The 55345-nt window shown below is 41.6% G+C and carries 58 protein-coding genes, 2 tRNA genes and 1 pseudogene; 1 reads left to right on the top strand and 60 read right to left on the bottom strand.

What is annotated here, in order from left to right; genetic code table 11:
- Positions 1 to 390 precede the first annotated feature (390 nt).
- The 47 genes and pseudogenes from lysS to metG all read right to left on the bottom strand — a co-directional run bounded on the left by lysS (position 391) and on the right by metG (position 45125).
- On the bottom strand, positions 391 to 1890 hold the full coding sequence (lysS, locus tag SB660_RS17945; protein WP_012008682.1) for a lysine--tRNA ligase: 1500 nt from the start codon (positions 1888 to 1890) through the stop codon (positions 391 to 393).
- Between the two features lie 90 nt (positions 1891 to 1980).
- Positions 1981 to 2982, bottom strand: coding sequence for a tRNA dihydrouridine synthase DusB (gene dusB / locus SB660_RS17950; protein ID WP_061406505.1), 1002 nt, complete (start codon positions 2980 to 2982; stop codon positions 1981 to 1983).
- Positions 2975 to 3208: a helix-turn-helix domain-containing protein gene (locus SB660_RS17955; protein ID WP_410583614.1), complete on the bottom strand. Its 234-nt coding sequence runs from the start codon at positions 3206 to 3208 to the stop codon at positions 2975 to 2977. The genes dusB and SB660_RS17955 overlap by 8 nt, the downstream gene beginning before the upstream one ends.
- Positions 3160 to 3663 (bottom strand): 2-amino-4-hydroxy-6-hydroxymethyldihydropteridine diphosphokinase, encoded by a 504-nt coding sequence (gene folK / locus SB660_RS17960; protein ID WP_410583616.1) that lies wholly within the window; start codon positions 3661 to 3663, stop codon positions 3160 to 3162. Before folK ends, SB660_RS17955 begins: the two co-directional genes overlap by 49 nt.
- Positions 3660 to 4022, bottom strand: a complete 363-nt coding sequence (gene folB / locus SB660_RS17965; protein ID WP_081042369.1) for a dihydroneopterin aldolase — start codon at positions 4020 to 4022, stop codon at positions 3660 to 3662. The genes folK and folB overlap by 4 nt, the downstream gene beginning before the upstream one ends.
- Positions 4015 to 4872 carry a dihydropteroate synthase gene (folP, locus tag SB660_RS17970; protein WP_058015852.1) on the bottom strand — a complete coding sequence of 286 codons (858 nt, stop codon included), beginning with the start codon at positions 4870 to 4872 and terminating at the stop codon, positions 4015 to 4017. Before folP ends, folB begins: the two co-directional genes overlap by 8 nt.
- 9 nt (positions 4873 to 4881) lie before the next feature.
- Positions 4882 to 5730: an aminodeoxychorismate lyase gene (gene pabC / locus SB660_RS17975; RefSeq protein ID WP_410583618.1), complete on the bottom strand. Its 849-nt coding sequence runs from the start codon at positions 5728 to 5730 to the stop codon at positions 4882 to 4884.
- Positions 5727 to 6320: an aminodeoxychorismate/anthranilate synthase component II gene (pabA, locus tag SB660_RS17980; protein WP_058015850.1), complete on the bottom strand. Its 594-nt coding sequence runs from the start codon at positions 6318 to 6320 to the stop codon at positions 5727 to 5729. Before pabA ends, pabC begins: the two co-directional genes overlap by 4 nt.
- Positions 6321 to 6333: 13 nt before the next feature.
- Positions 6334 to 7752, bottom strand: a complete 1419-nt coding sequence (locus SB660_RS17985; protein WP_410583620.1) for an anthranilate synthase component I family protein — start codon at positions 7750 to 7752, stop codon at positions 6334 to 6336.
- Positions 7753 to 7876: 124 nt separating this feature from the next.
- A complete protein-coding gene (gene cysK / locus SB660_RS17990) occupies positions 7877 to 8800 on the bottom strand; it encodes a cysteine synthase A (protein ID WP_012008673.1) in 924 nt (307 codons plus the stop codon).
- Positions 8801 to 8877: 77 nt separating this feature from the next.
- Positions 8878 to 9780, bottom strand: coding sequence for a peptidyl-prolyl cis-trans isomerase (locus SB660_RS17995; RefSeq protein WP_224925996.1), 903 nt, complete (start codon positions 9778 to 9780; stop codon positions 8878 to 8880).
- Positions 9781 to 9832: 52 nt separating this feature from the next.
- Positions 9833 to 10708 carry an Hsp33 family molecular chaperone HslO gene (gene hslO / locus SB660_RS18000; RefSeq protein ID WP_410583623.1) on the bottom strand — a complete coding sequence of 292 codons (876 nt, stop codon included), beginning with the start codon at positions 10706 to 10708 and terminating at the stop codon, positions 9833 to 9835.
- Between the two features lie 15 nt (positions 10709 to 10723).
- Positions 10724 to 11500, bottom strand: coding sequence for a type III pantothenate kinase (locus SB660_RS18005; protein ID WP_180309719.1), 777 nt, complete (start codon positions 11498 to 11500; stop codon positions 10724 to 10726).
- A gap of 162 nt (positions 11501 to 11662) precedes the next feature.
- On the bottom strand, positions 11663 to 13564 hold the full coding sequence (gene ftsH / locus SB660_RS18010) for an ATP-dependent zinc metalloprotease FtsH (protein ID WP_410583625.1): 1902 nt from the start codon (positions 13562 to 13564) through the stop codon (positions 11663 to 11665).
- Positions 13565 to 13659: 95 nt separating this feature from the next.
- On the bottom strand, positions 13660 to 14199 hold the full coding sequence (gene hpt / locus SB660_RS18015) for a hypoxanthine phosphoribosyltransferase (protein WP_003217950.1): 540 nt from the start codon (positions 14197 to 14199) through the stop codon (positions 13660 to 13662).
- Positions 14196 to 15618, bottom strand: a pseudogene (tilS, locus tag SB660_RS18020) (tRNA lysidine(34) synthetase TilS). The gene hpt and the pseudogene tilS overlap by 4 nt, the downstream one beginning before the upstream one ends.
- 96 nt (positions 15619 to 15714) lie before the next feature.
- The gene (locus SB660_RS18025) at positions 15715 to 16722 is read right to left on the bottom strand and encodes a protein kinase domain-containing protein (RefSeq protein ID WP_410583627.1); all 1008 of its coding nucleotides are present in this window, start codon (positions 16720 to 16722) and stop codon (positions 15715 to 15717) included.
- Entirely contained in the window at positions 16706 to 17440 is a 735-nt protein-coding gene (locus tag SB660_RS18030) for a vWA domain-containing protein (RefSeq protein WP_410583629.1), read from the bottom strand. The genes SB660_RS18025 and SB660_RS18030 overlap by 17 nt, the downstream gene beginning before the upstream one ends.
- A gap of 77 nt (positions 17441 to 17517) precedes the next feature.
- Positions 17518 to 20001 carry a stage II sporulation protein E gene (gene spoIIE, locus SB660_RS18035; protein ID WP_144463329.1) on the bottom strand — a complete coding sequence of 828 codons (2484 nt, stop codon included), beginning with the start codon at positions 19999 to 20001 and terminating at the stop codon, positions 17518 to 17520.
- A 204-nt stretch (positions 20002 to 20205) separates the two neighbouring features.
- Positions 20206 to 20277, bottom strand: a tRNA-Glu gene (locus tag SB660_RS18040).
- A gap of 26 nt (positions 20278 to 20303) precedes the next feature.
- Positions 20304 to 20377: transfer RNA gene (locus SB660_RS18045), tRNA-Met, on the bottom strand.
- A gap of 177 nt (positions 20378 to 20554) precedes the next feature.
- Positions 20555 to 20953, bottom strand: coding sequence for a S1 domain-containing RNA-binding protein (locus SB660_RS18050; RefSeq protein WP_003217901.1), 399 nt, complete (start codon positions 20951 to 20953; stop codon positions 20555 to 20557).
- Positions 20954 to 21035: 82 nt separating this feature from the next.
- Complete coding sequence (locus SB660_RS18055) at positions 21036 to 21410, bottom strand: FtsB family cell division protein (RefSeq protein ID WP_003217952.1); 375 nt, start codon at positions 21408 to 21410, stop codon at positions 21036 to 21038.
- A gap of 18 nt (positions 21411 to 21428) precedes the next feature.
- The gene (gene yabQ, locus SB660_RS18060; RefSeq protein ID WP_061406497.1) at positions 21429 to 22067 is read right to left on the bottom strand and encodes a spore cortex biosynthesis protein YabQ; all 639 of its coding nucleotides are present in this window, start codon (positions 22065 to 22067) and stop codon (positions 21429 to 21431) included.
- Positions 22064 to 22372, bottom strand: coding sequence for a sporulation protein YabP (gene yabP, locus SB660_RS18065; protein ID WP_003217974.1), 309 nt, complete (start codon positions 22370 to 22372; stop codon positions 22064 to 22066). The genes yabQ and yabP overlap by 4 nt, the downstream gene beginning before the upstream one ends.
- 74 nt (positions 22373 to 22446) lie before the next feature.
- A complete protein-coding gene (locus SB660_RS18070) occupies positions 22447 to 22707 on the bottom strand; it encodes an RNA-binding S4 domain-containing protein (protein WP_003217975.1) in 261 nt (86 codons plus the stop codon).
- A gap of 2 nt (positions 22708 to 22709) precedes the next feature.
- A complete protein-coding gene (gene yabN, locus SB660_RS18075) occupies positions 22710 to 24188 on the bottom strand; it encodes a bifunctional methyltransferase/pyrophosphohydrolase YabN (protein WP_180309721.1) in 1479 nt (492 codons plus the stop codon).
- Complete coding sequence (locus SB660_RS18080) at positions 24178 to 25782, bottom strand: putative polysaccharide biosynthesis protein (RefSeq protein ID WP_410583633.1); 1605 nt, start codon at positions 25780 to 25782, stop codon at positions 24178 to 24180. The genes yabN and SB660_RS18080 overlap by 11 nt, the downstream gene beginning before the upstream one ends.
- Positions 25783 to 25976: 194 nt before the next feature.
- The gene (spoVT, locus tag SB660_RS18085) at positions 25977 to 26513 is read right to left on the bottom strand and encodes a stage V sporulation protein T (RefSeq protein WP_003217990.1); all 537 of its coding nucleotides are present in this window, start codon (positions 26511 to 26513) and stop codon (positions 25977 to 25979) included.
- A 139-nt stretch (positions 26514 to 26652) separates the two neighbouring features.
- A complete protein-coding gene (mfd, locus tag SB660_RS18090; protein ID WP_410583635.1) occupies positions 26653 to 30186 on the bottom strand; it encodes a transcription-repair coupling factor in 3534 nt (1177 codons plus the stop codon).
- A 67-nt stretch (positions 30187 to 30253) separates the two neighbouring features.
- The gene (gene fin / locus SB660_RS18095; RefSeq protein ID WP_003217967.1) at positions 30254 to 30484 is read right to left on the bottom strand and encodes an anti-sigma-F factor Fin; all 231 of its coding nucleotides are present in this window, start codon (positions 30482 to 30484) and stop codon (positions 30254 to 30256) included.
- A gap of 55 nt (positions 30485 to 30539) precedes the next feature.
- Positions 30540 to 31106, bottom strand: coding sequence for an aminoacyl-tRNA hydrolase (pth, locus tag SB660_RS18100; protein WP_410583638.1), 567 nt, complete (start codon positions 31104 to 31106; stop codon positions 30540 to 30542).
- 139 nt (positions 31107 to 31245) lie between these two features.
- Positions 31246 to 31872 (bottom strand): 50S ribosomal protein L25/general stress protein Ctc, encoded by a 627-nt coding sequence (locus SB660_RS18105; RefSeq protein WP_012008657.1) that lies wholly within the window; start codon positions 31870 to 31872, stop codon positions 31246 to 31248.
- Positions 31873 to 32010: 138 nt separating this feature from the next.
- Positions 32011 to 32964, bottom strand: a complete 954-nt coding sequence (locus tag SB660_RS18110; RefSeq protein WP_003217907.1) for a ribose-phosphate diphosphokinase — start codon at positions 32962 to 32964, stop codon at positions 32011 to 32013.
- Between the two features lie 22 nt (positions 32965 to 32986).
- A complete protein-coding gene (gene glmU / locus SB660_RS18115) occupies positions 32987 to 34357 on the bottom strand; it encodes a bifunctional UDP-N-acetylglucosamine diphosphorylase/glucosamine-1-phosphate N-acetyltransferase GlmU (protein ID WP_058015839.1) in 1371 nt (456 codons plus the stop codon).
- A gap of 198 nt (positions 34358 to 34555) precedes the next feature.
- Positions 34556 to 34852, bottom strand: coding sequence for a septation regulator SpoVG (spoVG, locus tag SB660_RS18120; RefSeq protein ID WP_008357439.1), 297 nt, complete (start codon positions 34850 to 34852; stop codon positions 34556 to 34558).
- A gap of 224 nt (positions 34853 to 35076) precedes the next feature.
- Positions 35077 to 35454, bottom strand: a complete 378-nt coding sequence (gene ridA / locus SB660_RS18125) for a 2-iminobutanoate/2-iminopropanoate deaminase (protein WP_058015838.1) — start codon at positions 35452 to 35454, stop codon at positions 35077 to 35079.
- Between the two features lie 36 nt (positions 35455 to 35490).
- The gene (purR, locus tag SB660_RS18130) at positions 35491 to 36324 is read right to left on the bottom strand and encodes a pur operon repressor (protein ID WP_003217919.1); all 834 of its coding nucleotides are present in this window, start codon (positions 36322 to 36324) and stop codon (positions 35491 to 35493) included.
- Positions 36325 to 36379: 55 nt separating this feature from the next.
- Entirely contained in the window at positions 36380 to 37249 is an 870-nt protein-coding gene (ispE, locus tag SB660_RS18135; RefSeq protein WP_180310832.1) for a 4-(cytidine 5'-diphospho)-2-C-methyl-D-erythritol kinase, read from the bottom strand.
- A 146-nt stretch (positions 37250 to 37395) separates the two neighbouring features.
- The gene (locus tag SB660_RS18140) at positions 37396 to 37581 is read right to left on the bottom strand and encodes a small, acid-soluble spore protein, alpha/beta type (RefSeq protein ID WP_012008653.1); all 186 of its coding nucleotides are present in this window, start codon (positions 37579 to 37581) and stop codon (positions 37396 to 37398) included.
- A gap of 169 nt (positions 37582 to 37750) precedes the next feature.
- Entirely contained in the window at positions 37751 to 38008 is a 258-nt protein-coding gene (veg, locus tag SB660_RS18145; protein ID WP_003217979.1) for a biofilm formation stimulator Veg, read from the bottom strand.
- A gap of 213 nt (positions 38009 to 38221) precedes the next feature.
- A complete protein-coding gene (yabG, locus tag SB660_RS18150; RefSeq protein WP_012008652.1) occupies positions 38222 to 39106 on the bottom strand; it encodes a sporulation peptidase YabG in 885 nt (294 codons plus the stop codon).
- A 130-nt stretch (positions 39107 to 39236) separates the two neighbouring features.
- Entirely contained in the window at positions 39237 to 40115 is an 879-nt protein-coding gene (gene rsmA / locus SB660_RS18155) for a 16S rRNA (adenine(1518)-N(6)/adenine(1519)-N(6))-dimethyltransferase RsmA (protein WP_058015835.1), read from the bottom strand.
- The gene (gene rnmV, locus SB660_RS18160; protein WP_012008650.1) at positions 40108 to 40668 is read right to left on the bottom strand and encodes a ribonuclease M5; all 561 of its coding nucleotides are present in this window, start codon (positions 40666 to 40668) and stop codon (positions 40108 to 40110) included. Before rnmV ends, rsmA begins: the two co-directional genes overlap by 8 nt.
- A 160-nt stretch (positions 40669 to 40828) precedes the next feature.
- Entirely contained in the window at positions 40829 to 42031 is a 1203-nt protein-coding gene (locus tag SB660_RS18165) for a G5 and 3D domain-containing protein (protein ID WP_180309726.1), read from the bottom strand.
- Between the two features lie 244 nt (positions 42032 to 42275).
- Positions 42276 to 43043 (bottom strand): TatD family hydrolase, encoded by a 768-nt coding sequence (locus SB660_RS18170; RefSeq protein WP_050945797.1) that lies wholly within the window; start codon positions 43041 to 43043, stop codon positions 42276 to 42278.
- Between the two features lie 81 nt (positions 43044 to 43124).
- On the bottom strand, positions 43125 to 45125 hold the full coding sequence (metG, locus tag SB660_RS18175) for a methionine--tRNA ligase (RefSeq protein WP_339164679.1): 2001 nt from the start codon (positions 45123 to 45125) through the stop codon (positions 43125 to 43127).
- 520 nt (positions 45126 to 45645) lie between these two features.
- Between metG and abrB the strand changes: the two genes are divergently transcribed.
- On the top strand, positions 45646 to 45936 hold the full coding sequence (gene abrB, locus SB660_RS18180) for a transition state genes transcriptional regulator AbrB (RefSeq protein ID WP_087975202.1): 291 nt from the start codon (positions 45646 to 45648) through the stop codon (positions 45934 to 45936).
- Positions 45937 to 45981: 45 nt separating this feature from the next.
- Here the strand turns inward: abrB and rsmI are convergent, their stop codons facing one another.
- The 13 genes from rsmI to SB660_RS18245 all read right to left on the bottom strand — a co-directional run bounded on the left by rsmI (position 45982) and on the right by SB660_RS18245 (position 55116).
- Complete coding sequence (gene rsmI / locus SB660_RS18185) at positions 45982 to 46860, bottom strand: 16S rRNA (cytidine(1402)-2'-O)-methyltransferase (protein ID WP_180309728.1); 879 nt, start codon at positions 46858 to 46860, stop codon at positions 45982 to 45984.
- Positions 46838 to 47134, bottom strand: coding sequence for a GIY-YIG nuclease family protein (locus tag SB660_RS18190; RefSeq protein ID WP_003217970.1), 297 nt, complete (start codon positions 47132 to 47134; stop codon positions 46838 to 46840). Before SB660_RS18190 ends, rsmI begins: the two co-directional genes overlap by 23 nt.
- Positions 47121 to 47864: a tRNA1(Val) (adenine(37)-N6)-methyltransferase gene (locus SB660_RS18195; protein WP_410583645.1), complete on the bottom strand. Its 744-nt coding sequence runs from the start codon at positions 47862 to 47864 to the stop codon at positions 47121 to 47123. Before SB660_RS18195 ends, SB660_RS18190 begins: the two co-directional genes overlap by 14 nt.
- Before the next feature lie 55 nt (positions 47865 to 47919).
- Positions 47920 to 48273: a DNA replication initiation control protein YabA gene (gene yabA / locus SB660_RS18200; protein ID WP_003217957.1), complete on the bottom strand. Its 354-nt coding sequence runs from the start codon at positions 48271 to 48273 to the stop codon at positions 47920 to 47922.
- A gap of 14 nt (positions 48274 to 48287) precedes the next feature.
- Positions 48288 to 49115 carry a competence/sporulation regulator complex protein RicT gene (ricT, locus tag SB660_RS18205; RefSeq protein WP_003217932.1) on the bottom strand — a complete coding sequence of 276 codons (828 nt, stop codon included), beginning with the start codon at positions 49113 to 49115 and terminating at the stop codon, positions 48288 to 48290.
- A gap of 2 nt (positions 49116 to 49117) precedes the next feature.
- Entirely contained in the window at positions 49118 to 50107 is a 990-nt protein-coding gene (gene holB, locus SB660_RS18210; protein WP_058015828.1) for a DNA polymerase III subunit delta', read from the bottom strand.
- 11 nt (positions 50108 to 50118) lie between these two features.
- Entirely contained in the window at positions 50119 to 50559 is a 441-nt protein-coding gene (locus SB660_RS18215) for a YaaR family protein (protein WP_058015827.1), read from the bottom strand.
- A gap of 12 nt (positions 50560 to 50571) precedes the next feature.
- Positions 50572 to 50901: a cyclic-di-AMP receptor gene (locus tag SB660_RS18220; protein ID WP_012008640.1), complete on the bottom strand. Its 330-nt coding sequence runs from the start codon at positions 50899 to 50901 to the stop codon at positions 50572 to 50574.
- 79 nt (positions 50902 to 50980) lie between these two features.
- Entirely contained in the window at positions 50981 to 51619 is a 639-nt protein-coding gene (tmk, locus tag SB660_RS18225) for a dTMP kinase (protein ID WP_058015826.1), read from the bottom strand.
- Positions 51616 to 53025, bottom strand: a complete 1410-nt coding sequence (locus SB660_RS18230) for an aminotransferase class I/II-fold pyridoxal phosphate-dependent enzyme (RefSeq protein WP_410583649.1) — start codon at positions 53023 to 53025, stop codon at positions 51616 to 51618. Before SB660_RS18230 ends, tmk begins: the two co-directional genes overlap by 4 nt.
- 77 nt (positions 53026 to 53102) lie before the next feature.
- A complete protein-coding gene (locus tag SB660_RS18235) occupies positions 53103 to 54161 on the bottom strand; it encodes a toxic anion resistance protein (protein ID WP_410583651.1) in 1059 nt (352 codons plus the stop codon).
- Positions 54162 to 54181: 20 nt separating this feature from the next.
- On the bottom strand, positions 54182 to 54796 hold the full coding sequence (locus tag SB660_RS18240) for a 5-bromo-4-chloroindolyl phosphate hydrolysis family protein (protein ID WP_180309732.1): 615 nt from the start codon (positions 54794 to 54796) through the stop codon (positions 54182 to 54184).
- 128 nt (positions 54797 to 54924) lie between these two features.
- Positions 54925 to 55116, bottom strand: coding sequence for a sigma factor G inhibitor Gin (locus SB660_RS18245; RefSeq protein ID WP_058015823.1), 192 nt, complete (start codon positions 55114 to 55116; stop codon positions 54925 to 54927).
- Positions 55117 to 55345: the final 229 nt, after the last annotated feature.

Raw genomic sequence — 55345 nt, forward strand, 5'->3', positions numbered from 1 at the left:
CACGCCGCCAGCGTTCGTCCTGAGCCAGGATCAAACTCTCCGAAAAAGTACAAAACCGAAGTTTTGTTTTTCGTCAGTGTTTGACTGACTACCTATGATATATCATAGGATTTTTTTATAAAAACTCGAATTAACAGGTACGTTTTGTCTTGTTTAGTTTTCAAAGATCATATTCGTTATCGCTCGTAAGCGACTTTAACATCTTAACATTTCGTATCGGTTAAAGTCAAGAAGTTTTTTCAATTTCTTTTTTTAACCTCGCTGCTGTTTTGCGGCAACGAATAATAATATACCACCTTGATTCTTTCCTTGCAATAGTTTTTTTAAAAAAAGTTTCATTTTATGAAAAATAAAAAGCGCCATAGTTATAATGGCGCTTTAATTGATGTATTAGCGGTTTCTCATTTGTGGGAAAAGCAGTACATCTCTGATTGATGGAGAATTTGTTAATAGCATGATTAACCGGTCGATACCGATTCCTAGTCCGCCTGTTGGAGGCATACCATATTCTAATGCTTCAACAAAATCGTCATCCATTAGATGCGCTTCGTCATTTCCTTCTTCACGTTCTTTTAATTGAGCTTCGAAACGTTCTCTTTGATCGATTGGATCATTTAGCTCTGTGAATGCATTAGCATGTTCACGGCGTACGATAAATAGCTCAAAGCGATCTGTGAAGCGAGGGTCTTCAGGATTTTTCTTAGCTAATGGAGAAATCTCCACTGGGTGTCCGTAAATAAATGTAGGCTGTACCAAAGTTTCCTCAACTTTTTGCTCGAAGAACTCATTGATGATATGACCTACTGTCATGTTTTTCGTAATTTCAATTCCGTGATCAGCTGCATGCTGTTGCGCTTCTTCTACGGACATCTCCTGCCAGAAGTCTACACCAGTTGCTTCTTTGACCGCTTCAACCATATGGAGTCTCTTCCATTCAGGCTTGAGGTCAATTTCATCTTCTCCATATTGAATCGTGGTTGTTCCTAGTACCTCTTCGGCAATATGAGCAATCAGGTTTTCGGTTAGGTTCATGATGTCTTTATAATCTGCGTAAGCTTCGTAAAGCTCGATCATAGTGAATTCTGGGTTATGGCGAGTTGATACACCTTCGTTACGGAATACACGGCCAATCTCGTATACTTTCTCTAGGCCACCGACAATGAGGCGTTTTAAGTGCAGTTCAATCGCAATACGCATATAAAGCGGCATATCCAGTGCATTATGATGAGTAATGAAAGGACGTGCTGATGCACCACCAGGGATGCTGTGCATTGTTGGTGTTTCAACTTCTAGGTATCCTTTAGAATCTAAGTATCTTCTCATAGATTGGATGATCTTGCTTCGCATGATGAACGTCTGCTTACTTTCTGGATTTACAATCAGATCAAGGTAACGCTGACGATAACGTTGTTCAACATCTTTAAGTCCATGATATTTATCAGGAAGCGGGCGAAGTGCTTTTGTGAGAACCTCAAAGCTAGTCGCTTTAATAGAAAGTTCTCCTACATTCGTTTTAAATACTGTTCCTGTTACACCGATAATATCGCCTAGGTCTGAGCTTTTGAATAATTCGTAAGCTTCTTCTCCTACACTATCTTTACGAACGTAGATTTGAATTTGTCCTTCTAAATCTTGTATATGCGCAAAGCCAGCTTTCCCTTTTCCGCGCTTAGTCATCATACGTCCAGCGATTGTCACTTGGGCAGACTTTTCTTCTAAGTCTTCTTTAGAAAACTCATCGTATTCAGCAATAATTTGGGCAGATTGATGAGAACGGTCATATCGTTCACCGAATGGATCGATACCCTCTTCTCTCATTTTATTCATTTTGTCACGTCTGACCTGGAATTGGTCATTTAATTCTTCGTTATTAAGCCCTTCATTACTCATTTATATCACTCCATTAATGTATTTTGCAGAGAAAAGCAGAAAAACTGCCAGTACATGCACTAGCAGTGAGCTACAAAAAGAAAGATAGTCTTATCCTACTTTTATACTTTGAAGCTCTTTTGCCTCGGCTTCGATCGTAAAGTTATCAAGAACTTGTACAAGCTCCGCTCTCGTTTCACTCTGATTGATTTGATTTCTCACGTCCGCATTGCCTCGGACACCTTTTAAGTACCATGCTGCGTGCTTTCTCATTTCTCTGACAGCCACATGCTCGCCTTTTAGATCAATGAGTCTGTCTAAGTGAAGCTTGCACACTGACATCTTCTCACGTACGTTTGGCTCTTCTTTCAATTCACCCGTTTCTAAATAATGAACCGTTCGGTAGATCATCCATGGGTTTCCTAGTGCGGCTCTTCCGATCATGACAGCATCTGCACCCGTTTCATCAAGCATACGTTTTGCATCCTGAGGGGTTTTGACATCTCCATTGCCGATGACTGGAATGGAAACAGATTGTTTGACCTCTTTTATAATATCCCAATTCGCTGTTCCTTCGTACATCTGCACACGTGTCCGTCCGTGAAGCGCAACCGCTTGTCCACCTGCTCTTTCAACAGCACGGGCATTGTCGATAGCGAAGATATGATCTTCGTCCCAGCCCATTCTCATTTTCACCGTAACAGGTTTATCTACAGCATCTACAACAGCAGAGACCATTTCATAAATCTTGTTTGGATCAAGCAGCCATTTCGCTCCTGCATCACATTTCGTAATCTTCGGCACAGGACAGCCCATGTTGATATCAATAATGTCCGCTGTGGTATTCTGGTCTACAAACTTTGCCGCTTCAACGAGAGTGTCTTTTTCTCCTCCAAATATCTGAAGGCTCAAAGGCTTTTCCCGTTCATCAATGTATAGCATACCCATTGTTCTTGCATTGTTGATCAGGATCGCCTTATCACTGACCATTTCAGCGCAGACTAAACCTGCTCCAAACTCTTTCACTGTCAGTCTGAAGGCAGAGTTGCACACACCAGCCATAGGCGCGAGCACCACTTTGTTTTTAATGTCGATATCTCCGATTTTAAACATCATTTCCCCTCCTTTCTTCTTCAAGAATTGGCGAAAGTTCTTCCACCGTTATATTTAAAGCATCTGCTATTTGACCAACCAATTGGTTGGTTGGTAATCGATTGCCACGCTCAATTTCTCCTAAGACAGAGACAGAGATGCCCAGTCTTTTCGCGAACCCTTCCTGAGTATACCCTTTTAGCTTTCGGTATGCACGAATTCTTCTACCCCACATTTCTTTTTCCATATGCTTACACCTTCTTGGTCTGTTACGGCATTTATTTGTACTTCGCCGATTTCTGGGCAAATCTCACTCATCGGAACGAGAACGAATAAACGTTCGTACATTCTAGGATGCGGCACTACAAGCTGTTCTGTTTCAATATTTTCACGATTATAAAGTAAAATGTCAAGGTCAGCCGTTCGCGGTCCCCATCTCACTTCTCTTGTTCTGCCTAACTCTTGCTCGATTTTCTGAGTAAGTGCCAGTAATTCATTTGGACGAAGCGAGGTGGAAATTTTCACAGCCATATTTAAAAAGTCATCTTGGTTTTCGTAACCTACAGGTGTTGTTTCATATATAGATGAGATCGATTCTACTTGAACATCTGGATGTTCGTGCAGTTTTTTCACAGCTTCTTTTAAATAGGTTTCCTTTTTCCCTATGTTCGAACCTAAAGCAATGTATGCGGTATTGTTCATGCGCGCGATCTCGTCATTTCAATGGCAACGGACTGATAGTGTCCTGGAATTGGCGGATCTGGTTTGATTACCTTCACTGTACATTCCTGAACTGTCGGAAAGTCCTTTAGCACTTGGCTCGCAATTCTTTCTGTCAGTGTTTCAACGAGGTTGACTGGTTCACCCTCTACAATGCTTTTACAGATTTGGTAGAGCTCCGCATAATTGATGGTCTGATTGAGGTCATCAGTTTGTCCGGCTTTACTTAAATCGAGTGAAGCTGTTAAATCCACACGGAACCGCTGTCCTAATTTATTTTCTTCTGCAAATACGCCATGGTAGCCGTAAAATTCCATTCCATTTACATATACTTTATCGATGATAAGCGCCTCCCTTATTCAGCATGGCATCCATCATTTTTGCCATTCTTGCGATTTCTTTTACATCATGTACGCGAACCATCGCACTGCCTTTTTGAATCCCAAGACAGACTGTGGCCCCCGTTCCTTCAGTACGTTCTTCCGGTGGCAGGTCTAAGACAGCTCCGATGAATCGTTTTCGAGATGTAGCTAAGAGCAGTGGATACCCAAGGTGACAAAAATGTTCGAGCTCATTCATGACCATCAGGTTGTCCTCTTTATTTTTCGCAAACCCTACACCTGGGTCTAATATGATCATGTCATCACGGACACCGGCTTGTTTCGCAATCTGAACACTTTCTTTCAAATCTGCGATCATATCTGAAATCAAATGTGTGTAATTTCGCTCTGGCCGATTGTGCATTAAAATAATCGGCACATTGTGCTTCGCTGCCACATGCGCCATTTGAGGATCTGCCTTCGCTCCCCATACATCATTAATGATGGAAGCTCCGGCTTTCACTGCTTCATCTGCCACATGGGCTTTATACGTATCAATGGAAATCGGTACATCCAATTCTTTCGTGATCTTTTCAATGACGGGAATGACTCTTGAAAGCTCTTCTTGTTCTGAGACAAATGCCGCTCCTGGGCGAGTCGATTCTCCGCCAATATCAATGATATGTGCCCCGTCCTCTATCAGCTGTGCTGCATGTGCCAGCGCTTTATCCACTTGATTAAACTTTCCTCCATCTGAAAAAGAGTCAGGTGTGACATTTAAAATGCCCATGACCAATGTCTTTTCTTCATAACTAAGGGTGTGGTGCTTGGCTTGTATGACTTTAGGCTGCTTTATCACTTGTTGTGTCATTGTGTCCACCTACTCTTTATAATCTAGACGTTCTTTTGTATATTGTGCTCTCAATTTCGTTGAGAAGATCCGGCTGTTTTGGGGAAAGGAGATTTCCCCTATACTTCTGAAAGGCACAACCCCTTGAACAGAATTGGTCATCCATGCCTCATCAGCTGATAGCAAATGGGAGACTGGGTATCGCCCTACTTTTAGTGAAGCCTCCATCGCTTGGAGTGTTTCGATACAATATCGACGAGTGACCCCATTTAAAATGCCTGTATCAAGTGACGGTGTATAAATCACATCGCCTTTTCGCCAAAATACATTGGAGGTAATGCCTTCTGCCACATCATTTTCTTTTGTTAAAAAGATACCTTCTAACTTCGGGTCATTTCCCACTTCTCTTTTTGCAACCAGGTTGTTCATATAATGGTGAGACTTGAGGCGCCTCGGACCTTCCGGCGTATTTCTCCTCGTTTGAAGAATGACTCCCTGTTTCTCATCTAAAACAGATTCGGGCCGGAATGGAGAGATCATGACAAACACGACAGACTCTTCATAAGGATCTGCAGAAAATCCATTGCCCCTGCCCGCAGAAACATTGAATCGAATTCTCGCATGACCACCGGCTAATTCGTTTTTATTTAGTAAGGTATGAATGATGTCGAGTACAAATGGTTTCTCTATTGTGGATTCGATGCAAAGGTCACGCAATGATTGGTTGAGCCTTTCAAGGTGCCAATCTAACAGAAAGACTTGTCCTGCCAGGCTGGTAAATGTTTCGAATACACCGATGCCATATAGAAAACCATGATCAAAAGGAGAAAGAGTCGCGTCTTTCTCCTCTATATACTGACCGTTCAGATAAATGATCATGCGTTTACTTCATGCCCCTTTTTACGATAGGTTTCAATGAAATTTTTAAGCATTTCTTTTCCGAAGGACGTCATAATCGATTCAGGATGAAACTGTACACTTTCAATTGGCAGCTCTTTATGGCGAATGGCCATGAGCTCGCCTTCCTTTGTGCTGGCTGTTGCGTCAAAGCACTCCGGCAGCGTTTCATTTTTGACAATTAATGAATGATATCTTGTTGCGACAAGCGGATTTTGGAGTCCAGTGAAGACACCTTTTCCGTCATGTTCAATCTCTGACGTTTTACCATGCATTAAGCGCTCAGCACGAACGACATCCCCTCCAAAGACTTGCGCAATGGATTGATGCCCTAAGCATACACCGAAGATCGGAATACTTCCCGCAAAGTGCTTGATTGCCTCCATACTAATTCCCGCTTCATCAGGACTGCATGGCCCTGGAGAAATCATGAGAAAATCTGGCTTGAGCTCTTCGATTTCTTGAATGGTTACTTGATCATTCCGTTTCACGATCAATTCTTCTCCAAGCTCACCTAAATACTGGACCAGGTTGTACGTAAATGAATCATAATTATCAATCATTACTATCATGCTCTGCTCACCTCTAACTCAAAATAGTCTCTTCTTTGCTCAACTGTAATGCTTTTTTTACTGCATAGGCTTTTTTAATCGATTCTTTATATTCGTGCTTTGGTACAGAATCGATGACGATCCCAGCACCCGACTGCATAAAGGCTTTGCCTTCAGTGCAGTACGCCGTACGAATGACGATGTTAAAGTGCATATCTTGATTAAATCCAAACCAGCCTATAGATCCAGTATAAAGCCCACGCCTTGTTGGCTCAAGCTCTTCTATAATTTCCATTGTTCTCACCTTTGGAGCACCTGTAATTGTGCCGCCTGGGAATACGGCTCTCATGACATCTACTGCATCACAATCATCACGCAGTTCCCCTTGTACGTTGGATACAATGTGCATCACATGTGAATATTTCTCAATCGCCATAAATTCGTTCACTCTTACTGAGCCATAAGTGGACACGCGTCCAAGATCATTTCGCTCAAGATCGACGAGCATCACATGCTCCGCGCGTTCTTTTTCATTTTCAATGAGCTCTTTTGCCAGCGCTTGATCCTCAGCATCGTCTTTGCCTCTTGATCTTGTACCCGCAATCGGTCTTGTTTCTAATTGAGTCCCCTTTTTCTTAATCAGCAGCTCTGGAGATCCACAAACAATTTGGAAATCAGGCGTGTGCAAATAAGACATATAAGGAGATGGATTGACTTGACGTAACGTTTTGTATAAATCATAAGGGTGGGTGTGGAGCTGTTCATCTTGTCTGATGGATAAATTCACTTGGAACACATCACCGCTTGTGATATATTGCTTAATCTTCTCTACTGCTTCTCCAAAGGTCTCTTCAGTAAAAGGTGCTGCTGGTACAAATTCTGCAGAAGATTCATAAACAGGTGATTGTGCTGATTCGATTACAGAGCTTGTCCACTTTTGCTTCAAATCTTCAAGTCTTTGATGAGTGACACTCACAGGTTCCGCTCCCTCTGTGTGAGTAATCAGCCACAACATATTTTCCTTATGATCAAAGACTGCAACATCATTAAACACGAGAAAATAAAGATCAGGTGTTTTCAGGTCATCAATGGACAGCATCTTAAAATGCTCGATATATCTAGCATAATCATAGCTTAAAAATCCAATCGCCCCGCCTTGAAAATCAGGGTATTCCTCATTCGTTTCGGTTTGAAGGGTTTTGAACCAATCCGTAAACGCTCTGAATGGATCGCCTTCTTTAAACAGCACCTCATCTTGATAATGGATGGTTGTCATCCCATCTTTCCCCTTCGCTTTAGCGATTGGGTGAATACCAGCAATGCTGTAGGAACCGCCGCGAGCACTTTCAAGCAGAACATGGTGTGTTTCGCCAGCAGTTAGTTGTTCGTATCTTTCCAAGAATGCATCTTTCGTAAAAGGAATTTTGATGCCCATCGGCCTGCGTTGTGTCATGTTATCATCCTTTTTCATTTTCATTAATCTTATTGTAATGCAATCCAATTTATTTAGAAAATAGTATTTACTTTCCATCTACAGATTTCATAAAAAAACCCCAGCAAATGCTGGGGTTTTTGGTTTAATCGAATTGATAAAGAGGTGTGCTGAGGTAACGCTCCCCATTACTTGGGATGATTGCGAGAACCTTTTTCCCTTTACCAAGCTTTTTCGCTGTTTGAAGTGCTGCGTAAATAGCTGCTCCTGAAGAAATACCGCCAAGGATTCCTTCCTCTTTCGCTGCTTTTCTTGCAAGCTCAAATGCATCTTCGTTTTTCACTTGGATAATGCCATCATATACTTCCGTGTTTAAGATGGAAGGAATAAAACCTGCTCCAATCCCTTGGATTTTATGCGGGCCCGGCTTTCCGCCTGATAATACAGGAGAATCTGTCGGCTCTACCGCATAAAGCTGAATCGATGGGATGGCTTCTTTTAGGACTTCGCCAGCACCCGTAATTGTGCCGCCCGTACCAACACCTGCAATAAATGCATCAAGCTCGCCGTCAAACTGTTCAAGAATTTCTTTTCCTGTAGTACGACGGTGAATCTCCGCATTGGCTTCGTTGCTAAATTGCTGAGGCATGAAGTAACCGTGCTCTTCTGCCAATTCTTCTGCCTTTTTGATGGCACCTTTCATTCCTTCTGCACCTGGTGTTAATACAAGCTCTGCACCATAAGCACGTAAAAGGTTACGGCGCTCCTGACTCATTGTGTCTGGCATCACTAGAATGGCGTTAATTCCTTTCGCTGCCGCTACCATTGCAAGACCGATCCCTGTGTTTCCGCTTGTTGGTTCGATGAGCGTGTCGCCGGCTTTTAAAGTACCTTTCGCTTCAGCATCTTCAATCATCGCTAACGCAATACGATCTTTCACACTGCTGCCCGGGTTCATATATTCAAGCTTCAAGTAGACATCCGCACTGTCTTCATCTACTAAACGGTTTAATTTAACGACTGGTGTATTTCCTATTAGTTCAAAAACTGAATTTGCAATACGAGCCATCACTAACACCTCTATCTCCGAGTAATTTTATTGTATTAATATTAAATTATCAATTTCGAAAAATTTTGTCAATGCTTTTAGTCCTGCTCGCCATCGTAAAACCATGTGACTTTTGCTTCTTTCCACAGAGTTTTGACATTCGCCTTTTCACCTAGATCTTCCATGGCAATCTGCCTTTTGATCTGATTTTTGACTTCTTCATACGAGAAGGAGCGGCCATCTAATTTTTCTTTCAATTGAATAATGGCATACCCGTTTTTGGTCTCGATCGGTTCTTTTGTCCATTCATCTGGCTGAAGCTTTTGAGCTTCCTGTATGTATAGGGCCGGGATACTTTCTTGTTCTTCCGTCACAAACCCAAGATCTCCGCCATATGGAGAGGTGTAGCGGTCAATGGAGCGTTCAGCTGCCACCGCCTCGAAGCTAGATCCGCCTTTCAGATCCTTCAAAACATTTTCAGCTTCACCTTTTGTCTTCACGACGATATGACGAATACGGTATGAATCATCATATTGATATAAGTCCTTGTTTTTTTCATAAAAGGATTTCGCTTCTTTTTCAGAAACGACAGCATCTCTCGTTAAAAGCTGCTCTAATAAAATTTGATAACGAATCTGTTCTGTCCAGTCCTTTTCACTCGTATGTCCATCTTCGTAGAAATTATTAGATACCGCCTTAAGCATCAGCAATTCACGATTGATTTCTTTTGAGGACACCTCAAGCTTGTTTTCTTTCGCAAGCTGATTGACCACCTTCTGGTTAATCATTTGCTCAAGTGTTGCCTTTCCATAGCGGTCTTCCATCTTCTTTAACCATTCTTGACGTGTCACCTTCTCTTTTCCAATCGACGCGATTTCTTCACCGCTCTTCCCGTTTGAAGAAGCCTGTGACATTTGCGACTTTGTTAATACATATGCAATGACAACGGCATTGATCATAAGCAACACGAGAATAAATGTCCATACCACTCTTGCTTTCAGTCTCATCTTTCGTCTCCTTTCCATTCTAAAAAGAAAACCCGCTGCTTAGAGCTTAGCGGGTTATTTCTTCACGTAGCTCCTCTAGCTCTTCTTTTGTAAATACATACGTTTCGTTACAAAAATGGCATTGAGCTTCTGCTTGTCCTTCTTGTTCAATCATATCGTCAATTTCGGCTTTCCCTAGGCTGATAATGCCATTAGCAAAACGTTCTTTTGAGCAGTTACAAGAAAATTCGACAGGTACAGTTTCTAAAATTTGAGGTTTTTCTCCGAGTACTTCTTCTAAAATTTCTTCTGGTGTCATCCCTTTTTCAATGAGTTTAGAAATGGGTTCAATGGTTGAGAGCCGCTTTTCTAATCTTTCAATGACAGCATCTTCTGTTCCAGGCAGCAATTGAATGATGAAACCGCCAGCTGCGAGAATCGAGTTATCTGGATTGACGAGAACCCCTACACCTACAGAGGAAGGCACTTGCTCAGAAGAGAAAAGATAATAAGTGAAGTCATCTCCAATTTCACCTGAGACGATCTCCGTTTGTCCTGTAAAGTGATCTTTCAGTCCGATATCTTTCACAACACTTAACGTTCCAGATGTCCCGACTGCACGTCTAACATCCAGCTTGCCATGTTCATTTAAGTCAAAGTGGACTTGTGGGTTTGAGACATATCCGCGCACTTGGCCCTTTGCGTTTCCATCAGCAATGATGGCACCGATTGGTCCACCGCCTTCAATTTTAACCGTTAGCTTATTTTCGCCTTTCAGCATAGCACCCATCATGACTGTAGCAGTCATAGTTCTGCCAATCGCTGCTGATGCTGTTGGCCATGTATGGTGTCTTCTTTGTGCTTCATTGATTGTATCTGTTGTGTTTGCAGCATATGCTCGGACTTTTCCGTCATATGCTAACGCTTTAACTAAGTAATCCATTCGATTTTAAACCTCCTATAGTACACCTACACGATTACGTTCATAAATGAGTTGAAGTCCTTTTAATGTTAAGAACGGATCGACAATATCAATGCAATCTGATTCATTTCCAATCAATGTCGACAAACCGCCTGTTGCAATGACTTTCGGTGTTTGTTTCGCTTGCTGCTTCATCCGTTTCACTATTCCCTCGACTTGCCCAACATATCCATAAAGGATGCCGGATTGCATCGCACTGATGGTGTTTTTTCCAACAATGTGTTCTGGACGGACAATTTCAATTCTCGGCAGTTTTGCTGCTCTTGTATATAAAGCCTCTGTTGAGATGGTAATACCAGGTGCAATCGCCCCACCCATGTATTGTTTTTGTTCATTGATATAACAGTAGGTTGTCGCTGTACCGAAATCTACGACAATGAGAGGTGCCCCATAAAGGTGAATCGCCGCTACTGCATTCACAATTCGATCAGCCCCGACTTCCTTTGGATTGTCACACATAATGTTTAATCCAGTCTTCATTCCAGGCCCTACAATTTGGGGAGTTATGTGAAAGTACTTCTCGCACATTCTTTCTAATGCAAACATCATTGGCGGGACAACAGACGAGATGATAATTCCTTCTATTTGGTCAAACATTAGCCCGACATAATCAAATAAAGACCTGATGGCCATACCAAATTCATCTTCTGTTTTATGACGGCTTGTTTCAATTCGCCAATGGTAGTTTAGTTCGCCATTATGATAAACACCTAAAACGGTATTTGTGTTCCCTACATCTATCACGAGTAACAACTTCATCACCACTTTGAATAGTTTCTCAAAAAGAGCATTTTTCGACTTTCTATCATACCATACACGAATTGAGTTCCATTTGTAAACAATTCGAAACCGATCCATTCAGGAATTGAAATAAAAAAAGCTGCCGGTGATCCCGGCAGCTTTCACAGAGGGAGATTAGATCTCCTCATCTTCTTTTTTCTTGATGTTCACTTTCACATCATCATTCTTCTCTTCGTCATCTGCGTATACACGCTCTGGAAGCTTTCCAGTTTCGTAAAGAGATTTAATTTGTTCAGCATCTAATGTTTCAACTTCTAGAAGGGCTTGTGCGATAATTTCTAGCTTATCTTTGTTCTCAGTGAGAATTTGTTTCGCACGTTCGTAGCTGTCCTTGATGAAACGCTGAATTTCTTGGTCAATCTCGTAAGCAATGGCTTCACTATAATTCGGCTCGTTGTTAAAATCACGGCCTAGGAACACTTGACCACCTTGTGCTTGACCGAACTGAAGCGGACCAAGCTTATCAGACATACCGAACTCAGTAACCATTTTTCTTGCAATGCCTGTTGCACGCTGGAAGTCGTTGTGAGCGCCTGTGCTTACTTCACCAAACGTAATTTCCTCTGCAACACGACCGCCGAGCAAGCCGACAATTTTATCAAGAAGCTCTGGCTTCGTTTGGAAATAACGGTCTTCTCTTGGAAGCATGACCGCATATCCGCCTGCCTGACCACGAGGAACGATCGTTACTTTATGCACCATGTCCGCTTCGTCTAGGATAAGACCAATGACGGTATGACCTGCTTCATGGTAAGCCACGATATTACGTTCTTTCTTCGAAATGACGCGGCTTTTCTTCGCCGGCCCAGCGATGACACGATCAGTCGCTTCGTCGATATCACGCATATCAATTTTCTTTTTGTTATGACGGGCAGCAACAAGTGCTGCTTCGTTTAGTAAGTTCTCAAGATCTGCTCCAGAGAACCCAGGTGTTCTGCTTGCAATGGCTTTCAAGTTCACTGTATCATCAAGCGGTTTGTTTTTCGCATGAACCTTCAGTACTTCTTCACGGCCAATGACATCTGGGCGGTCAACCGTAATTTGACGGTCAAAGCGTCCCGGACGCAGCAATGCAGGATCTAGGATATCTGCACGGTTCGTCGCAGCGATGATAATAATACCTTCGTTCGCACTAAAACCATCCATTTCAACAAGAAGCTGGTTAAGCGTTTGTTCACGCTCGTCATGACCACCGCCAAGACCGGCTCCACGCTGACGACCCACTGCATCAATCTCATCAATAAAGATCAAGCATGGTGCATTCTTTTTCGCATTTTCGAATAAATCACGTACACGTGATGCACCGACACCGACGAACATCTCGACGAAGTCAGAACCACTGATGCTGAAGAAAGGAACGCCTGCTTCTCCTGCAGATGCTCTCGCAAGTAATGTTTTACCTGTACCTGGAGGTCCTACTAGTAAAACCCCTTTAGGAATTCTTGCGCCAAGCTCCGCAAATTTACGTGGATCCTTCAGGAATTCAACCACTTCTACAAGCTCTTGCTTTTCTTCATCTGCACCGGCAACATCTTTAAATTTCACACGCTTCTTCTCTTCTGTGTAAAGCTTCGCCTTACTTTTACCAAAGTTCATAACACGGCTTCCACCGCCCTGAGCTTGGTTTAATAAGAAGAAGAACAGGATAAAGATGATGATGAACGGAATGATGGTTGTCAAAACTTGCAGCCATCCATTTGTTTCAGGTGCGGGTTCTACTTTTACATCTGTATTCTTCAGTGCACTGTAAATCTGGTCAACACCTTGACCATCTGGAACATGGGTAATGAAGTATTCATCTTTCTTCGCGCCATCTAATTGACCACGAATTTCATAAACCCCTCTTACAGGCTGAATGGAGATACTCTCCACTTTTCCCGCACTTAGATTTTGCGAAAATTTGCTGTAAGACATGTTCTCAGGCTTTTGATTAGGGGATCCTAACCAACTGACTACCCCTATCACAAGTAATAAAATAAGTATATAAAAAATCGTATTACGAAAAACCCGATTCATTCCTTACCTCCTCCCACAGTAAGCACAACTATGTTCAATAGTATCATAGAAAATCATTCCAATACAACCAATAACCTCATGTATACGTATGCTGATTAGCCTTCGTAAACAGATGGTTTTAACACTCCAATATACGGGAGGTTTCGGTAACGTTCAGCGAAATCCAATCCATAGCCGACAACAAATGCATCTGGCACTTCAAATCCAACATAATCTGCTTTGATGTCTGCTTTACGACCGCTTGGTTTATCAAGCAATGTCACAATTTTTATGGAGTTTGCTTTACGGTATCGGAAAAGCTCTACCAGATAGCTCAAAGTTAACCCACTGTCGATGATATCTTCCATAATTAAAATATCTCTTCCTTCAACAGAAGTATCTAGATCTTTAATGATCTTTACTTCTCCTGAAGATACGGTAGATTTTCCGTAGCTAGATACATCCATAAAATCAAGTTCTAAATATGTATCAATGTGTTTGATCAGGTCTGCCATAAATGGAAGAGCCCCTTTCAATACACCAATAGCCAGGGGAAATTTACCATCATAATCGCTGGTTAATGTTGCACCCAGTTCCTTCACTTTTTGCTGGATCTCTTCTTCTGAGATCAAAACCTTTTCAATATCTTGTTTCATGCTTTTGCTTGCCCCCTACAAATTTTCATGCTGTCTATATTGTAATACAATGAGATCGCTGTTTGTCATATCAATTTCTTCAAAAACGGATTTTTTCAGACCTGGGATCCAGATGATTTGATGATCCGAGTCAGTGACGATCGGCCAGCTGTCTCTTTCTGCAAGAGGCACTTTTTTATCAATAAATATATCCTTCACCTTTTTTGATCCATTCATCCCTTTAAGTTTAATTCGATCACCATTTTTTCGTGAGCGAATGATCAAAGGGAAACGAACATGATCTTTTTGAAGCAAGAAAAAATGGTTTCCGTTCCGTGCATCCTCCGGAACATGATTTGATACCACAATAGACTGCCCATTTGGAAGGAAAAGCTTCTCTCCAAGTTCGCCCTTTAAGTGAAGAGCATAAGACTGGTCTAGTACAAGCGATCGTTCAAAGGTAAACATACAGTAATCATAAGACTTGACAGCTTGTAAACCTTTTGGCAAATCTAATGATCCAGACGGTTGTTCGGTATGAGATAACCAGTCCAAAGTCCCTAGAATATGCTGGTTTGAAAACGCTGATTGAGTGTTTTCATAAAGATAGTTTAATATTAGTTGAATGCCTCTTCTTTGTAAAGGCAAAGGCAGGTCAAGCAAAGGCTTCGTTTTGATCTTAATTTGCTTAGGCGATTGATTCGTTATCACTTGGTTCATTTGTTCCTTTGTTAATGCCTGCAAGTATTGCTCATCTTCAGTCAGCATATCACTTACAAACTGAAAGCTTTCATGTACATGAGGTGCCTCTTCTTTTAACACGGGAAGAATGTGTCTTCTTACCCGGTTTCTCAAGTAGTCATCTGTGTGATTGCTTTGATCAATGACATAGGGGATATGTTCTTTTTCACAAGCGGTCAGCACGTCATCCTTGGAATATCCAATGAGCGGCCGAATCAGCCATCCACCTTGATAAGGACGTTTTGCTTGGATACCTGCGAGCCCTATTCCAACTGTCCCTCTCACAAGCCTCATCATCATTGTTTCTACTTGGTCGTCCCCATGATGTGCAAGCGCTATAAATTGAGCGTTGTATTGCTCCATCAATTGACGAAAGAAAGCATATCTGCACTCTCTTGCAGCTGCCTGTTTGTTTAAGTGGTTTTCTTTTGCATATTGGGCAACTTGTATGCGGGCCGATTCAAAAGGAATTTCTTGCTCCTTGCAGTATGCCTCAACAAATGCCAAATCAGCAAAAGATTCTTCTCCTCTGAACATGTGATCTACATGGGCTGCAATCAGCTGAAAGGAATCTTTGCGACGTTTGTTTAGTTCGTGCAGTAAAAGCATGGAATCTGGTCCGCCAGAAACCCCGACAATGACTGTCGTATTTTCAAGGTAAACATCATGTTTTTTCAAAAATGATTCAATTCTATTCACAACTTCCTCCTCACAAAGAGCAGGTAATTTAAAGATATACATATCCTATCACTTTCAGTAGCTCCAAGCAAAGATGAAGCCTGCTTTTTTACAGGTCTATAGCAGGAACAAAACTACATATGCACAGTAAAGAGCAAGTACACTGCACACGATAAGAATAGTTTCAAAAAGCCCACCCGATTTTTTGCGTACTTGTGTTCTTTTTGCTGCGGCAACTCTCGATCGTGAAGTCACATGTTGATTTTGTTGAACAGCGGGCTTTTGCCCGTTTTTTTTCTGCTGCTTCTTTTGACTCGCTTTTCTTGAAGCGATCAGCTGTCCTTCTTTCAGCATCGCACTCTTCATAGCCGCCGCTGATTGATATTTACCTTGTAGAGCAGCCTTTAATACCCTCTCATATCGCTTTAATAAAGGATGTCCTTCAATGGCTCTGTAAAGCTGCTTTTCTGGTTCTGCTCCTTTTTTGAATTCTTTCTTATACGCACAATTCACCATTACCATGCTTAAGGCAAATAGATCATAGGATGGCTCTGCCTTTCTTGTGCCGAATCCCCAATAGCCTCGATCAAAAAACTCTGTATATTCCTTGATTGCCCTGCCCGCTTTTGTCGTTCCCCCTACATCAATGCACCGAATCGCGGCCGGGGGACCTGACACGATGAGATTATCTGGCTTCAAGTCACCAAATATCCACCCTTCTTGATGTAAATGAGCCAAATTAGATAAAAGCTGAACCATTAAAACGACGATCCACTCATCTCCTTTTTGTTTTACAAATTCCAGCAGTAATGGGCCTCTGACATACTCCATCACATAAAAGGAACGCTTTTGAAGCATGCCGGGATAAATCGCATCATCCATATCATAAAAAGAAGGCCCCATGGTTTTCACAGGAGCCTTAGAAAAGGATTTTAATACATTGACTTCAGATGCAATGAGCATACTGTCATCACTCACTTTAAGGGCTACTTGACCATTTGGCGATTCGGCTAGATAGACAATACCGTTCGCCCCTTTTCCCAGCTCTTTTACAATGCGGTAATGATGGTGATGCCATTTCCCTTGAATCACCGTGCCTAACGGAATGTTAGAAGCCGAATTCATCATGCTCTTCCTTTGCTTCAAGCAGCCCTTTACGCGAACGAACTGATTTGAAATGCTGGAGCGCTTCTCGAAGCGCTGGTCCAGTTGGAGTGATTCCTCCTGTGGTCAGTTTCGGGAAAATAGATGATAGTGAATCGAATCGAGGCGTCCAATTCAACACAATTTCAGCATCTGAGTTTTTCCCGGGAAATATACACATCCCAAACTGATTTTCACCAATTCTTGAATTTAAACTAATGGAGAGATCAATGAGTGCTTCTTTAACGGTCGGCAGCTTCGGTCTCATACTTGCACTTGTATCAACAAGCACAAGTACTTGAAGGTGAACTGTCTCTCCTAACTCATCGACTACTTCCATCACTTCCCCGCGCTTATCAGGCGGAAGCTCTTCTATTTCAGTATCTTTGCCAAGTATTTGCTGCAATTCTTTATTCACAACACCTTGTAAGGTTTGTGTCATCGCTTTTTTTGTGACCATTTGTACCGTTTGAGATAACTGCTGGACGTAGACAACTTGATGAATGCCTCCGCCTGCTAGAGCAATCCCCTCAACTTCTTTCATTGCTTCATGATCGTGTCTGTTTTCCTCCATAATGCCAATGACATTGACTGTAATCCCTTGTTCCTTTGCCAATGAGGCAATCGCAAGTGGATCTTCCCCGTGATTTGAGCAGCCATCTGTAATCAATAAGATTTGGTTTACGTGACCTTTTCGCATCTTCATTCCTCCTGGGATCGTAACTGAATGCTTTATATCCCCATCATCGCCAGAAGAATTTCATATTATACGATATTTCAAGAAATCTCTTGTTTCTCAAGATAGAATGTACCCGTCGGAATGGATGCCCATTTTGGAGTATTGTGATCAAGCCTGATGACAACAACCGTCATATCGTCGTCAATTTGACCCGATCTTGTTCGAATGACCTCTTCCATTAATAAATCAGCAATCTCTTGCGGATCTTCTGTTTTAAAGCTTTTCATTTTGCGCTTCACCCAGAGATCATGATTTTCAATATGCTTTGGTCCTTCGAAAATGCCATCACTCATCATAATCAGCAGATCTCCTGCCTTCATCTGTTCACTCACAACCTCCACTTCAAATTCATCAATAATTCCAATCGGTAAGTTGCTTGCTTGTACCTTCATCACCTGATCACCCCGTTTAATAAAGCTGGGTGTTGAACCAATCTTGAGGAACTTACAGCTCGCATCCTGTAAATCAATAATGGATAAATCTAATGTTGAATAGATTTCATCTGTCGTTCGTAAAGATAAAATACTATTAATGGTTTTGATCGCTACTTTTTCATTGATACCTGATGCCAATATTTTTTCTAACAGCTTAATCGTTTCATTGCTTTCAAAATGAGCCCTTGCTCCATTGCCCATTCCATCACTAATAGCTGCGGCATATTTGCCCGCACCCAGCTCCATCATACTGTAGCTGTCTCCAGACACTAATCCTCCGCCTTTTGCTGCATGCGCTACGCCTGTAGCCACTCGATATGATTTTGCAGAACCAAATACAACGTGGCAATAGCCTGTTGGGTGCTCTGCACACTGCTCTGCTTTGACTAAAATCTGTTCTTCTAAAATATCTGAGAGCATAGGGGCGATGATTTTTTCACATTCACCATGCCCTTGGCAATATGGGATTCTCATTTCAATATCGACATTCCCCTGCTCTAAGCTATAAATTTCTACTTGCTGAATTTCAATTCCAAAGTGTTGAAGTGCTTCTATCATCTGCTCTTCTTGAATAAAATGCTGTTCTCTTTCCCGTTTTATTTCCCGGGAAAAATCCTCCATCACTTGTGAAACGCCCATCAGTTGTTCAGCTACCAGTCGTCTGCTGTCTTGGACCTTTTTCTTCAGGGTCTGATTGGCTTTATAGTAAGCGATCTCCTCTTCAATCAATTCCTCGACATGTTTTGATTTTGAGCAGTGCTGGCTAAATTTCTTCTTCAATTTCCGGTTTTGCTCGTAGGTTTTTTCATCAGATTCATGCATAACTTGTTTCATCAGTTCATAGGTTGTATCAAAGTTCTGCACCCAGCATTTATTTTTCTTATAGCACGTTTGACAGGATCGTTCTGTGATCGTACTTAAAAAAAGATCTACATCCTCTTCCTGTTTTTTTTCTTCAGGAATGGATTCGTAAAATGTCGCAAAACTCTCAGACAGTGCATGAAATACATTAGAAAATTGGTCTACCTTTTTTGCTGTCACATCTCGTACTTTCCGGGCGTATTGCTGCTGTTCCTGTACATGCTCTACCGTACCAGGAATATATTTCGCTACCTTAGAGGTCACTGATTGTGGCGTGAGCAAGAAGAGCGCAACCGCAATCAATGATTCATATAGCGTGGTTATGAGTCCTGCTGATCCTTCTCCGTACAAGGAAATAAGTAAGGAACCCACAATTAAGCCAATGGCTGCTCCTGCTTTCTTCCCCTCTTTCAGCAATCCCCCTAATAAACCTGAAAAGGCAAGAAGACTCATCTGATAAAGGTTTCCGATATTAGCGAGACCAAGAATTAATCCAGTGACGACACCCACTGTACAACCAATACTCGCTCCTCCAATAAAAGCAAAGCTCAGCACTACATATCGTGACAAAATATGTTCTGCCTGCATTCCTTGAAATGTGATCCCGGCCAGACCTGTTAAAACTGAGGCAATCAAAATCATAAAACAAATAATTTCTTCAACCTTTAAGGAGTGTTTGATTTTTCTGACTGTAAAAATCGGCAGGCTTTGAAGGAAAATCAGTGTCAAAATGAAAGCAAGTCCTGCTTCGACACCCGCCATGACGTAATCGTAGCTTTGCACAGCACCTTGCTCTAGGTAAACAAATGCTCCTCTGGTGATCAGCATTGACAGCACAATGACAACCGGCAATGTTTTCACTGGGTCTTTGATGATGAAAGAAACCACCTTGGACATCAGAAGGAATACGATCAGCGACGCAAACACAAACAATGCATTTTGAGGTGATATCGTCATAGCTCCAGCAAGTAAAGCGAGACAAGCGAGCATGGACTTATCTCTTTTGATAAGCAGCATAGAGCCAAAGAAAGGCAGAGCAAACGGCATAATTTCAGATAATATAAAGGCTCGTCCTAATAAAAAACCAAGAACGACATAAATAAACCCTTTATAGAAAAAAAGAGAATGCGTATGATGAAGAAACAGGTTTTTCATCTTTTTTAACCCTGCACTGATTCTTTCAAACCCCGCTCCTGTTAAATCAGTTCTTCTTTCTAGTTTTTCCATCTTTTCATCCCCCACCTGATATTCGTTGCTTGTCATTATAGCGAAGGTGAAAAAGAAATTTTGTCAAAAGAAGTTGTCGTTTCCATAAAACGTTCGACGCTTTATTTGTCAAAGAGGCATACTTTCATGAAAGTCGATGTCTTTCATCAGAATTTTACGAAGACACAAAAAAACAGCTTTCCTAAGGAAGGCTGTTTTCGAAGATGACCCGTACGGGATTCGAACCCGTGTTACCGCCGTGAAAGGGCGGTGTCTTAACCGCTTGACCAACGGGCCTTGCTTTTATGTTCTAATCAAAAGGATAGCGGCGGAGGGGATCGAACCCCCGACCTCACGGGTATGAACCGTACGCTCTAGCCAGCTGAGCTACACCGCCATAATGAAAATGCGCTAAGAAGCACAAGATCTATAATACAAAGGAATCGCTTGTCCGTCAATAGGAAGTTTTAAATTAAATGACGAAATCTCAAAAAATGTCGTATGGATCAAGAAAAAAAGCACCTGCGGTCAGCAGGTGCTTTGTTGTGAAAGATATATAGAAAGCAGCAACAAGTTAACCTCTTCTTGCTCCGCGTCCCCCACGTTTTGATTCCGTGTTACGTTTTAAAGATGTTAAGCGGTCTTCACTATCTTTTAAGAATTTGTTCATTTTTTGCTCAAACGATTCCTTCGGACGGAAATCATTTCTGCTCGGTCTTGATTGTTGTTGTTGAGGACGATCTTTTGCTTTTTTAATGGACAAGCCGATTTTACCGTCTTTTTCAACGTTAATCACTTTCACTTCAACTTGTTCACCGACTTTTAAATGCTCATTAATATCTTTTACATAGTTATCGGCTACCTCACTGATATGAACGAGACCAGTTGAACCGCCTGGCAACTCCACAAAAGCTCCAAAATTTGTAATGCCCGTAACTTTCCCTTGTAACTTGCTGCCAACTTCAATCGACATAAAAAAAGTGCTCCTCCTTAGACTTATAAAAAAATCTCATTTGTTCAATTATACATAAACTGAATTTTAAGTGTCAACAAGGCTAATCGCTCTTATTGCCCACATCAAAGATTTTTTCGCCTTTTTTGGACATATAATAGTCCCGTCGTGCCAGTTCGAGTACGTATTCCTTGCTTTTCAGCTTTTTAATTTCATCAGAAATATCTTCCTGCTTTGTTTGTAATTGCTTCAATTCTTTTTCGAGTGCAACCTTCTTCTCTTCTTTTTCCTTTAATGAAGACGATTGCGACCAGAGGGCACTTGTCACCAAGACAGCAAACATGAGCACGATCACACCAAACACGGTAAGCCTTCTTAGGAGTCCACGGCGTTTGCGTTTTAAGCGCTGTGCTTGCTGTTCCATTTGTTTTTGATAATCATTTTGAATTTGTGCGATATTTCTTTTTCTCTTGTTCACGGTTGAAGGCCTCCTCTCTTACTTTGTCCAGAATTGTTTCCATTTCGTTTTGATGGTACCAGATAATTTCTTGGTCCCTTGTAAAATTCCTGCTCCTTTAGAGAAAAACAATCTCATTGATGTTCGCCATTTTTCGGGAATCCGATGAATGATGGTCACATTAAGTAACCAGATGAGCGGATAACAAACAATGGACAGCACCTTCCACACGAGCCGAAACGTAAAATGAACAAGACGTAAGAGCAAGTGGAGCAAGAACATAATAGCACTTATAATTAAGGTCATCAGCCAGCGGATTGGCTGGAAGACGATGGACTTGACCAGCCGTTTCAAGATGAGAGCGGCTTGATACACACACATCACCATAAACTTGAGAATATTCATATACAGCTGTTTCATCAATGCCTGATACATCGAGAAACCTAGTGCAACAGCTAGAAAGATATAAACCCTGAATTCTCCCTCATTTGTCAGCAGCAGAACATAAAAGAATAAGAGTCCCTGTACCAGCCAAAAAAGGAGATCGTGTATGATCAAAAGCCATTTTGCTGTCTTTTCCCGATTCACAAACAGCTTGTACGTATCAAGCGATGCGCCCAGCCAGATGCCCATCGCTACCATCGAAAGCATCGTATAAAACTGGACTGTCAGCGTCATTTAAACAGCTTGCTAAAAAATCCTTTAGCTTTCTCCCCGTGCTGCTCATCTACATAAATTAAGTCAAAGACACGTCCTTTAATCGACACAACGCCTTTTTCGACGTCTAGGTTTTTCATTTGCAGATTTTCTCCACGGATAGCGAGAATCCCCATGACCGTCTCAAGCAGAAATTCTTCATTATCAAAGCTCTCCACCTGTTTGACGCCGGTAATATCTAAATGCTTTCTGTTTCGCATTGTGATATTGTGTTCCGCTTCTGATGACAGCTTCGTGCCTTGAGGTTGATTATAATATTGATTCATTTATACATCCCCCATATCTCATACTTGCATTGTTACTGCATTGTATGTGACAGGAGGATCATTTAGAACAAGCCCTATTCCGCTGTTTTTTCTTCTTTTAGCACAGTATACATGCCAGCGGCTTCTTCTTTTTTCGTTGTGTCCTTTAACTCGTTCACTTGAACCGTCACTAGTTTTTGACCAAAACGGATTTTAAGCTCGTCTCCTTCTTTCACGTCAGAGCTGGCTTTCGCCTGTGTGCCGTTAATAGAAATTCTGCCTTGATCAGCGACTTCTTTGGCCAATGTTCTTCTTTTTATTAAACGAGACACTTTTAAAAATTTATCTAATCTCATGTTTACTCACCTCTTTCTATACGTTTGGCATCGTTCCATAGATCGTCCATTTCCTCTAGCGTTAAATCCTCTAATGAACGTCCCATGTCCTTTGCTTTTTGTTCGATATGCTGAAAACGTCGCATGAATTTTGTGTTGGCGGAAGCGAGCGCTGTTTCAGGCTCTAGCTGATAGAACCTTCCAATGTTGACGAGAACAAACAAAAGATCTCCAAATTCATCTTTCATCTGCTTCGTTGCACTTTCGTCCGGCTTCTCTGCCACTTCAACGAGAAATTCCTGCTTTTCTTCTTCGTATTTGTTCCAAATATCTTTCACATCTGTCCAATCAAAGCCTACTTTGGCGGCTTTCTTTTGGAGCTTATATGCCTTTGTTAGTGCTGGAAGCGTCGCCGGGATGGATTGCAACATGGAGGCTGCCCGCTCCGGTTTCTCCTGCTGCTTGATTTTTTCCCAGTTGACGACCACCTCTTCTGCTTCAGAAACATTTGTGTCGCCAAACACATGGGGATGTCTACGTATCATTTTTTCTGTGACATGCTGGATGACATCATCAATTGAGAAAAAGCCGTCATCTTCACCGATTTGAGCATGAAGTAACACCTGCAGCATCACATCTCCGAGCTCTTCCACCATATGGTCTGGATCATCTTCATCTATCGCTTCAAGCAGTTCATAGCATTCTTCAATTAAATAGGGTTTCAGTGACTCATTGGTTTGTTTTTGATCCCATGGACAGCCGCCCGGACCTCTTAATGTACGGATGACGTCACGGAAGGTGTCAAATTGTTGATAAAGCAGCTTTTCATCTTGAACCGGAGGTACATAAACACTTGTTAAGTTATTTATCGACACATCTCGATCAAGTTCAAATAAAGGAACGGCAGTAATCTGTTCCAGGCTGCTTCCAGCCGCAGTCACAATATAGACTTCATAATCGTCTGGAAGCTTTTCCATCAGCGTGAGTTTCACATTCGAAGCAGTGATCTGATCATATACCTGACAAATGAGGACATGCTGGGTCAATTTCAGATCGTCCGCTCTCATATCTCCTGCGTCAACGAATTGGAATCCCTCGATTGGGTCGATCTGCAAGGAGTTAAACGTCGCATCTAAAAAGCTTTGTCCACCTGCAACAGACACCTCAATCCCGCGCTCTTGCTGCTGAGAAACTAATAGCTGGACGGTCTTTTCTGCGACAAATGGGTGACCTGGTACTGCGTACACAATCTCCTTTTCAGCAGCCTCTGTAAATAAAATTTCCGTGATTTCCTGATAGACCGAATCAAACTGATCGTGCTTTTCATAAATCTCATCAAAAAAGGTCAGCGATGGGACCTCCTGCATCAACTCTGCGGTCAGCGGATGGTCCTGCGTTCTCATAAATACTTCTTTCGCCTGCTTCAGCTGCTTGTAAACACCGAGCGTCAGCTGATCCATGTCGCCTGCCCCAAGACCGACGACGGTAATCTTACCTGCCATTTTGATTCCCTCTCATCTGTTTAAAATATAAAATCTTTTCTCCTAATGGAATGAGTCTCCATTCCTCGTCCGTAAATACTTCTAGCTTAAGAATACTATATAAAAAGGCGAAACCACCAATAAAAACTGACGTCAGGCTCTCTAAAACGGAAAAAGGACGTTTTTCAAAGGGAATGACCCAAGAAAACAGCGCCTGATACCCTATTAAGACAATGGCCATGAAAGCGGCTGATAAAAGAATTTTCACTGGGAACAGCTCTCTCAACGAAATCCACCCTTTATGTTTCAAATAAACGGCATTGAGCAGAGCGGCAGCAAGAAAACCGCACACGGTTGACCATGCGGCACCGTAGATGCCAAATAGCGGGACCAGTGCAAGCGTAAGTATCCATTTCACCAGCACACTGAGCAGCACCACAACAGCCGGATACACAGTATGCCCAAGCCCTTGAAGTAAAGCTGCTTGCGTAATCGCAATCGATGTAAATGCGATGGAAATACAGAATATTTGCAGCGCATCGGTTCCTAAATCATTACGAAAAAGCATTGTATTAACTGACGAAAGAATACAAATCAGCCCAACTGCTGAACCAATCCCTAAAACCAACGTGGTTTTAAACGATGTCCGTACTTTTTGCCTGATCACTTCATGCTCTCCATTCCTCATGGCCGCTGATAAAAATGGCACAAGAGAAGTCCCGATGCTAATGGCAAACACTGTCCCTAGCTGTAAAAACGGCTGCCCTCGGTCATACACACCTTTTGCCGCCTTTGCCGCGGCTTCACTCAATCCCTCACTGCGCAGCAACGCATACAGATGAAAAGCATCAATCATTTGCATCCATAAAATGAGCAGTCCGCTGACACAAATCGTCAATGTATACAGCACCAAACTCTTCAAAACATCCTTTTTCCGAAGTGTCGCCTGCTTGACTGCCATACGTGTAGAAGACTGTTTTCGGTAAGTCAGCCAAAGAAAAAGAAGCAGTATTAGCGAGGCCGTACTTCCCGCTATGGAAGAGAAAACTGCACCCGCCCCTGTTTCATAAAGCGAATAGCCATGCTTGACGAAATAGAAGGATAAAACAAGCAGGACGCCTACCCTGATGAGCTGCTCAACCAATTGAGAAACAGCCGTTGGAAGCATCATACCGTCACTCTGAAAAACGCCTCTCAGCATCACGGTAAGCGGCAGAAATAAAAATACAAAAGCACTCATTTGGATAAGCAGGATCAATTGACTGTCCGCCATAAGGCCCGCAATTCTGCCTGCTCCTATGTAAAGACAAAGAAATAAGACTAGGCTCAGTAAGGTGATATAGACCAAGGATACCCGTGTAATGATCTGTCGATTCTCTTCCCCATGGTCACTCAGAAGCTTGGACACCATAACAGGAAACCCTGTGGTGCCGAGCATGATCGCAATACCAAGGAAGGGGTACACTTGCTGATAAATATAAAATCCAGTGTCTCCTACGATGTTCTGGAACGGAACACGATAAACGGCACTTAATATCTTTGATAACAAGCCTGCGATGGTCAAAATCACCGCACCTTGGAAAAGCCAATGCGGCTGATTCACAGCATTTTTCATGGATGACTCCTTTAAAAATAGATCTACAGTTAAACGCACTCATTATATCATACGTGAATGAAAAGCCGTTTCTTTCTAAGGAGTAGACGGCACATTCCTCGTTTTGTTTCATTCCATATAAAAAACGCCGACAAAATCAAAATGATTTCATCGGCATTCTTTTGTTTTATCAAAATGATATACAATTATTAGACCTAGTGTTCCATTTGACGGGCTAAGAAGCCAGCTGCCGTTTCTGCCGCTTTATGCTCCACTTCCCCCATTGAACGCTCTTTAGAAAATAAGACGACGGCGCCAATCGGATCTCCGTTTGCAACAATAGGTGCAATGGTATAAGCAGATACGTCATCATCAATACCATCGACAAGTTGAATTTCTTTTTTGCTTTCTTCTAATACAGAATTACGCTGGTCCATTGTTCGTTCAAGTAAATCACTGATGGATTTATTTAAGTACTCTTTTTTCGAACTGCCGGATACAGCAATATACGTATCTCGATCACAAATCAGAATGGAATGACCCAAACTGTCGAATAATGCATCAGCATATTCCTTCGCAAAGTCTCCTAGCTCACTAATCGGCGAATATTTCTTCAAAATTACTTCTCCATCGCGGTCGACGAAAATCTCAAGTGGATCTCCTTCCCGGATGCGCAATGTTCTGCGAATCTCCTTCGGAATAACCACTCTACCTAGATCATCGATGCGGCGTACAATTCCAGTTGCTTTCATTCACTGCTGCCTCTCTTTCGTTTGATGATGTGTTGGGTGAATGGAACAAAAGCGTCCACTTTATGCAACATTCACCACTTGACCCTGAGATTAGTATCCGTCACATCAAACGTAATATACACGAGAGACAAACAAATTTTTATGAAGATGGAATGGTTTCCTTTTTCACATCTTGAAGACCTCGAAGCATATTCAGAACGATGTCAAGCCATTCCTCCGTCTTCTTGCCTTTCGTCTGGACAGAAATAATCAGCTTGCTGCCTTCCATTCCCAGGCCAATATCACGGCCATATTTACTGCCAAGTGCAAATAATTTTTGACCGTCGATGTCACTGCTTGCTTGCTCTTCAAGGGTGAGTCTGACAATGCCTTTCTCCATCTTGATCAATTCGACACGTTCCTGCACTGCGTATACTTTCATCGTCGCAATTGTGAACAAATCCGCCACTTCTTGCGGATATTCACCGAATCGGTCGATCATTTCATCTTGAAGCTCTTTTCGCTCTTCAATTGATCCAATCGCTCTGAACTGTTTATACATCTCGATCTTTTGCTTTCCATCCGAAATGTAAGTGTCAGGGATATAAGCATCGATTTGTAGATCGATTTCCGGTTCGAATTTATCTTGAGCCGTTGTATCGCCTCTTCTTTCTTCAATGGCTTCTTTCAGCATTTGGGAATAGAGGTCGAATCCAACAGAATCAATGAACCCATGCTGCTGTGCACCAAGTAAATTTCCTGCTCCTCGAATCGTTAAATCACGCATCGCAATTTTAAATCCTGAACCGAGCTCAGTGAATTCTTTAATAGCTTGAAGTCTCTTCTCTGCTACTTCAGACAGAACTTTATCTTTTCGATACGTGAAATAAGCATATGCGACACGATTCGAGCGTCCTACTCGTCCTCTTAGCTGGTACAGCTGAGAAAGCCCCATTTTATCCGCATCGTGAACGATGAGCGTGTTCACATTCGGAATATCGACTCCCGTTTCGATGATGGTGGTACTGACCAATACATCTGATTCACCTTCAAGGAAATTGATCATCACTGATTCCAGCTCGTTCTCACTCATTTTCCCATGTGCATAGCTGACTTTCGCATCTGGAACTAGCATAGAGATTTCATCTGCTTTGCGTTCTATATCTTCGACACGGTTGTACAGGAAGTACACTTGACCACCGCGTGCTAGTTCTCGCTCTATCGCTTCTCTGACTAAAGCGCCATTGTACTCGACCACATAGGTTTGAACAGGGAAACGGTTTTCAGGCGGTGTTTCAATAACCGATAAATCCCGTACGCCAAGCATAGACATATGCAGCGTACGCGGAATTGGCGTAGCCGTTAATGTCAGAACATCGATATTGGCTTTCATCTGTTTAATTTTCTCTTTATGCGTCACACCAAAACGCTGCTCTTCATCAATAATCAACAGACCTAAGTCCTTATAGACAATATCTTTCGAAAGCAAACGGTGTGTGCCGATCACCATATCTATCGTTCCATTTTTCAAGCCTTTTAACGTTTCGGTTGTTTCTTTTCTTGTACGGAAACGGCTCAGCTGAGCAATTTTGACAGGATAGTCTTGGAATCGGTCCATAATCGTGTCAAAATGCTGCTGCGCTAAGATGGTTGTCGGCACAAGCAGAGCAACTTGCTTCCCGTCAGCAATTGCTTTGAAGGCGGCTCGAATCGCCACTTCTGTTTTTCCATATCCCACATCTCCACAAAGCAGGCGATCCATAGGACGCTTCCGCTCCATGTCTTGTTTGATTTCATGAATCGAACGGATTTGATCATCTGTTTCTTGGTAAGGGAACGCTGATTCAAACTGGCGCTGCATCTCATGATCAGGCGAGAAGGCATACCCTTTACTTGCCTCACGTTCTGCGTACAGCTTAATGAGATCATCTGCGATGTCCTGTACAGATGACTCCACTTTTTTCTTCACACGTTTCCAATCGCTGCCGCCTAGTTTGTACAGCTTTGGTTCTTTACCTTCTGATCCAACATACTTCTGCACCTGATCAATTTGTTCAACCGGTACATAAAGCTTGTCGCTTCCTTGATAATGAATATTTAAATAATCTTTATGAATGCCGCCGATTTCAAGCGTTTCAATTCCTAAATACTTACCGATCCCGTGGTTAATGTGCACCACATAATCGCCGACTTGAAGCTCGGAATAGCTCTTAATTCGCTCTGCATTGGTCAGCTTTTGCTTACGTGCCTGCTTCTTCACACGCTTTTTGAAGAGCTCGCCTTCTGTGATCACGGCAATTTTCGATAACGGCAGTTCAAAGCCTGTTTGCAGCTCACCTTGTAAAATATACACCTGTCCGCTTACAAGCTCTGCGTCCGGCTTGGCAAGAGCAGCTTCAATGTCATAATCATGTAAGACAGAAGACAATTTGTCTGTACGCTCTTCATCCGCACCTAAGAAGACAACCGTGTATTGTTGTTTTTTGTAGCGTTCAATTTCACTTGCGAGCACATTCATCTGCCCGTGGAAATTCTGCATTTGCTTACTCGATACATTGACGATATTTTGCGGATTTGTCTGCTGGACATGTCTCAGGAACAAGGAGTAGTACAGAATCGACCGCGATTGCTGATTGATTAGTTGTTGGAACGGAAAAGAAAGAGATAAATCATGAAGGATGTTGCCTTCTTCAAGCAGACTAATTGTCCAATCAGCTTCTTCCTGCTCAAGCTGTTCTTCCATCTCCTGAATTCTGCTAATTTCATCTAAAATGATAATCGTATCCTGTGAAGTGTAATCTAGCAAACTAGCAGGTTTTTCATAGAAATAGGACAGGTACTTCGTCATTTCCTGTGTCACGATTCCTTCTAGCAGCTTCTCTCGATCAGCAGAAATATGTTGATGCAGCAATTCTTTTTGCTGGTCTGAGTTGAATTTCTTTAAGCTCTTCGCAAGTCCTTGATCAAGCTGTTCAATGGCTCTCACTCGTTCAGGCCCTCTCACAATCAGCTCTTTTGCGGGACCGATTTTAATCTCTTGAAGTGTTTCTAATGAACGCTGTGTATCCGAGTGGAACGTTCGAATTGAGTCTACTTCAGTATCAAACAGCTCAATACGAATTGGATGATCTTCCGTTAACGAATAAATATCAATGATTCCTCCGCGCACACTAAAATCTCCGGGCGCAGCAACCATCGACGTCCGGTCATAACCGATTTGTACAAGTTGTTTTGAAAACGCCTCCAAATCAATTTCTTCACCAAGCTTTAAATGGATCTGACTCTCCTTCCAGAGCTCAACTGGCGGAAGCATTCTACGCACCGCAGCAGCCGGGGTGACGATAATGGGGGTTTCTCCATTCGCCAGCCGGTTCAGAACATCTAGACGCTGAGCTCTAAGCTCAGGGCTGGCAACGGCAATTTCTGAAGCAATGAGTTCATTCACAGGATAAAGAAGGACCGAGCGATCTGACATCACACTGGCAAGATCATCTGTAACCTTCTGCGCTTGATACAAGTTGTGAGTCACAATAAACATCGGCCGCTTAAGTTCGTCTGATATAGCGGCTGTAAATAAAGATCTGACGGAGCCTGATAGTCCGGCGAGCAGTTGTTCTTTTAACCCTTCCTTTAGCCCATTAAAAATGGACTGAAAATCATCACTTTGTTTGATAAATGATTGTATATTTTTCATTTGGCTCCTCCTCCCTGCTTGTTTAAAACAGAAAAACGCTTTGGTCTATTATCTACACCAAAGCTTTTTATTGAATAAAGGTATGATACTGATGGTAATCAGGATTTCTTTCGAGCGCCTCTTGGCAATCCTCACAAATGGTTTGTACATGCAAATCACCATTTTCCCTATAAGAAATCATATCGTTTCTTTCCTCATTTGTTAAGTGATGAAATCCAAGTGCTTCACTTTGAACAGCGGATTCATCTAAACTGCCAACCTTTACACCACAGTGCCGGCAGTAATAATGCAAAGCCATACGTGATCCTCCCCTGCTGAGATTTTATGATCAGTATGTGCTTTGCTTATCATTCTTATACCTTCTTGTTAAAATCATTCATCACTTCTAAAAATGGCTTAGTTAAAGCCGCCTCACAAGCTTCGACAGACGCCTGAACGGCTGATGCAATATCAGGCTGCTCCTCTTCAGAAAAGCGTCCTAGCACGTAATCGACGACCTTCATGCCATTTTGAGGACGTCCAATGCCGATACGGAATCGGTCAAACTCAGGTGACCCTAAATGCTGAATCAACGATTTGATTCCATTATGCCCGCCTGCACTCCCTTTTGTACGAAGGCGGATTCGGCCAGTTGGCAAATCAAGATCATCATAGATGACTTTCAACTGTTCAAGGGGAATATCATAGTAATCCATTAGCGGACGCACGCATTCTCCTGATAAGTTCATATATGTAAGCGGCTTTACAAGTAGAACCTTTTGCCCTGAAACAAATCCCGTTCCAAATTGTCCATGGAACTTTGATTGATTTAAAGGGATGTCCCATTTTTTTGATAATTCATCTATTGTCATAAACCCGACATTATGTCTTGTTTTTTCATATTCTTTTCCAGGATTACCCAATCCAACAAATGCAATCATGAAACCATAAACCTCCTTTGTCACAAAGCACACGCCTAAAAAATGAGCCAATAGGATTGCCTCATGTAAAACGTATGAATTCTTTTCATTCTAGCACAAAAGACGCAACCGCGGGAGGGTTACGTCTCTAAATGACCAGTTATTCTCCATCGTTATCCTTTTCTTTAATGGCCTCAGGTTCTTTTGGTTCCTCTTCGCTATCTGGTTCAGGAACCTCTGATTGCTGAGGCGGTAAAATGGATGCCACGACTTCTTCTGGATCGTTATTCACTTGATATGATGACTGAACAGGCAAATCAGCGACTGTTAGGACATCATTCACTTCTAAGTTTGTAATATCTGCTTCTATATGCTGAGGGATATCTTTTGGCTTCGCTGTAATAGATAGTTCAAATAGTGGCTGCTGAAGCACACCGCCATCTTTAACTCCTTTAGATTCGCCAATCAGCTGAACAGGTACATCCGCTTCAATTTCACGCTGCAAATCGACCACTTGGAAGTCTGCATGGACAAGCTCATTTTTCAGCGGGTCTGTTTGTAATTCTGTGACCATCACGGATTTTGTTTCACCGTTTACGTCTAATGTGATGATTGTATTCTTCCCTTCATCACGTAAGGTCTTTAATAAATCGATACTGTCTAGTGAAACAGCCAGGTTGTCTGTATTTTTTCCGTATATGACACCAGGAACGTGTCCTGAATGACGGATTTTTTGCAGTGTGGAACGTTTGAAGTCAGTTCTTTTATTTGCTTTTAAAGTTGCCATATTCAGCACCATCCTATTTCTTTTTTGTCACTACTCTCATAATTACCCATAACCAAATCATTTTAAACCTATTTGCCGAGAATGATGAAAGCAAAAAGACCCCAAGCTTGATGCCTAGGGCCTTTTTCAATCAGAAAATTAGCTGAAAAGGTAGCTCACAGATTCTTCTTCATGTACACGGATGATGGCTTCTGCAAGCAAAGGCCCAACTGAAAGCGGAATGAATTTTCCAACTTTCTTGTCATCAGTTAAGTGAATACTGTTTGTCACAACTAATTCTTTAATTTTAGAGTTTGTGATACGTTCTACTGCTGGTCCAGACAATACTGGGTGAGTACAGCAAGCATAGACTTCAGCCGCTCCATTTTCCACAAGTGCATTTGCAGCAAGTGTAATGGTACCAGCTGTATCAATGATATCATCGATGAGAATCGCCGTTTTGCCTTCAATGTTACCAATGATGTTCATCACTTCAGCAACGTTTGGCTTTGGACGACGTTTGTCGATAATTGCGATTGGTGCTTTCAGGCGATCTGCCATTTTACGCGCACGTGTTACACCACCGTGATCAGGAGATACAACGACGATATCATTCAAGTTTTTCTGTTCGAAATAGTTTGTTAAGATTGGCACAGCCATTAAATTATCGATTGGAATATCAAAGAAACCTTGGATTTGCGGCGCATGAAGATCAAGTGCAATGACACGTGTAGCACCTGCTGTTTCAAGTAAGTTCGCAAAAAGCTTCGCAGTGATTGGCTCACGAGGTTTTGCCTTACGATCTTGACGTGCATATCCGTAATAAGGGATCACAATATTAACCGTTTTCGCAGAAGCGCGTTTTAGTGCGTCTACCATAATGAGCAGCTCCATAATGTGTTCATTGACTGGCGCACTAGTGGATTGAATGACATAACAATCACAGCCGCGGATACTTTCTTCAATATTGATTTGGACTTCACCGTCACTAAAGCGTTTAACAGAGCTCTTTCCTACATCAACTCCGATACGATCGGCAATTTCTTTCGCAAGTTCAGGGTTTGAATTCAAAGAGAATATCTTTAAATTCGCATCAGCATAACGATTAGACATGGTAAACCTCCGGGTATTTGGATTATTTTTTATGAATATTTTTCACATAATCTTCTTTATTGACTTGTCTTGCTCTAGCAATAGACAATGCATCCTGCGGTACATCTTCTGTAACCGTTGAACCAGCTGCAACATATGCCCCTTTTCCGACAGTGACTGGTGCCACGAGATTAGAATTACAGCCAATAAATGCGCCATCTTCAATCTTCGTTAAGAATTTGTTCTTCCCATCATAGTTGACTGTAATTGATCCACAGCCAAGGTTTACATCAGTTCCGACCTCTGCATCTCCAATATAGCTGAGATGAGATGCTTTGCTGCGGTCACCGAAAACCGTTTTCTTGATTTCGACAAAATTCCCGATTTTCACTTCATCGCCAATTTTCGACAACGGGCGAATATGAGCAAACGGCCCAATTGTCACATCGACTCCAACCTCACTATCGCAGACGACAGATTGCTTAATCACTGTGCGGTCTCCGACGATGCTGTCAACAATTTCAGTGTTTGGCCCAATAATGGCGTCTGCACCAATTTTCACATTCCCTTTGATGACCGTCCCAGGATAAATCGTTGTATCTTCACCGATCACTGCATCAGGTGAAATATACGTGTTCTCAGGATCAATCAAGGTCACACCATTCTTCATATGCTGATGATTAATACGTCGCTTCATGAATTGCTCTGCTTGTGATAGAGCGATACGATCATTGACTCCAAGTGTTTCTTCAAAATGCGGTGTTTGATATGCCGCTACCGTTTGCCCTTCATTCTTTAAGATTTCAATGACGTCTGGCAAATAGTACTCACCCTGTGCATTTTCATTCGATACTTGCTCAATCACACGGAAGAGATCTTCATTTGAAAAGCAATAGGTCCCTGTATTAATTTCATTCACTTGACGTTCCGCATCATTCGCATCTTTATGCTCCACAATTTTCACAACAGCACCGGTTTCGTCACGAATAATACGACCATAACCTGCCGGGTCTTCCGCACGTGCTGTTAAAATAGTGACTTTCGCTTGATGTTTTTGATGCTCGCTCAACATAGCTTCCATTGTTTCCGCTGTCAATAATGGCGTATCACCACAAATGACAATGGTTGTTCCCTTTTCCTGCGCAAGGAACGACTTTGCTTGTTTGACGGCATGTGCTGTTCCCAGCTGTTCTTCTTGAAGTGCATATTCACTTCTGTCTCCAAGCTGCTCTTTGACGTTCTCTGCTCCATGACCGACAATCGTCACTAGCTTGGTTAAAGAAAGCTTTAACGCTTCATCTGCCACATGCTCGACCATTGGCTTTCCGCAAACTGGATGAAGTACTTTGTATAGCTTTGACTTCATTCTCGTTCCTTTTCCCGCTGCTAAAATCACTGCGAACCGCTTATCCATTGATTGGCCTCCAATATCCCTATTATCCATAGAAAAATATATCCTAAATAAGGATTGATTTCAAGGATACAAGAGGAAGTGCAATAATTTTCTAATGGATGAGAGACATAAGAAACAAGAGAAAAAACGCAAAAAAGACAGCATTTAAAAGAAAACATCCATTTTCTCTTAAAGCTGCCTTTTTAGGTTCACGTATTATTAAGAAGCTCCAGCTTCTTCATATTCAATTGTCTCTTCCTCTTCGCCTAAGCGATGATACTCATTTAAAACAGCATCTTGGATTTTACCCCGAGTGCTTGAATTAATTGGATGTGCAATGTCGCGAAACTCTCCATCAGGCGTGCGTTTGCTAGGCATTGCAACAAACAAGCCATTGTTTCCATCAATCACACGAATATCATGAACAACAAATTCGTGGTCCAGCGTGATGGATGCAATCGCCCTCATGCGACCATCGGTATTCACGCGGCGTAATCTTACGTCAGTAACTTCCACAGTAGTTCACCACCTTTTCCCAATATAAAAGCATTACTTAGGTATTCAACGATTGTGGTGATTCTCCTGCTCTTTTTTTAAACTTTTTTGAAATATCGGGATATTTATACATTTTTTGTCATCTTCGTGACGACGCTTACATTCTCTTCGTGAAAAAAAGACATCATGATGATGTCTTTTCCTGCATAAGATGAAACCAAACGGCTTTCGTTAAGATTGCCTGTTTACTTTACTAATGCAATCACTTCAATTTCTACGAGTGCATCCTTAGGAAGTCTTGCTACTTCCACACACGAACGAGCTGGCTTATGTGTATGGAAATACTCACCGTACACTTCATTTACTTCTGCGAATTGTTCCATATCTTTGATAAAAACTGTTGCTTTCACGACTGTCTCAAAGGAAGCACCTGCTGCTTCAAGTACGGCCTTAAGATTACGGAACACTTGATGAGTTTGTTCTTTCATATCTCCATTTACAAAGTCTCCAGCTGCCGTTAATGGAATCTGTCCGGAGCTGTAAAACATGTTATTGACAATAATCCCTTGAGAGTAAGGTCCAATGGCTGCTGGTGCGTGTTTGGTTTGAACAACTTTTGTCATATCAATCTCTCCCATTCAACTACATGTTTTCAATTCTTAAGCTTTCGAATGAAAAAACTCGTGGAAATTGCCTTCATTGATCTCAATGATCTTCTGCTTCATATCAATGGTTGAAAGCTTTAAAAGCGATACATATTCATCAACGAGACGTTCATCTACGCCTTCATCTTCTAAAAGAACACCGATCCCTGCAACATTTGCATTAAATTCCTCAAGCAAATTCACCATGCCGTTAATGGTTCCGCCAGCTTTCATAAAGTCATCAATGATCAAGACATTGGATCCTTTATCTAAGCTCCGCTTTGCAAGTGACATGGTTTGAATTCGATTAGACGAACCTGACGCGTAGTTAATACTTACAGTTGATCCTTCAGTTACTTTATTATCTTTTCTAACGATCACAACCGGCACATTTAAATAACCCGCAACCGAATAGGCAATAGGAATACCTTTTGTTGCAACAGTCATGACGACATCAATCGCACGATCTGCAAAGATGGTCGCAAATAGCTTACCGATTTTCGCAAGGATTGATGGATTACCCAAAACATCGGTTAAATATAAATAACCGCCAGGAAGTACACGTTCAGGAGTCGATAGAGCTTCTCCGATATCGTTTACCACGTCGTCTGCTTCTTTTAGGTGAATCTTTGGAATATATTTCACTCCGCCAGCAGCACCAGGTACAGTAAGCAACGTGCCTATTCCCTGCTGTTCGAAGGTCTGTTTGATAATCGTTAAGTCTTCACTAATGGAGGACTTCGCAGATTGATATCTTTCTGCAAAAAAAGTTAACGGTACTAGTACGTGCGGGTGGGCTAACAAATAATTTGTTAAGTCCACCAATCTGCCGCTTCGACGAAACTTCATGAACTTACCCCCAGAACCCGAATAATTTATGATAAATATAACTTAATATACGGATTTAATCAAGGGCATTTTGTTCGCCGATCATGCGGACAGCGTATACTTGATCACAAAATCCTCTCAGTCCGTTATATATTCTTTGTACCTTCGATTCATATTGAATCAAGCCAAATACTGTAGGGCCGCTTCCACTCATTAAAACAGCGTCAGCACCGAAACGCTTCATCTGCCTTTTGATCATATCTACTTCTGGATACATCTTTAATGTCACAGATTCTAGAACGTTTCCGAGTGAGCCGCACATCTCTTTATAATCTTTCGCTTCAATCGCTTCAATCATACGCTTTACATTCGGGTGGTCTACTTTGCTTGCGTCATATTGTCTATAGACTTCAGCTGTAGATACCCCAATCACCGGCTTCGCTAAAATTACCCAGCAATGCGGGGGTGTCGCAATATGCTTCAGCTTTTCTCCACGTCCTGTCGCTAGTGCTGTGCCTCCGTGTACACAAAAAGACACATCTGAGCCGATCTCCGCTCCAAGCTCAGCTAGTTCATCTAACGTGAGGTTCAACTTCCACAAGCGATTTAAGCCGCGAAGTGCTGCCGCTGCATCACTGCTGCCTCCAGCTAACCCTGCTGCGACTGGAATTGTTTTTGTGATGACAATGGATACACCTTTTTGAATACCGAACCTTGTTTTAAGTAATTTAGCCGCCTGATAAGCCAAATTACGCTGATCGTCTGGCACGAATCGATTATGAGATGATACACGGATTTCATCCTTGTCCAGCTCCGTCAACTCTAGTCGATCTGCAAGGTCTATTGTTGTCATCACCATCTCCACTTCGTGATATCCATCCGGTCTCTTTCCATGAACATCAAGTGAGAGATTAATTTTTGCCGGTGCTTTTTCTAAAATACGCAAACATTTCACCTACTTCTCCATCTAAACATAAGTATCAATATTGTATCACATTTGATGGATCTGATGAATATAGGCTTTTACGCCGAGCACACTGACTTTTTCATCAAAAAAAGCCAGAGACACCCGAGGTATCCCTGACCGTTTTTCTATCGTTGATTCTCATCCTGAGCCATGTGCTGTTGAGCTAATTCAATGGCACGTTTGACCATATTACCTGCGTCACGCGCACGAATCTCTCCCCAGCCTCCATTTTTGACGGTATCATAAAATCCAAGATCCTTCGCCAGCTCGTATTTGAACTCATCTGACATAATGCCTCGGCGTCTACCCAAACGAAACAGCCCCTTTAGTCGAGAATTCGAATCACTGCCACTGCTTGTGTGGCTTTCTTATTTTGTATCGAATCCTTTCTTTTACCCCTTTCAAAAAATGGACAGACTCCCATTCACATTCAGAAAAAAAGGCAAAACAAAAAGCAGTAAACAAAAAGTTTACTGCCCATTAATAGGCGACTGAGCTAGCGGTATCATCGAACGTTAATTCGACCGTCTCAGTCAGTATATCTGCATAACTATAAGAAACTCTTTCAAACGAATTCTCATCTTGATCTAATTGAATCACAAATACAGAAGGGTACGTTTCAGCTAAAATGCCCGAACGCTCAATTGTTTTACGGCGGCCCCCGTTAGCCTTTAACGTCAAACGTTTACCTAAGTTACCATCAAGCGATCTTTTGATGTCGGACAAAGTCTTCGCCATTGCATCCACCTCACTGAGATAATTATACAACAACGGCCCGTTTTTGTCAAATAAAAATTAAATTATATCAACGAACACGAGCCATTGTCAACAAAATAATTTTGACAAACTTCTACCTTTTCTTCTCCCTATTTTTCTCAATTTCCGGTGAATTATGTATCCTTTTGCAATTTCTTTTTGAACATAAAAAAAACCAGACTGAAATCAGTCGGGTTATGTCGATTCATGATCTCTTTTATATGGCATACCTACCCTTAGAACGCCCTTCGTCTCGATGCCTCCCAGCCCTTTTTCTCTTGTTAAAGTATTTCGGAGCACATCCCACACGTTGATTCTATCTACAAATGGAGTGAAGCTGATCTTCGCAACGATATAGACGGGATCGAGCGCATGGATATTCACACGGGAAGGAGAGCTCGCAAAATTGGCACCTGCTTGGATCAATGATTCGAAATGAGATTGACAGGCACCAGCAAAGATCACAAGCTGATCTAAATGAGGGATCTTCCGTCTGGCTTTTTGAACCGTTTCAACAAAATGACGAGAATGACGATAGGCACCGATATCATGTACGCCGCCCTTTTGCTTGGAATACGCATCATGTCCTGTGATAACCAATATATCTGGTCGATATTGATCAATTAACGAGTCAATCATGCTTGGCATTTTCTTCTCATGGCAATGCACACCGTATACAGGTACACCAATTCGTTCATATACATCCAAGCATTTCTTTAAGTATGAAGCATCTCCATCTAAATGAAGGACCTTTCCAGGCATGTGAAAATACTGCTCCTGATGCTGATATTGTCCAGAAGTATAATACTCCTGTTTTTCCCGCAGCAGCTGATAATCCTGTCTTAGTAAGTCGAGCGATTCATTGATTTTTCTTTCGTCATTTTTCTCTCTAGTCAGCTGTTCCTCTTTTTGAACCTTGACGAGATCTGACAACTTGGCGTCAGCAATCAGCCTCACTTCATTCCCATGCAATATGGCGGTGGCTTCGTGCTGATCGGTCTCATCAATTCGAATGATTCGAAACAAAATATCCATTTGATAGGATGCCCTTGTCACCATATCTCCTATTTGAAATTGCATGCTTTTCACTCCACAATCAGGCTCATATCCTGTTGGTATCGTCTTGCGCTAAATATGTTCGTCTTTCATATGTGCTGTTCTTTCTAGCCTATGCCCGAACAAGCGAAGTGGTGAAAAACAAAAAAAGCCCTTAAGACAGGGCTTCTTGTAAAACATTCGACAAACGGGCAAATTCCTCAATGGATAATGACTCGCCGCGGCGCTTTCCATCAATGTCTGCTGTTTGAAGTGCTTCTTCAATAATTGCTTTATGTTGCTTTCCATCAGGTAAGTTGTTCATGAGATTATTCATCAATGTTTTTCGGCGCTGACCAAAGCTCGCACGAATCAACTGAAAGAAAAACTCATCATTTTCTACTGAGACGGCAGGCGTTTCACGAACGGTCAGCTTGATCACAGCCGAATCAACATTTGGCTGTGGAACGAAAACCGTTTTAGGCACAACCATCACTGTTTTCGCTTCCGTATAGTATTGAACTGCAATAGAAAGCGAATTGTATTCCTTTGATGAAGGGACAGCGGCCATACGATCTGCAACTTCTTTTTGAAGCATGACCACAATCCCTTTCAATGGAAGGTTTTCTTCAAGCAGTTTCATAATAATCGGTGTCGTCACGTAATATGGTAGGTTGGCGACAACCATCACTTCTTTACAGTCAGCAAAATTTTCCTCGATGACCTTTCCCACATCTGCCTTTAATACGTCTTGATGAATGATCGTAACATTATCATATGGAGAAAGTGTATCATTTAAAATGGGCAATAAACGCTGATCGATTTCAAAAGCGGTGACTTTCTTTGCACGCTTAGCGAGCTGCTCGGTCAATGCACCGATACCAGGCCCGATCTCAATCACGCCGGTCTCATCCGTCACCTCTGCATGATCGACAATACGATCGAGTATATTTGTATCAATTAAAAAGTTCTGCCCCAAGCTCTTTTTAAAGGAGAAACCGTATTTCTTCAGTATTTCCTTCGTTCTGATGGGTGTCGCTATATCTTTATTCATCGGCTTCCTCCTGCATGACGGTCTTTAAGGCCGCAATAAAATCATGTTTGGTTATTTGGAACATGTGAAGGCGCTTATGCAGCTGCTTCGCATTGGTATATCCTATATTTAAAAGCACACCTAGTCGTTCACGGCGGCGTTTCGATGATTCGCCTCCGATAAGGCCTGCGTCAAATAAATCATCTAATGTAATGTCACTTTCTGTTACTTCCATTTCCTCATGGACATGGGCAAGGCATTCTCGAATACTGTCCAAGGAAGCATGCTCGACACCAATTCCTTTATCTCGCTTCGCCTTCGCAAGATGTTTTGGCAAAAATGCGTGCTTACAGCCAGGAACCGCTTCTGCGATGGTTTTACGGATCTTCTCCCCAGGGAAATCAGGATCAGTTAAAATAATGACCCCTCTCGTCTCCTGAGCAAGACGTACTTGTTGAATAACTGTATCGCCAATGGCTGATCCGTTTGTTTCGATCGTATCTGCATCAACTGCCATCTTCACTCTCGCAGTGTCGTCACGACCTTCCACCACAATGATTTCTTTGATTTTCATGTATTCCTCCGCTTGCAAAAACAAAAAACATTTTTTGGTTAAAAAACGAAACCTTTCATGTTGTTTTTGCGTCTAATTAATTAGAAAACAGTGCTTCTATTATAACCAAAAAAACAGAGGGTGCGCAAAGCCCTCTGTTCATATAAATGATTTGATGTGTTTATTTGAGTACTCTAATTTTCACTCGTTTATTTCCCCATTGATAAGCTGCCGACTTATTTGGGACGAACACATCAATTTTGTTCCCTTTTATAGCAGATCCAGTGTCTGATGCAACGGCATATCCATAGCCTTCCACATACACTTTAGAGCCTAGCGGAATGACACTCGGATCAACTGCTATGACCTTTGCACCTGGATTTGATTTTAAATTATAGCCTGTTGACGTTCTGCCCGTACATCCAGCACAGCTCGCTGTATAGGCTGTCGACGCCACATAAAATTCTTTTCCTGACGATTCATTGCTTCTTGAAACGGCAGGTGTCGCTTTAGGCTCTTTTTGGGACTCTTGTGTACCAATGGCCACTAAACGATCCTTGCTATCTTTTTCAGTCACTTCTTTAATTAATTCTTTAGACACCACTTTGCCGTTTTCTTTCACAATGGCATAGTGCTTCTTCAATTTACCTTCTTCACCTTTTTTAAGCACCTTCTCTTTTCCTTTTTCAAGAGAACGATCCTTTTTATGTTTGGTATCAAAAGCAATTCTCTCTTCCACTACATCGGTGACTTTTTCCACCCGAGTGATCTGAATATCTGCGCTTTTTTTAGTTATATGACTATGTAACGCAGGTTTGATCTTATCGTGCTTCTTGAGCTTCAGCTCTTGCTGCTTTAAAAAGTCAGCGACCGTAGTCGAAGTGGTCCACACTTTTTTCTCTTTTCCTCCATCATTTACGCTGACCTCGAAGGCCTGCTGAACCACAAGATCCATATCTTTTTTAATCTTGTCATTCTTTCCTGGAGTTACTTGATCGTGCTTCCCAATATCTATCTTCTCATTCTTCAATAATGCTCCAACCGTCTGATCTGTTGTCCATATCGTTTTCTCTTTCCCATCTAGGGTCAGATGAACCGGTATAGCCGCATCATACACAATGTTCATGTTGTCTTCAATCTTTGTATTTAGACTTGGAGAGATATGATCCTCCGCCTTGGTCTTTATTCCAAGGTCTGAAAGCAGCTGTGCTACTGTCTCTTCATGTGTACGAATTGTCTTCTCTTTACCATTGATTGAAATGGTAATAGACTGCTTAGTGAGCTCATGCGCACCGTAAGCCGTCCCAGTTCCAGCTAAAAGCAAGCAAACAACTAGTAATAAAACCTTGCCTTTTCCTAGCTTTACAGAAAACAGATTTTTCATTTTTTGTACGATGAAAAACGCCTCCTTCTCCTCGGAGAGATTATATAGAGTATCTCAAAACCTGTCAACCCTTCCACCCACTGTACAAAAATGCTCGATTGCACCCCTATTATGGGAGTTTAATGGAAGGAAGGGAAGAAAGACTTATCGACAACTTATCCTATGAAGAGGCGTAAACGTGTAGAACATTTTCGTTATGTTTCACAAATGGACAAGCTTAAACATGGATTGACATCATATACTGTCAGTTTATACCGAAAACTTTTTTTGCATTTTTTGTGGTCAATTCAGCAAGCTCTTCAAAGCTTATTTCTCGTAACTCCGCAATCTGTTCTGCGATATATTTCACATAACTCGGCTCGTTACGTTTCCCTCTAAATGGCGCTGGCGTTAAGTATGGGCAGTCTGTTTCAATTAAAAGTCGGTCACTTGGTATGTCCTTGACAACTTCCTTCGGTTTTTTTGCATTTTTAAAAGTCACGGGTCCACCGAATGAAATATAAAAGTTCATATCCATACACGCTTTCGCGATTTCTAGGCTGCCAGTAAAGCAATGCATAATCCCACCAACTTCAGCCGCTCCCTCTTCCTTTAAGATCGTCACGACATCTTCCGTTGCGTCACGATTATGAATAATGATCGGAAGATTCACTTCCTTCGCAAGAGCAATTTGACGTCTAAAGACTTCTTTTTGCACATCTTTTGGCGACTTGTCCCAATAGTAATCCAGACCCATTTCTCCAATTGCAACGACTTTCTCATGTTGAGATAATTCTTTGATCCACAGCAAATCCTCATCTGTCATATCAATGGCATCAACTGGGTGCCAGCCAATGGCTGCATAGATGAAATCATACTCTTCAATTAATTCCATTGCTCTCGTAATTGTCGGGCGGTCAAACCCTACCACCACGATTTTTTCGACTTTTTCACTCTTCGCTCTTTCGATCACCTGCTCTAAGTCTTCATTATATTGTTCCGCATTTAAGTGGGCATGTGTATCAAATAACATCGTTGATTGCTCCTTTCGACAATTCTTCCAAAAAACAAAAGGTGTTCGACGAAATGTTACACGTGGAACACCTTTGTTGATTTATAAAATTTTTGTTCCATTTGCTAGAGATTGATCCACTTCAAGAACCTGCAACTTCCCGCCAGTTTCTCCAGTTAAAATCATTCCCTGGGAAATTTCCCCTCTAAGTTTAACTGGTGTGAGATTCGCTACACAGACAAGCTTCTTCCCTACTAATTCCTCAGGTTGATAATGCTTGGCTATCCCTGAAACAATTTGTCTCTTTTCAAATCCAAAATCAAGCTGCAACTTTAGAAGACGATCTGCTTTTTTCACTGGGGCTGCTTCCAGCACCTGTGCAACTCGAAGATCAACTTTTGAGAAATCATCAAATGCAATTTCTGCTCCCAGCTCAGGTAATTCTGTTTCTTCTATTTCTACTTTCTCTTCTTCTACCTTTGGTGCACTTCCCTGCATTTTCTCTTTAATATATGCTACTTCTTCTTCAACCTCTAAACGCGGGAACAAAGGTTCTCCTTTTTGTACCGTCGCTTGTTGAATCGCACCGAAAGATAGAATGCTATCCCAGCTTTTAAGCTTCTCTTCTTCAATGCCAAGCTGGAAGAAGATTTTCTCAGGTGTTTTCGTTAGGAAAGGCGTTAAGAGTACTGCTGTGATGCGCAATGATTCTGCTAAATGATACATAACAGAATGCAGCTCTTTTCGTTTTGTTTCGTCCTTTGCCAGCACCCATGGAGCTGTCTGATCAATGTATTTATTGGTTCTGCTGATTAATGTCCAAACATTTGAGAGAGCCACCGAGAATTCAAGGTTTTCCATCGCTTCTTCATAGGCTTTGACTGTTTGCTCCGCTACTGCTTTAAGCTCCTCATCAAACTCATTAACTGGACCCTTATAGCTGCTTAATGTCCCGTCAAAATATTTTTGTACCATCGCAACTGTACGGTTAAGCAAGTTACCTAAATCATTGGCAAGATCATAGTTTACACGTTCCACAAATCCTTCTGGTGTAAACACACCATCCGCACCAAAAGGTACTTCACGAAGGAGATAATAACGAAGGGCATCAAGACCGTAGCGATCAATTAATGTGACCGGATCTACTACGTTCCCTTTTGATTTAGACATCTTGCCATCTTTCATCAACAGCCAGCCGTGTGCGAAAATTTGTTTCGGCAGCGGCAGATCAAGTGCCATCAGCATAATTGGCCAATAAATCGTATGGAAACGAACAATTTCTTTCCCTACGAGATGCACGTTGGCGGGCCAATATTTTTTATATTTTTCATCCTGATCAGTTCCGTAACCAATCGCAGTTAAATAGTTGAACAACGCATCAATCCATACATAAATGACGTGCTTTGGATTGTTTGGAACTTTAATTCCCCAATCAAAGGTTGTTCTTGATACAGCCAAATCCTCTAAACCTGGTTTAATGAAGTTATTGATCATTTCATTCTTTCTTGATTCAGGCTGAATGAACGTTGGATTCTTTTCGTAATAGTCTAGTAAACGATCCGCATACTTACTCATACGGAAGAAATATGATTCCTCTTTAATTAATTCGACAGGATGTCCGCTGTCAGGGCTTTTTCCGCCAGTGACCTCTCCCTTTTCATTCCGCTCAACATCCACAAGCTGTGTTTCCGTATAGAATGTCTCATCCGGAATACTGTACCAGCCTTCATATTGATCTAAATAAATATCGCCTTGATCAAGCAGCTTTTGAAATACTTGCTCAATGATTTTCGTATGTCTTTTTTCTGTTGTACGGATGAAATCATCATTGGAAATGTCGAGTTTCTTCCATAGTGATTGAATGTCTGCTACGACCGGATCTAAATACTCGATCGGTGTGATGTTTTGTTCTTCAGCTTTTTGCTGAATTTTTTGTCCGTGCTCATCAGTACCCGTTAAATACATCACATCATAGCCTTGAAGACGTTTATAACGAGCCATAGCATCCCCTGCTACTGTCGTATAAGCATGTCCAATATGTAATTTTCCGCTCGGATAGTAAATAGGTGTTGTCAGATAGAACGTTTTTTTCTTTTCCGGCATGTTGGAACCTCCTGCGTGTGTGTAAATGTCAAAAACTCCCGCCCAATGGACGAGAGCGGTTATTATCATTACATGAAAATGTGTTAGATCCATTTATTAAATTTTGCACTTGTGCTTTCTCTATGATACCATCTTAGCCTTTAAGATCAAGCATATATACATAGAACAAGATGAAATGATCGAAAAAGATGAGTTTTTCGAAAAAAACGACAAACCTGTCGACATTTTGTCGAATATTGTCGTAAGAAATCTATTTCCAGATTTACAATTGTCTAATTTAGGGCAAAAGTCTTGTTAATCTGAACTCGTCATTTCTCATATTTTCATAGAAAAAAACCGAAAAATCCTTATAAACCAGTAGTTTCAAGGTCTTTTGACTTTAAGAGTCATATTTTACAAACAATAGTAAACAAAATGATTGACGATTTATGGAAACCTTGTTATGCTATGAATGTAAGGAATTTGTCGAATAATGACGAAGATAATATTATATTAAGAATAAGAACTCTTTGGGAGGAGAATGAAGATGAAATCTACAGGTATTGTACGTAAAGTTGACGAATTAGGACGCGTGGTGATTCCAATCGAACTTCGCCGTACTCTAGGAATCGCTGAAAAAGACGCTTTGGAAATTTATGTTGATGATGAAAAAATTATCCTAAAAAAATATAAACCAAACATGACTTGCCAAGTTACAGGTGAAGTATCAGACGATAACCTTAAACTTGCTAATGGTAAATTAGTTCTTAGCCGTGAAGGTGCAGAGCAAATCATTAACGAAATCCAAAACCAACTTCAATCACAAAAATAAGTTTGATATAAAAAAGGTTCTTGCACCGTTTGCAAGAACCTTTCTTTATTGTTCAATATGATAAGCATCGTATATGGTGCGTTTTGGCACATCACGTTCGACGGCTGTACGCTTAATGGCTTCCTTCGACGTTAATCCTTGTTCTATGTAATGGATCACGTGTTCTTTTTCTGATAAGGGCTTCCACCAGGCTTCTTCATTTAGCTCTTCTTCATCTTGATCGTTCCCTTGTACGACAAGACAGAATTCACCTCGGATTTGATTCTCTGCCGCCCATGTCAGCACAGACTCTAAATCTCCACGAACAAACTCTTCAAATTTTTTCGTCAGTTCTCTCGTAATGGCAATTTTCCGGTTGCCCCACACTTCCTTCATCAAAGTCAGCGTTTCTTTTAACCGATGGGGCGCTTCATAGAAAATGATTGTTTCTTGACGCTTCTTCAAAGTTTCAAGCTGTTTTTTCTTTTCTTTTTTTTGTCGGTCGAGAAATCCATAAAAGAAAAATGGCTGCGGTGTAATCCCTGATGCAATGAGTGCTGTAAGTGCAGCATTTGCTCCAGGTAATGGAACGACATAACCGCCGATATTCGTAAAGTCTCGGACCACTTCAGCACCTGGATCAGAAATTGTCGGTAAACCAGCATCGCTCACGAGTGCGATGTTTTTTCCTTCTTTTAACCATTCGATCAACTTGTGACCGCTGCTGTCCTTGTTATGCTCATGATAACTCGTTAATGGCGTATCAATTTCATAAACATGGCAGAGTTTTTTCGTTTGTCTTGTATCCTCTGCGGCAATATAGTCTACATCTTTTAATGTTTGTATGGCTCGAAACGTCATATCTTCTAAATTGCCAATTGGGGTTGGGACGAGATATAGAATACCCATATCTGATTGATCATCAAAGCTTTTCTGTGTTTTCATGTGCCGCCTCCTTTTCAATACGCATTTCTTCTATATAAAGATCTTTCTTTTTCCGTGTCCACGTTTTGAAACGATATTCTTGCTGCATGGCTTCTCTTTTGGTTGCAAAACATTCATGATAATACAGCTCAACTGGCCGTCTTGCTCTTGTATACTTTGCTCCCTTTCCACTATTGTGGGTCGTCAGTCTTTTTTGTAAATCATTTGTATAACCTGCATATAGGCTGCCGTCTGCACATTTCAATACATAGAAATAATGATTATGCTTCTCCATACAGTATCGTCCTGATTTCCTCAGTATACTCTTGATCATCTCCATAAACAAAAAGAGGCGGGAGAATTTTCAGATCTGGTTTTCCATCTTTTATCCCCTCTACTAAGATGGTATTGGCTTCTTTCCCCTGTTTGGGATAAACAAATTGAATTCGTTTTGGCTCAATTCGGTACTTCTTCATCAATTCCACAATCTCAAGCAGTCGTCCCGGCCGATGAACCATCGCCAGTTTCCCTCCTTGCTTCAGCAGCGTGGAAGAAACACGAATGACATCTTCTAATGTACAATGGATTTCATGCCGAGCAATGGCCAAGTATTCATTCTCATTGATTTCTTCTTTAGAAGGTGTCTTAAAATATGGTGGATTACATGTGATGACATCTACTTTGTGATTGCCGCAGCGTGCTGGCATATCATTTAGATCACCATGAATCAGTTCTATCTGCTTTTCAAGTTGATTATACGCCACACTTCTTTTTGCCATATCAAACAACCGTTCTTGAATTTCGACCCCAGTAATGGAGGCCTTAGATCGAGTCGAAAGCAGCAATGGCACAATACCATTTCCCGTGCAAAGATCAATGATCTCTCCTTTTTGGATGGGCACATACGCAAATTTTGCTAATAACACTGCGTCCAATGAAAAGGCGAAAACCGTTTTACTTTGAATAATTTTCATATCTTCGGCGAGCAAATAATCTAATCGTTCATCTTCTCTTAACGAAACCATGATGTATCCTTTCTTTTCCTGTGAAAAAGGCTTCCGATTCAGCGGAAGCCTTTTCTCATTTTTTATTTAAAAATGACAGACAGAACAAACAGTCTCCCTCTTTACGTATGCTCCCATAATGTACATTGCAAATATGGAAGCCCTCCTGATATAACCGAGCCAGGTTATCATGACCTTCTCCTATATCAGAATGACCTGGTTTCTGAGCAGAATCATTCTCTGTCTCAGACGATTTGTCCCGATCGGACTGATCCAGACGTTCACGCAAGTGCTGATTCTCCATCTGAAGCTGATGATTTTCTTCAATCACTTCACCGATATGATTTTTCAAATCACCTAACTGGCGATAAAGAGAACCGATTTGTTCTTCTAAATTGATCACCGTATCAAATAGTTCCTTTTTATCCAAGGTGGCACACCTCGTTACTCAGTTGTTTGTGCAGATACAACGCCTTCTTGTAATAATTCTTCCCAAGTATATTCTACCACTTTTTCTTGCCCGGTTAATTCAACTTGCAAAATTCGTTCTAAAATGTTGAGCCCTACTACCTTTGCAGAGCCACTAGATGTCTGAATCGTTTCACCGATATCCGGCAATTGTTCTTTCGCTGTTTCATACTCATCATTCTCATATTTCAAGCAGCACATCAAACGACCGCAAAGCCCTGAAATCTTTGTGGGATTTAGCGACAAGTTTTGATCTTTTGCCATCTTAATGGATACTGGTTCAAAATCTCCTAAGAATGTCGAACAGCAAAGCATTCTCCCGCAAGGTCCTATGCCACCCAGCATTTTTGCCTCGTCTCTTACACCAATCTGGCGAAGTTCAATTCTCGTTTTGAAGATCGATGCAAGATCCTTCACTAGCTCACGGAAATCTACTCTTCCATCCGCTGTGAAGTAGAAAATGACCTTATTTCGGTCAAATGTAAATTCAACATCAACCAGCTTCATTTCAAGACCGTGTTCACTTACCTTCTGAAGACATGTATCAAAGGCTGTCATCGCTGCTTCTTTGTTTTCCTCAACGATGAGCCGGTCTCGTTCGTCTGCTACACGAATTACCTTACGCAGAGGAAGAACAACATCGTGTTCATCTACTTTTTTATTAGCGATGACCACTTGTCCGTACTCAACTCCTCTAACCGTCTCTACAATGACACAACTATCATTTTCTATATGAAATCCATTTGGATCGAAATAATAGATTTTGCCCGCTTTTTTAAAGCGAACACCAATTACGTTGTACAAGCTTATCCCTCCTGCAACATCAACACCAATTGCTCCATCAGCCCTTGGGCATTCACGTTGGATTGAAGTCTTTTTTTCGCTTCTAATACAGCAAGGATCTGGTTCGTCACCATCTGCTGTGTGGAATGCAGCGCGTGCTGCTTCATTGTCTGGAATAAGTCTTGATAAATGACTTTATCTTCATTTCCTATTTGAATCGACAATACATCACGATATATAAATAAAAGCATATCCAGACCTGTTTCTTGAAGGTCTTTCTCTTTGAAAAAAGGCATCCATTGATCCTGTATATAAAAAAATGCATGTTCTTTTCGCTGGTGTAAGACTTCATACAATTTTATCACTTTCGCTCTAGACTCTGCAAACTGATCATTTCGACTTAATTCGAGTGCTTCTGCTAAATTGTTGGTTAAATTCGACAAAAGCCTTGCAAGATGCTGAGGTACGCCTTCTTGTAATAGCTGCTGCTCCAAGGATTGTGGCTGCAGCGGCTGAAAACTGAGCATCTGACATCTTGAAATAATCGTATCCAGCATTTTATGCGATTGCTCCGTGATTAAAATTGCCATCGTTTCCCGGTTAGGCTCCTCTAGGAACTTCAATAAACTGTTCGCGGCATTGACCGTCATTTTGTCCGCATGAAGAATGATATACATTTTTCGGTGAGATTCCACACCTGCTTTTGTAAATTCCTCTTGCAATGCCTGTACTTGCGCTTTCTTAATTGATTGACCATCAGGCTGCACGAGATGTAAATCGGGATGGTTTCCTGATTCAATCCTCTTGCAGTTTTGACAGGATTCACACGGTTTCACTCCTGATTTCAAGCAAAAAAAGCTCTTTGCCAAAAGCATCGCAGCATCCTGCTTACCGGTACCTTTTTTTCCTTCAAATAAGTAAGCATGCGCAAGTCGGTCTTTATCAATACTATTAAAAATCAGCCGCATGACGCGCGGCTGCAAATCATTCATGTCATCCCAGCTAATTGCCATGTTATCACTCTCTATGTGTAAAGGTTAATCAATAAACCTTTTATTTCTCCAATACGTTCAAGCAAATCAATAGATGGCTTCTCTTGGTCCATCATATCCTCTGTTAATTCAATCAGCTTTTCATCTAATGCTTTGACTAAAGCGAGTGTACGCGTGTTGCCATAAATGTCAAAGCTTCTTGATGTTTCTATATTTAATCCATTATCGACTGTCTCTTTCACAAAGCGCTTCACAAGACCTTTAAACCTAGCCAAGTCCTTTAAGTTTCGTGACTTTGTCAGCTTTTTACCGAACACTTCGATATCACTTAGCATAACCGTCAGCTGCTCTAAGCGCATTTTGCCGCTTTGCGTCTCCATCGATGCTTTAAAGGAGGCAGATGTTTGGCTTCCTTTAATGCCTTGGAGTTCACGCTTTTCTAAAAGCAGCCGCATATCTTGATTAATTTTCACAGCAACCCATCCTTAGAATTGATGAAATTGTTCAACTGGCAGAATAAAGACAGTAGCTCCACCAACTTCAACCTCAACAGGGTATGGTACATATGAATCTGCGTTACCACCCATTGGAGATACAGGTGCAATCATTTGATCACGTTTACGGCAATTTTCTTTTATAAGCTGTAACGCTTTATCCACTCGGACATCATCACAACCAATGATAAAAGTCGTGTTTCCAGACTTTAAAAACCCACCAGTTGAAGCTAATTTTGTCACGCCGAATTGATGTTCAGTCAATATTTTCAACAACTTGCTGCTATCTTGGTCCTGTACAACGGCAACAATTAATTTCATTTGATTGGCCTCCTTTGTTTTAGGCACAGGTGACATGCCGATGTCTTCCTCTATATTATAACAACGATTGGGAATGAGGTCATATTTGATTTTTCTTTAATGTGTCCTGAATCACTCGAAGTACTTCTTCATAGACATCCTGCATCGGCTGAGAAGCATCCACAACGCGGAATCGTTCTGGTGATTGCGCAATAAGCAGTTCATAGCCTTCTCTAACCAACTGGTGGAAATTCAGCGTCTCCATGTCTAATCGGTTCTTTTCTCTTCCTTGATTGGCGTGAATTCGCTTTAGCCCTTCCTCAGGTGTAATGGAAAAGTAAATCGTCATTTGCGGCATCGTGCCATCAATAGCAAAGTCGTTAATTGATCTGACTTGGTCAATTCCAAGTCCTCTCGCATAGCCTTGATAAGCAAGAGAGCTATCAACAAAACGATCACATAAGACAGTCTCTCCGCGCTGCAATGCCGGTTCTACCTTTTCAGCCAAATGCTGCCTTCTTGCTGCTGCATACAGCAATGCCTCTGTTTTCGCATCCATTTTTGTATTTTTTTCATTTAAAATAACTTCACGGATCTGCTCAGCAATGTCAATGCCGCCCGGCTCGCGTGTCGCCATCACTGCATATCCTTGACGTTCCATTTCTTCGTACACTTTTCGTATCACTGTCGTTTTTCCGGCGCCCTCTGGCCCTTCAAACGTAATAAACATACCGCTCATAGTGTCTCCTCTTCTATATAAACATATAATTTTCTCTGATGAATGACCTGACTTGCTTGAATATGAACCTCGTGACCAAGCAAACGGCTTAACGCCTCAATTTGTTCTATTTCAATGCGCTCTCCCTTAATCATCAAAGGAATACCAGGTGGATAGGGAATAATGGATTCTGCACTCACCCGGTCTGCTGCTTGTTCAAATGGGACAGCCTCTATGTCTTGATTTAGTATATCAGTCTCAATAGATACCGTTTCATTTTGGATATGTTTTTTCCCTTTGAGCAATGAATCACTTTGCTTAAGAGCCTGCTCGATCCGCTTGAAAGGAACGTTTTTCCTCTGTTCTAAGCTAAGTACAAGTAAAACTTGATGTTCGTCCGCAAGCTCTGGATGAACATCCACTGATTCAAGCACCTGTTTTAGTTCGTAACCAGTCAGTCCTTTTGTTGATCGAATGACGCATTTTAAAGGATCGGAATATAGCGAGTCAGGTTCTACCACTTCAAGATAGGTCAAACGGCTGAACTGATCTTTCAGCTCTGTCAGTTCTTTCATAATGACATCCAATGTCGCTTTTCCTTTGATCTCCTCAACATAAGCTCTTGCTACATCTAATGAGGCCATAATTGGATAAGAGGGCGAACTACTTTGAAGCATCGTCAGCAAGGTTTTCAAACGCTTCGCATCGATTCGATCCCCTTGAAGATGAAGATAGGAACCCATCGTCATTGCCGGAAGGGTTTTATGTGCTGATTGTACCACCACGTCCGCTCCATAGGAAAGAGCCGATGGAGGAAAGCCGCCGCCTAATACAAAATGAGCACCATGTGCCTCATCAACCAAAACAATCATACCTGCTTCATGACACATGTGAATTAGCTTTGATAAATCAGCTGCATGTCCGTAGTAATTCGGATAAATCAAAACGATTACCCGGCAATGAGGATGTCTTGCTATGGCTTTTCTCACTGTATCATCCGTCACATGTGTTGGAACGTGCAAGTGTGCGTCTATCTCAGCGTCTATCAAAATAGGCGTTGCCCCTGCCAGCTCGATCGCATGGAAGACAGACTTATGGCAATTACGCTGGACAAAAATCTCGTCTCCCGTGCGGCATGCTGTCATCACCATCGCCAAATTTCCGACTGTTGTGCCATTCACAAGGAAGAAACTTTGATCTGAACCATATAGCTTAGTCAATAAATGTTCTGCCTCTTGGATGACCCCAGTCGGATGATGAAGATCATCAAGACCTTCAAGCTCCGTCACATCCAGTTGAAGGATGGAAGCATAGTGAGACCGTGCCTCATCAAAAAAGACATCTCCATTGTGATGTCCTGGAACGTGAAAAGAATAAGGCTTCTTTTCCGCATGCTGTGCTAATGCTGTATATAAAGGTGTTCTCAAACAAATCGACCCTTTTCACTTTAACGATATCTTAATTCTATTATAACGTTCAAACAAGTGAACCGAAAGATGGTTTCTCATTCCTTTATTGGATTCGCCAACTGCTGCTCTGCCTCATACATACTGCTTTTCAATTGAGCCCGCTCTTGGCTTCCATGTTCTTTCACCTGTAACGTTTCCTGTAATGTTTCAGCTAATTGACGTTGAACCTTTTTCAACGTATCTATAGGGGCTAAAGATGCCTCTTCAAGAATCTGCCCCTGCTGTTTCGATACATTTTCATATGTTTTTTGGATTCGGTTCTCAAGAGCTGAATTGGCCCGCTGCTGAATATGCGTTAATGCAATCGACATTTGGTTGATCCATAGAGGAATAGATGCTGAAACAGTTGATTGAATGTGATTGGCCAATGTATGATTCGTATGCTGGATCATCCGAATTTGAGCATTACATTGCAATGCAATTTGCCGGCTTAACAGCAAATCATACTTTCGTTCCTTTAGTCTCTCCACATACTCTTCTTCATTGACTTCTTGACTCATCAATTGCTCCTCTATTGCCCGTTCAACAGAAAGTTGCGTTTCTGAAAGAGGCTGCTGCTCTATCGTTGACATTTTCGCTTCAACCGCGGCAACCTGCATCGTCATCTCTTGAAAATAAGTTTGATTTTCTTCAAATAAACGCTCTAATAACATATGGTCCGAGATTAATACGCCTCTTGCATAACGAAGCCTTGCTGACAATCTCTCGATCTGTGATTTTGCATGTTGAAAACGTGATATGATCTCCTGAGTAGATCGCTTATCTCGTTGAAACCATTTCAAAAAAATGCCCTGTTTCTTTGGCACTAAATCCTCAGGCTCCACTACATGCAACTGCTGCAAAAAGGCCTCCAGCACGTCTCCTATTTGATCGATATCTTTTTTCTCAACATATTTCATCATCTGTTGTGATTGTTCCAATAGTCGTTCCTGCACACGTGTACCATAGAAAAGGAGCTTTTGCGGATTGTCAGGGATCTGCTGAGCTCGCTGCACGGCTTCTTTTTTTTCTTCATCAGATAAGGTATCAAACACCCGAAACTGAAGATCTGTATTGGAGGTAGGCGGTGTTATGGCGTGATCTTCCGGTTTCATCGAGTGTTGACTCCTTTCATCTATTTCTTTATCATTTTATCAGCTACTTCAAGCTCAATATGAAGAGCTTCTATATCTCTTCCTAACACTTGCTGCAAATCATTCGTCAATTGCTTTTGCAGCTCTGTCAATGTCACTCGGGTTTGGCTCAATGTCATTTCCAGCTCATGACTACGATTAGGTTGATTATATAAGAGTGCATATTTCTCAGTTAGTTCAACGACAGAATCCAAGCTTTCAAAATAAAAACGCTGTGCATCATAAAATCGATTAGGCTCTTTTTTTGTTATTGTATAGATTCGTCGTGCAAGCCGAAAAACTTCATAATTATGTTTGATTGTTTGTACGTTTTTCACAGCAAATAAAGCTTTTTTTAAACGCACAAGCTTTTGCCCTGCTTCTTTTAAATGCTGTTTGATATATACATAATCACTACGAGACAGTCCGTGTTTCTTTAAAAACAATTGGAAAGCAGTCCATCTGCTCCCTACAAACATCACACCCCACCCAATCATCGCATACAGTATCGATAATCCAGCATGATGATGGAAAACCCCTATACTGACGGTTAAAATCACAAGCGAAAAAAAAGTAGAGAGGATGGCCCATATAAATGTATAAAAGATTGATTTCATGTTTATCGACTCCTATGAATAATCAGGCTCTCTGTTTATCTTATTATGAATTACGGATGATGTCCAAACTAAGTTCCAAAAAACAAGCCCAATCCTTCATAGCTCATAAAAAAAGACCATCTAGTGGTCTATGAATACAAAGGCGGCGTATGAAGATTTTTGAGCTTTCTCACATAATCGGAATAGCTAGGATCCGAGGTCGATGTAGAAATTAACTTTCGCTCACAGTCTCGGCACAAAAACTGATGATATAAATAAATTCCCTTTGTCTTGTTCTCTTCACAAATCAAACAAATCGCTTCTCGCTCTTTTTTGTCCATTGTGACACCTCCACTTATAGCTTCAGTATGCCCTAGCGCTTTCAATTGTATACAAAATTAAGAATGTTTTAGATGGTAGTTTAGTATATGTATCCATGTCAGATCGGGTGTTTGTTCCTTTTCTTAAAAAACAAAAAAGACCAGTTCCTAATGGAACTGATCCTTAGACAAGCTTGGCGGCGTCCTACTCTCACAGGGGGAGACCCCCAACTACCATCGGCGCTGAAGA

Source organism: Bacillus sp. SIMBA_005 (assembly GCF_046535585.1).
GTDB classification, from domain to species: domain Bacteria; phylum Bacillota; class Bacilli; order Bacillales; family Bacillaceae; genus Bacillus; species Bacillus pumilus.

Bases quoted from the DNA above. Each gene is read 5' to 3' on its own strand.
- ftsH (WP_410583625.1), bottom strand. From the start codon at position 13,564: ATGAATCGGGTTTTTCGTAATACGATTTTTTATATACTTATTTTATTA.
- folP (WP_058015852.1), bottom strand. From the start codon at position 4,872: ATGACACAACAAGTGATAAAGCAGCCTAAAGTCATACAAGCCAAGCAC.
- SB660_RS18170 (WP_050945797.1), bottom strand. From the start codon at position 43,043: ATGTTATTTGATACACATGCCCACTTAAATGCGGAACAATATAATGAA.
- dusB (WP_061406505.1), bottom strand. From the start codon at position 2,982: ATGTTTAAAATCGGAGATATCGACATTAAAAACAAAGTGGTGCTCGCG.
- yabN (WP_180309721.1), bottom strand. From the start codon at position 24,188: ATGGCAGGTAAGATTACCGTCGTCGGTCTTGGGGCAGGCGACATGGAT.
- lysS (WP_012008682.1), bottom strand. From the start codon at position 1,890: ATGAGTAATGAAGGGCTTAATAACGAAGAATTAAATGACCAATTCCAG.
- mfd (WP_410583635.1), bottom strand. From the start codon at position 30,186: ATGAAAAATATACAATCATTTATCAAACAAAGTGATGATTTTCAGTCC.
- pabA (WP_058015850.1), bottom strand. From the start codon at position 6,320: ATGATAGTAATGATTGATAATTATGATTCATTTACGTACAACCTGGTC.
- folK (WP_410583616.1), bottom strand. From the start codon at position 3,663: ATGAACAATACCGCATACATTGCTTTAGGTTCGAACATAGGGAAAAAG.
- metG (WP_339164679.1), bottom strand. From the start codon at position 45,125: ATGCCGGAAAAGAAAAAAACGTTCTATCTGACAACACCTATTTACTAT.
- SB660_RS18105 (WP_012008657.1), bottom strand. From the start codon at position 31,872: ATGGCAACTTTAAAAGCAAATAAAAGAACTGACTTCAAACGTTCCACA.
- SB660_RS18235 (WP_410583651.1), bottom strand. From the start codon at position 54,161: ATGAAACCGGAAGATCACGCCATAACACCGCCTACCTCCAATACAGAT.
- SB660_RS18050 (WP_003217901.1), bottom strand. From the start codon at position 20,953: ATGTCGATTGAAGTTGGCAGCAAGTTACAAGGGAAAGTTACGGGCATT.
- SB660_RS18245 (WP_058015823.1), bottom strand. From the start codon at position 55,116: ATGGACAAAAAAGAGCGAGAAGCGATTTGTTTGATTTGTGAAGAGAAC.
- rnmV (WP_012008650.1), bottom strand. From the start codon at position 40,668: ATGAAAATCAAAGAAATCATTGTGGTGGAAGGTCGTGACGACACTGCG.
- SB660_RS18240 (WP_180309732.1), bottom strand. From the start codon at position 54,796: ATGAAATCAATCTTTTATACATTTATATGGGCCATCCTCTCTACTTTT.
- rsmI (WP_180309728.1), bottom strand. From the start codon at position 46,860: ATGAAAACACAGAAAAGCTTTGATGATCAATCAGATATGGGTATTCTA.
- veg (WP_003217979.1), bottom strand. From the start codon at position 38,008: ATGGCGAAGACTTTGTCCGACATCAAAAGATCGCTTGATGGTAACTTA.
- hslO (WP_410583623.1), bottom strand. From the start codon at position 10,708: ATGGATTACTTAGTTAAAGCGTTAGCATATGACGGAAAAGTCCGAGCA.
- ridA (WP_058015838.1), bottom strand. From the start codon at position 35,454: ATGACAAAAGTTGTTCAAACCAAACACGCACCAGCAGCCATTGGACCT.
- hpt (WP_003217950.1), bottom strand. From the start codon at position 14,199: ATGAAACAAGATATTGAAAAGGTTTTGATCTCAGAAGAAGAGATCCAG.
- yabG (WP_012008652.1), bottom strand. From the start codon at position 39,106: ATGCAATTTCAAATAGGAGATATGGTGACAAGGGCATCCTATCAAATG.
- glmU (WP_058015839.1), bottom strand. From the start codon at position 34,357: ATGGATAAGCGGTTCGCAGTGATTTTAGCAGCGGGAAAAGGAACGAGA.
- pabC (WP_410583618.1), bottom strand. From the start codon at position 5,730: ATGATCATTTATCTGAACGGTCAGTATATAGAGGAGAAAGACGCGACT.
- SB660_RS18220 (WP_012008640.1), bottom strand. From the start codon at position 50,901: ATGAAATTAATTGTTGCCGTTGTACAGGACCAAGATAGCAGCAAGTTG.
- holB (WP_058015828.1), bottom strand. From the start codon at position 50,107: ATGGCAATTAGCTGGGATGACATGAATGATTTGCAGCCGCGCGTCATG.
- SB660_RS18030 (WP_410583629.1), bottom strand. From the start codon at position 17,440: ATGCGAAAAGGTCACGTAAACCAAATCTTATTGATTACAGATGGCTGC.
- purR (WP_003217919.1), bottom strand. From the start codon at position 36,324: ATGAAGTTTCGTCGAAGCGGCAGATTGGTGGACTTAACAAATTATTTG.
- tmk (WP_058015826.1), bottom strand. From the start codon at position 51,619: ATGAGCGGTATGTTTATTACGTTTGAAGGGCCAGAGGGCGCCGGAAAA.
- rsmA (WP_058015835.1), bottom strand. From the start codon at position 40,115: ATGAATAAAGATATAGCGACACCCATCAGAACGAAGGAAATACTGAAG.
- fin (WP_003217967.1), bottom strand. From the start codon at position 30,484: ATGGCTTTGCATTATTACTGCCGGCACTGTGGTGTAAAGGTTGGCAGT.
- SB660_RS18165 (WP_180309726.1), bottom strand. From the start codon at position 42,031: ATGAAAAATCTGTTTTCTGTAAAGCTAGGAAAAGGCAAGGTTTTATTA.
- pth (WP_410583638.1), bottom strand. From the start codon at position 31,106: ATGATTGCATTTGTTGGATTGGGTAATCCTGGAAAAGAATATGAAAAA.
- SB660_RS18110 (WP_003217907.1), bottom strand. From the start codon at position 32,964: ATGTCTAATCGTTATGCTGATGCGAATTTAAAGATATTCTCTTTGAAT.
- yabP (WP_003217974.1), bottom strand. From the start codon at position 22,372: ATGAATCAATATTATAATCAACCTCAAGGCACGAAGCTGTCATCAGAA.
- spoIIE (WP_144463329.1), bottom strand. From the start codon at position 20,001: ATGGAAAAACTAGAAAGAAGAACTGATTTAACAGGAGCGGGGTTTGAA.
- cysK (WP_012008673.1), bottom strand. From the start codon at position 8,800: ATGGCTCGTATTGCAAATTCAGTTTTTGAACTAATAGGAAATACACCA.
- SB660_RS18195 (WP_410583645.1), bottom strand. From the start codon at position 47,864: ATGGTTTCGTTAAGAGAAGATGAACGATTAGATTATTTGCTCGCCGAA.
- SB660_RS18080 (WP_410583633.1), bottom strand. From the start codon at position 25,782: ATGAAAAATGCTGTGAATCAGCCGCATTGGCTTTTCCAAGGTGCGGTG.
- SB660_RS18190 (WP_003217970.1), bottom strand. From the start codon at position 47,134: ATGGAGAAGCATAATCATTATTTCTATGTATTGAAATGTGCAGACGGC.
- SB660_RS17955 (WP_410583614.1), bottom strand. From the start codon at position 3,208: ATGGAAAAAGAAATGTGGGGTAGAAGAATTCGTGCATACCGAAAGCTA.
- SB660_RS18070 (WP_003217975.1), bottom strand. From the start codon at position 22,707: ATGAGATTAGATAAATTTTTAAAAGTGTCTCGTTTAATAAAAAGAAGA.
- abrB (WP_087975202.1), top strand. From the start codon at position 45,646: ATGAAGATGAAATCTACAGGTATTGTACGTAAAGTTGACGAATTAGGA.
- SB660_RS18025 (WP_410583627.1), bottom strand. From the start codon at position 16,722: ATGAATTCGGCTTCTAACATTCCGTTAGGCACGGTGATTCAAGGGAAA.
- spoVT (WP_003217990.1), bottom strand. From the start codon at position 26,513: ATGAAAGCAACTGGAATTGTACGCCGCATCGATGATCTAGGTAGAGTG.
- yabQ (WP_061406497.1), bottom strand. From the start codon at position 22,067: ATGACGCTGACAGTCCAGTTTTATACGATGCTTTCGATGGTAGCGATG.
- SB660_RS17985 (WP_410583620.1), bottom strand. From the start codon at position 7,752: ATGACACAACGCAGGCCGATGGGCATCAAAATTCCTTTTACGAAAGAT.